Raw genomic sequence first — 57,671 nt, 5'->3', positions numbered from 1 at the left:
ACCGGGCCAGCCCACCGTTGAGAACCTGGTGTTCGGCAGAAGGGCTGAGCAGGCTGTAAGTGTCAGGAATGCGCAGGTGGTAGCGCAGACCGCCCGCGAGCCGGGCTGCGCCTGCGTGCAAGGCCGACTGGATGTTGAACAGCATGGGTACTGGCGCACCCATGGCCCGCAGGTCCAGCAGCAGACCGCGCAAAGCCCTGACCTTGGACGAGCTGGAGCCTGCCGGGTTGAGTGCATGAACCTGCAAAGGCTCGCGCGCATGCTGTGCAAGGTCGATGTGGTCGCGGTAACACACCACCCGGTGGGGCAGATCGGCTGCGTGCAACCCCTCCGACAGCGCCAAAATCACCCGCTCTTCTCCTCCGAACTCGACGAACTCGGGCTGAAAGATCACCACTTCCTCTGGCCGCGGCCCTGCAGTGTCCGGCCCTTCAGTCAAGGCATGACCTCCTCGCGGCGAGCAACCCGCGCCGTCATGCGGTTGACCAGGCTGCCCAGCACGGCATCGAGGGTCAGGTGTTTCTCGGCGTAGCTGCGTGCCAGCGCTCCAAGCGCCTTGGCTTCTTCGGGCGCTGCGAGCAGATCGCTGAGCGCTCCCGCAAGCGCCCGTGCGTCACCGGGTGGAACAACCCGGCCGCACTGGCTCACCACCTCCGCAAGCTCGGTGCCAGGACGGCAGGTCGCCACCACCGGGCGGCCACTTGCCAGCATACCCGTCAGCTTCGAGGGAAGCACCAGATCCTCTGCTTCCACACTTTGCGGCAGCAGATGCACTGCCGCCAGACCGAGCAGGTCACCCAGGCGCTCCAGGGGTTGCAGCGGCAGCAGACGCAAATTGGGAAGCTCCCTGGCCGCGGCTTCCATGTCAGCCTGCATCGCGCCGTTTCCGCAAACCACAAACAGCACATCACTTCGCGCCGCCATCAGGCGCGCCGCCTCTGGCACGATGGAAAGCCCCTGTTTGGCGCTCAGCGTGCCCGAAAACAGCACCACCTGCACGCCGTCCCCCAGGCCCAGCTCGGCGCGGTAGCTGCTGGGCGCAGTGAGAGGCCGGATGGCTTTTACATCGACCCAGTTCGCGAACAGGAACGTGCGAGCGGCTGGCACGCGCTTGCTCGCCAAATGCTGCTGCATGCGCGTGGAAATGGTTGAGACAACGTCGAAGCGCCGCAGCAGCCACGACTCCATCCGCCTGGCCACGCTTGCCAGGCGCTCACCCTTGAGCAGTCCCATCTGCAGGGCCACATCGAGCTCGAAGTCCTGCACGTGCAACCACGCAACAGCGCCGCTCAAGCGCGCCGAGAGCCAGCCGGCAGGCGCGCAAACCAGGGCTGGGGCCACTGTGAGCACTACATCTGGTCTCCACAACACTTGGCGCAACATCAACGGCAGGGAAGACGCAGCAAAAGTGAGCAGGTGCAGCACCCGTTTCGCCCCTCCGGGCCTGGCTGGCACCCACAACGGGGCGCGCCACACGTCCACGCCACGCCAGTTTTCGCGCCGGTAGGGCGGCCATCGGTAGGCTGGGTCCAGCTTCCACGCTGGGTAATAGGGAGGCGCGGCCACCACCCGAACCTGGTGGCCCTGCGCCGCCAGCCATTCAGCCATTTCACCTGAGTACTTGCCGATGCCTACTGGTTCAGGCGCGAAGTTGGCGCTGCAGATCAGGATCTTCATGGTGAATGTGGCCGTGAACTTGTAGGGACAATCGGATCGATGGGGGCGGAGTCCGCCTGCTGCTCGCGCTCCTTGACCTTGAGCACGATCATGTATTCGTAGATGGCCTGCAGCAGTGCGTACCGCAGCCCTGCTACGCCGTCGAGCAGACCGCGACGCCACAGCAGCATGTAAAACAGCTTGATCAGCGGACGGGCTGGAAGTCGGTAGAAGAGCGCCTTCTGGTGGACGCGGCGCTCGTTGAAGTCGCGGTTGAAGAGCGCTGTCTTCAGAGATGGCCGGATGATGGATCCCGACAGGATCAAGTCGGCTTCCATCCGCGAGTAGGCGTTGTGCTTGTTCAGCCAATGGTCGATGCCTTTGGAGAACGGGTAGTGATCAAACGCCTGCGTCAGATCGGCGATGGGGCCATCCACCACCAGCACCTCGTTGATCTCTCGCTCATAGTGGACGCGACCTCGGCGCACCAGGCGAACGAAGTAAGGCGAGATTTGCGAATACTTCAGCCAGCGGCCCCACCAGATGTCGCGCCGCCGCATTCGCGCCGCCGACAGCTCGGGTTGAGCATTTGCAACCCACTGCCTGAGCTCGGCAGTCAGATCAGCTGGAATGCGTTCGTCGGCGTCGACGATCAGAACCCACTCGTGGCGAAACGGGAGCTTAAGACCAGCGTTTCGTTGGCTGGCGTAGCCGTCAAACGCGCGCTGCGTGACGCGCGCGCCAGCTGCTTCTGCGATGAATACCGTGCGATCGGTGCTCAACGAGTCCAGCACGTGCACATCGTCGCACCAGGCCACGCTGCGCAGACAGCCAGGCAAGTCCTGCTGTTCGTTTCTCGTGAGGATCAGCACAGAGATCTCGATCACCTGGCCTCCCTGAGTTGGCGCTGCTTGCGCAACTTGGCCGGGTTACCCGACCACACGCTCCAAGGTGCTTCGATATCGGTCATCACCACCGCGCGGGCTCCCACCACGCAACCACTCGCGATGTGCACGCCCGGACCAACGAAGGCCTCGGCACAGATCCACACGTTGTCGGCCAGTGCGATCGGTCTGGCCACCAGCTGGAAGTGAGGTGAGGCGATGTCGTGGCTGCCCGCGCAGAGGTGGGCTCCCTGCGAAATGGTGCAGTTGTCGCCGACGCGGATCGGCGCCATGTTGTAGAGGATCACTCCGTCGGCCACGCCCACTCGCGAGCCAATGATCAGCTGCCATGGCGCCCAGATTCGGACGCCGGGATACACGTGAACGTGCTCACCCAGGCGGGCACCAAAGAGCCGAAGCAGCGCACATCGCCAGGCGTGCATCGGTCGGGGGCTGGGTCGGAACAGCAACAGCCAGACCCATCCCCAGACGAGCCGGGCAAGCCGGTTACCCAGAGAAAACGAGGCTTGCGTTGTGGGATCGACACCTTGCAGGATCATGGTGTGTGCGGTCGGCGCCGCAAGACGAAGCACCATTTGTAGCCAAGCAGCTCCTCGTGGCTGTATGAGTGGAGTTCATTGCGGATTTCGTCCGAGAGGAAAGCCCGTCCATGGTCAGGCTGGAGGTTGCGTATGGCTTCCACCGCGAAATGACGTGCGAACAGGGCTTCAAAGTCGGAAAGCCGCATCTCGTTGAGATGGCAATCGGCTGTGTACCGTCGATCTCGCAGGTGTTCCCAAGGCTTGGAGTGTCGACTCTGAGTCTTCTGGAGCGTATGGGGGTACCACTCAGGCAGATGACCGCCGCTAAGTCCCGTAAACACGACGGGGGAAATCAGCGCAACACCGTTCTCTGAAAGAGCCTGAGCAAGACTTGCGCACACCGCATCCATCGAAGTCAAGGGAATGTGTTCAAAGACGTCCTCTGAATAAAAGAGGTCAACAGAACCTTCAGGCAATTGAAGATTGACCACATCTCCCACCAGGAACCGCTCCGACTTGACCACCAACTTCGCGCCTCTTGCGCCGAGGGCAGCATCCAGGGCCCGTCTCTCGTGGCGATCGAAAATCAGGCTTCGGATCGCGCTCTTGCCGAACCGCAACCAGCCATTTGACCGCCTGATCTGAACGAGGTTTCCAAGAGAAGTCGTGAGCATTGGCGTGTCAAGGTCAATGCCGTATGCGTTCAATCCTTGCGAGGTAAGTGCCAGCAACCTCAAGGGCCTTGCGCCGTATCCGATTTCAAAGATGGTGGCATCTCGCATGGATCGTCCCGTTACCTCCTTGTAGGTTGCTGCGTATCCGTCTAATTCGGCCAACAACGCTTGCATTGCGGCGCGCTGGTTGGTCAGCCCCGCCACTCGCATGCGGAAGAATCGCCAGTTCTCCGTTGCCCAAGCGGAAACGGAACGGATCTGTCCAACCGAGTTGCTGCGCGCATTCATCCCATGGACTCCGCGGGACTGATCTTCGGTGCGGGGGCTCGGCTGAGCCGATCAGCTACCTCCAGCAGCGAATGCGCCATGGCGTCGACCGTGAAGCGCCGTTCAAAACTCTTCCTGGCCTGTTGCGCCATGTGTGTGCGCAGGCCAGGGCTGGCGTTCAGCCAGCGGTCCAGGGTCGCACGGGTCCCCTCCAGTGTGTCTGGCGCCACGAAACCGGCGTGATCGCCCTCGATTTCGCGCCAGATGTTCACCTTGTCGGAAATCAGAACGGGCAGACCGCAGCCCAGCGCCTCGGCCACGGCGATCCCGAAATTCTCCTGGTGAGACGGCAGCACGAAGGCCTCGGCAGCGTAGAACGCACCCCACTTCGCATCGCCTTGCAACATGCCGGGCCAGTGGATGCGTTGGGCCACGCCGCGGCGCTCGGCCTGTGCTTTCAGCGCGGCCACCCAGCCACTCTGGTCGGGTCCGGCCATCACGAGTTGCAGGCGCGAGTCGGCACCGGGCTGCGCCAGGTGGTCGGCAAACGCGGCGATCAGCAGGTCGCAGCCTTTTTTCTCCTGGATGCGGCTCAGAAACAGCAGGATGCGCTGGCCTTTGAGTTGGGGGTGCTGCTCCAGAAAGCGCGCAGACAGGCCAGCGCGGTCGTCCGGCGGGTTGCTGGTGCCGTAGGCCACCACCTTTTCCCGGGCGCGGTAGAGCCAGAAAGATTCGCGCGCCAGCAGACGCTCGTCTTCGCTGGTGAACAGCACCGCCGCCGCGTCGCGCAGCACTCGGTATTCCGCCCAAGGCCAGTACAACCACTTCTTCAGGTGCTTGAGCGGGTAGGTGTGCTTGAACCAGGGATCGAGCATGCCGTGTGTGAACACCACGTAGGGCTGCTGCAGCTGGCGCAGCGCCCGCCAGGCGCCCAGGCCGTGGTACTGCCACAGCCCGTTGACGACGACCAGGTCGTACCCGCTCGCATGCTGAAGCAGCCAGGGCGTGAGTTGTCTGCAATACCGGTAGGTGCCGCGGGTGGGGCCGAGCGCATGCACCTTCAGCGGGTAGGCCGCTACCCAGGGCGCTGCAGGGTCGTCCAGCGTGACCAGCTCCACCGAGTGACCCATTTCCTGCAGCCGCAACCCGCGCTGACGCACGCCTTCCATGGGGCCGCCTCCACGAGGATCAACGGTGGGAATCACGTGAAGGAATTTCATCGAACGGGTCTCACGAGGCTTGCCTGGTCAGCGGAGTGGTGGATGCGGCGAACTGGCCCTGAAGGGCCTGCTCGTAAAGCCGCAGGTAGCCTGAGATCGCCTGCTCGGCCGAGAAGCGTTGAGCCCAGGCCACACAGGCCAGGCGCCGCCGCAGGTCTTCGCTGGGTGTGCGCTCCAGCAAATCGGCCAGGCGAGCCGCCGCCTGCGCGGCCCACCGCTTCGGGTCTTCCCCGCGTTGTAGGCGGGGCAGGTACGTGGTCTCTGGCCCGCCAATTTCGTTCATGGGTGCGTCATCGGTGGTGACCACCGGGCAACCGCAGGCCTGCGCCTCGACGATGGGCCAGCCAAAGCCTTCCGCGTGGCTGGGGAAGAGAAAGGCCAGCGCGCCGGCGTAGGCGGCCTGCAGGGCGTCGTGTGGCAGGCCATAGTGAAACTGCACCACCGCCTGCGGCGGCAGCTCGGCCATTGCGGCCCGCACCGCCTCGGTGGGTTTCACGCCCACCAGCCACAGCGGCGGTGGCAACTCCTGTTCCCGGGCAAAGTGGGCGTACAGGCGGATCACGCCGGGCACGTTTTTGTACCACTGGCCACCACTCAAATGCAGCAGCCAGCCACTGGGGGGCGCAGTCAAGCCGTGCGCGGCGAGTACCCTGCAAGCCTCGGCGCGGGGCATGGGCACAAACCGCTGGTTCAGGCCGTTGTAGACCACAGCGGCGCTGTGCGGCGCCACGCTGGACAGGCGCAGCAGATCCGAGCGCGTGCGTTTGGAGATGCAGATGAAGTGCTGCGCCTGCGAGAAACCGCGGCGAATGTAGCGCTGGTACAGCCGCCCAGACCAGCCGGTCGGGTTTTCCGGAATCTCGCCGAGCGCCGAGCGCAACGCCAGCAGGTCGTGGGTGTGCACCACAACGGGCCTGGGCAGCACATGCGGAACCCAGGGGCCCTGGGCCTGGTCGGTCATCACAAACAAGGTGTCGGCGGGTTGCTGCCTGAGCCGCCGGCGAAGCCAGATCGGAAACAGCAGGTACTGGTCCACGTAGCCGACCCATTTCGCCAGCGGACCGCTAGGCATCAGGGCGCGCACCCGTGCCTGGGGTGACCACACCTGCACCTCGTGGCCCAGGGTGGTGTAGGCCTGCTGCAGCATGGCGGCGAATCGCGGCATGCTCTGAGAGGTCATGAAGCTGGGGTGGGCGAAGAGGACGATGCGCATGGTCAGCCAACGGCGTTTTGTAGTGGCGCTGAAGCCTCGCGCGAGCGACCTGGCCCAAAGAGGCTGCCCAGCGCGCGCGCCACGAGAGCCACCAGCAGGAACAGCACGATGTTTTGCGGTAACCCGCGCAGCAGCAGACCGACCCAGGCGTGCAGCGACTCTGCGGCCACGCCGTACTGGAAAAGCTTCCAGATCGCCAGCATGCCCACCGCGGAGAGCACCACCGCGCCCTGACGGTCTCGCTTCGCCTGCAGGTCGATCAGGGCAAACGCGATCAGGCACATGAGCAGGTGCAAGGCTATGAAGCCCGCCCCAAACATCGCCAGCCCCTGCGCCAGCATCGAGCCGGTGCGCCGGCTGCCCAGCGGACCGCCCTGGCTCAGGTGGCTGAGGTAGTCGCCCATAGAGAAGTTGAGATCCCGTTTGTTCACGCCCACCCCCAGCGCGGAGAGCACCGGGTCGGGCAGGATGGCCCATACCTGGTCCACGCTCACCTGCGCGAGCTGGCGAACGTCGCCGCTGGACAGCGTGGAGGCAAAGTACAGCGCGTTGTCCTGGAACTTGGTCTCCACCAGTCGCGCCAGCAGCGGGTTGTCGAAGTAGTGCTCGTCGTAGCGGCGCGAAGTGGCAATCGCCTGTGTCTCGCGCTGTTCGGCCAGCGTCTCGGGGCTGCGGAAGTGGCGCAGTGTTTCTTGAACCATCTCGGGTGCAGACACGTTGCCGCGCACCTTGCGCGCCACCACCATGGCGGTGGCCAGATCGCTCATGGGAATGGCCAGCGCTCCCAGCACCAGCGCCACGCCGCCCACCTGCCACACCCGCCGCGCCTTCACCGGTTGCTCGCTGCGCAACACACTGAGCAGGGAAAACAGCACGATCGTGATGAAGCCCGAGAGCATGACGATGCGCGCATTGGCCGCCAGACCGAGCAGCACCACCAGCGTGGAGAACAGCAGCAGAAACGGCAGTTGCCGGCCCACGCGCGCATAGGCGTCCCCGAGCTGCGCCATGTAGATCGGGATCAGGAACGGCGCCCAGGCCATGAAGCTCAGGCCCTGCATGATCTTGCCGAAGGCGCCTTCTCGACCCGCTCCCAGAATGAAAGCAACCAGACCCACATAGCCCATGAACCAGAGCACGCCGGTGCTCGGTGTGTCGTAGACCCCCAGTTTGTCCAGCAACAGTCTGGGCAGCGAGCGTGCAGATGCCCCCGCCGGATTGAGCACCCAACGGTAGAACACGTGCGCCAGCAGCGCCAGCGCCTGGAAGCCCGCCAGGGTGGCAAAGGTTTCCAGCGGCTGGCGCAGGTTGTCCGTCAGCGAGGTGGCGTAGGCCGACTGCCCGAGCAGAGCGCCAAGCTGGGTGGTGAAGCAGAACCCGAAGACGATGAAGGTGGACAGCGGATGGGTCTTGAGCGCGGGTGTCCACAGCAGATAAAGCAGAACCGCCATGGACGACGCATACGCGATGGAGGCGGCCCCTACGTTGATGGCGTTGAAATCGATCAGCAACTGGCTGAAGAGCGCCAGCGTCGCCAACGCCATGAGGCACAGGATCAACAGGCGGCCATAGCCCAGCGATGTGACGGCCTGATCCTCGATGCTGTTGCCAGCAGGAGCGTCTGCGCTGTCAATCATTGGCAGCACCTTTCAGGTTCAGAAAGGGCACGTGGCGTCCGACTCTGTGACGCAGCCAGTTGCGCTGGTCCATGGGCACCTGAGCGAAGAAGCACACAGAAAGCGCGCAGGTGAACAGGATCATGAAGAAGCACACTTGAAGCCGCCAGTGAGGCTCAGCAGCGATCAGCAAAGCCGCCAACGCGCACAAGGATGTCTGCGTCAGCGCAAGGGAAAACATTCGGCTGGGCCATTGCAGACCGTTGGATCGCATCCACAGAAAGGCCCTTCTAAGCAACACGATGGCGCTGATCGCCTCGGCGAGCAGCAATGTGGCGGCCACCCCGCGCAAACCGTGCCGACCATCGAGCCACACAATCCCGACAACGGTAAGCACAGCGAGTGACATCGATGTGACGAGCTGGACCCGCAGCAGGTTGTTGCCCAGGACGACAGAGTCGGCCGGTCGAGCGATGGCAAACACCATCAGGGTGGCCGACAGCAGGGCAAAAACGACGGGGTCGAAGTTGAGCTTGCCGTGGGTCCAGATCTCGAAAAGAAACGGGGCGAAGAGCTGCAGCATGACCAGGACAGGTGCCAGAATGAACACCACCACCAGCCAGACAAACGCCATGGTTCCCACCACCGCAGACTGCCTGCGGTCGCGCAGAAACCCCATGAATTCGGGGAAAACCGGGTCTACCACGGTGGCGATGCCCTGCATGGCCACGTTGCTGGCGGTGCGCATGGTGCTGAAGTCCGCCGCCGGCGCCACGCCGAGCTGGGTACTGACCAGGATGCGCGCGCCCTGCTGGCGGACCAGGACCAGCAGGTAGGTCAGGCCCAGAAACCATGACAGCCTCAGGTTGTGCCAGCCCAGCGCAAGGTCGCTGCGCGCCAGACGCACCTCGTTATGGAGGACGAGACGACGCAGGTCCCATTGGTAGAGCCCATAAACGACCAATGTCGTGCCGGCCATGCCCATGGCGGTTTCGAACAGGCCGGCGCCTGCGGTCACGAACAGAGCAGAGCTCAGCGCCTGCAGCGCTGTGATTCCCACACCCCACCAGGCGGTTCGGGGAAAGAGCCCGAGCGCAGAAGCGGCGCGGGCGTAAAGGCCGGTCGAGAAGACCGACAGCATGGTTGCGAGGGAAAGCAGCAGGAGCGCCTGAGCCGCCTCGCCCAGCAAGGATGCGCTCAGCTGCTGATCAGGGTCGAAGATCCATGCACTGTGTCCACCCAGCACAAGCACCGCGAGCAGCGACAGCTCAAAGATGCCGAAGGCCAGGCTGAAGGGCAAGGCGGCCGACAGCAGCCGACCCAAGCCGCCGGGGTTTCGCCCGGGGACGCGGAGCAACTCGTTGCCGACGTAGTTGTGGTGGGCAACACTGAAGATGTTGGCAAAGGCGGCGATGGACTGGATCACCAGCCAGCAGCCATACTGCTCCACGCTCCAGTGGGCCAGGAACACGGGCACCAGTGCGATCTGGGTCGCGACCATCACCCCGATCTTCATCCAGGCGGCCAGGCTCCCCGAAAGCACGCGCGCGGCTGCACCCACAGTCAGTCCACCTCAGCCGGCCATGCGCCGAAACGTACCAGCGTAGGCTGCCGCCACACGCGAGGGCTCGTATCGTTGCGCTGCGCGTCGCTGACCCGACAACGCCAAGGACAACGCGCCTGCGCGATCCTGGACGAGGCCGCTCAGGGCATCTGCAATGGCCAGGGGGGAACGGGCGGGCACCAGTCTGCCGCAGCGCCCACCGTCCAGAATCTCCTGGCGCGGAAGGTCATCGTCGGCAATCACGGCACACCCGGCTGCCATCGCTTCCACATAGACCAGACCGAAGGATTCGTGGCGCGGCACCATGCAGTAGACGTGCGATCGGCGCATGAGCGATTGCACCGCATCGCGCCCCACTCTGACCTGGTGGCTCACGTGCTTGAAGAGCTGGCAGTTGGGTGCATGGCGGCTCACCACGTGCACATGCACGCCGTTTGCGTGCAGCCACCTGGCCTTCAGGTCGAGCGCACGGCAAAGGTCCTCAAGCCCCTTGCGCGACCCGTCGGCACCGACGAAGAGCACACGCGTTTCCTGTTCGTCGAACTTTGCCCGGACTTCGGATTCGCTGAGGAATTCGAGCTGCGGAAGGTAAAACGGAATGCTGAGGCAGCGAGACGCCTGTGCCGGACGGCGCAGCAGGTACTGTTCCCGCATCGCATCGGTATGAAAGTGAATCAGTGCGCTGTCGCTGGTGTGCCGGTCCAGGCGCTGGGCCTCTTCCTCCATGTAGAGATCTCCCCGGGACATCACATGCCGAAGGCAGGGATAGCCCACGGTTGACATCAGCGGTACCTTGTTGCGATCCGAGAGAACAAGGCCGGGCACCTTCAGGCCATAGCGGTAGAGGACTTGGATCTTCCGCTCGTCGGGTTCCAGCGTCAGGGCAGGAAGCACAGAGCGTTTGAAGACCCGTTGGCTGCCCACGCCGAGATTGCCCCAGAGCTGTTGCCAGGGCGTGCCGAGAAACTGAAGCATGAGCCCGGTGGCGCGCGGGTTCATGGTCGCCAGGTCGTTGACGCAGACCTGATCGGTGTTGTGTCGAAGCACCGTCCACGAAGGGTTCAGGATCCCGACGTTCAGTGGTGGGGTAGTCAGGTCGTGGGCCGACAACGAGAGTGCAGCATTCATGCTGCAACCAACGAATCGTTGACTTGGGCACCGGCGATCGTTGTCTCGATGATGTGCTTCAGGACCACTTCATTGCGACGCCCGTCGCGCAGGTAGCGGTGGTGGCCGCCGCGGGCCATGGCGCTTCGCCTGGGTTCGTTCTTGAGCGCGAAGGCGACCATTTCGGCGCATTCTTGCGGGCTGTCCCAGAACAGCGCTTCTTCAAATTCTTTGTACATGGCCTGGTGCTCTGGTGTGCGCTCGGCGCACAGCAGGGCACCCAGGGCGGGAATCTCCAGCGAGCGGGTGGTGTGCTGGTCGCGGTTGGCGCGCGAGAGCAGCCCCAGGTTGACCCGGGCGCACTGGATGGCCAGCGCGTAGTCGTCACCCGAGATGGCGCCGCCCGCCCAGTGGGGCTTGAGCACCGACCACTCCGGCGCCTTGTGCCAGTTGGAGCCGCGGATGGTGAGCGGCACGCCCAGGCGGATCAGGTCCGCCAGAAAGGGGCCACGTTCGGGGAACCAGGTGCCCAGAAAGAGCACGTCGGTGTTCCAGGCCAGTCGGTCGTGTTCGCTCACGAACCGGGGCGCGTGGCTGATTTCGTCTGCGCTGCGAAACACGCGCAGGGTGCGGCGCGCACCCAGTGCCTTCAGCTCGGGCAGGTTTTCGTTGCGCACCACGGTGACCAGGTCGTAGTGCGGCACCGACTGGCGATAGGCCGCAAACCGCGGGCCGTCTCGCGGGCCGGTGGGGTCGTCGATGTTGTAGTTGACGATCCAGCGCACGTTCTGGCGCAGCCGGCCGATGATGGGCGGGGTGATCCACTCACCGCCGTCCACGTGACACAGGTCGTAGCGCGATCTGCCCAGGCGCCGGTCCAGCGCCTTGGCCAGCATCCCGCCCAGCCAGTGGCCGCCCATGTGCCAGGTGACGCGGTCCACCCAGCGGGTGCTGGGCAGCAGGTCGCGCGGATCGACGTGGTCCACTGTGCAGCCGATGCGGCGCAGCGCTTGCGCACGGTCGAGGCTGGTCCCCCGCAGCGAGCCCAGGTAGAGGACCCTGAGCGAGAGGCGCGTCATGCCACATCCCTGCGGGAATCGCGCCTGCTGCTGGCCACCGGCTCGTCAGCGGAAAGCAGCGGTGTCACCACCCGCAACAGCTCGCGGGCCAGTGTGCGCTGACCCGCCGCGCTCAGGTGCACGGCGTCGCGGTACACCGGTTGATCTGTCTGGCGGTAGCTGTCGCGCAGGCCAATCCAGGGCAGGCCCATGCCTTCCACCAGCGCGGCGATTTCGGCGTGGCCGGCGGCCATGCGTCCGGTCTCGGTCTCGCTGCGGTCGGGGTGGTGCAGCACCACCACCTGGCGGCCTTCGCTTCGCGCCAGGGTGAGGAAACGGCGCAAGTCGTCCAGCCCCTGCTCGATGGGGTCTGGGCCTGAGGCCAGTGCGCTGGTTTGGTTGGCAGGTGGCGACTCTGGCTGGCCGCTGACCATCCGCGCCAGGTTTTCGGGCAGGTAGCGCGGCAGGTAGCGCGTCACGGCTTCTTCCAGCGCCAGTGCAGGCTTGTGGGTGGGCTGGTTGATGGTCAGGGGCGCAAACGCCGGGTTGTCGCGCGCGTCGCCGCTGCCCACCACGAGGATCACCAGGTCGGCCTGGAAGAAGCCGAAACGGGTGGCATAAGCCAACCAGTTGCCGGGCCCCCAACTGCCTGCCGAGATGTTGCCCACCGTGACCGGGCGCGCCAGGGTTGTCTGAAGCTCCTGCCGCAGCTGGGTGGTGGCGAGAGCCTCGTGGCCAATCTCGCTGCCGCCATTGACCACCGAATCGCCGAACACCATGATCCGGCGTTCGCTGGGGTTGGCCTTGGTCTTGCCGAAATCTTCGGAGCGCATGCCCCAGCGGTTGACCAGAATGTGGTTGCCAAAGCGGTAAAGGTCCTGGTCGGGGCGCAGGCGGTATTCATAACCGGCATCGGCCTCGTAAAGAGGAGGCGTGCCAAGACCCAGCACCCAGCGGGTCAGCACTTCGGACCCTATGGCCAGTGCAGCCGCGAGCAGCACCGCACTGGCCCACCAGGGTTGCTTCCGGCCGGCGTTCATGCGAGTGTGGCTGAGGTCACCAATCCGGACCGGTCCAGCGCCAGCCGCAAGCCGTCTTCCAGCGGAGTATTGGCCTTGAAACCGAGTCCGGTCAGGCGCGACACGTCCATCAACTTTCGCGGTGTGCCATCGGGCTTGCTGCGGTCAAAGACGATGGTGCCGGGGTAGTCCACCACCCGCGAAATAGTCTGTGCGAGTTCGCGAATGGTGATGTCGTGGCCCACACCCAGGTTGACGACGGGCGGGTTGAGCGGGGAGTCTTCCTCACTGTCGCTGCCAAGCAACCGGTCAAATTCGGGATCCGGCAGGTTCATGAGAAACACGCAGGCCGCCGCCATGTCATCGCTGTACATGAACTCTCGACGCGGCGTGCCACTGCCCCAGACGGTCACGTGGGGCTGACCGTCTCGCCGAGCCTCCCAGAACTTGCGCAGCAGAGCGGGAATGACGTGGCTGCTCAGCAGGTCGTAGTTGTCACCAGGGCCGTAGAGGTTGGTCGGCATCGCGGCCAGGAAGCGGGCCCCATGCTGTCGGTTGTAGCTCCAACACATTTCGATGCCTGCAATCTTCGCCATGGCGTAGGCGCGGTTCGTGGACTCCAGCGGACCGCCGAACAGGCTGGATTCTTTCAGGGGCTGGGGAGCCATCCGGGGGTAGATGCAGCTGGAGCCAAGAAACAGCAAGCGACGCACACCGCTGCGCCATGCCTCGTGGATCACATGTGTCTGGATCAACAGGTTTTCCTGGATGAACTCCGCCGGCAGATCGCGGTTTGCGAGGATGCCGCCGACCCTTGCCGCAGCCATGAATACGTAGTCAGGTCGCTCGCTCTGAAAAAACGCTGCGGTGGCGCGAGCGTCGCTCAGGTCGAGCTCCTGGCGAGTGCGCAGCACAAGGTTGCGGTACCCGTTTGCCTTGAGATACCGAGTGATGGCCGAGCCGGCAAGACCTCGATGTCCGGCGACAAAAATCTTGGAATCGGGATTCATGAAGGTTCAATCCTGGAAAGCGATGGCCGGCAAACCCGCCAGCTTCACGATGAGGTCGCGGCGAGCAACCCGGTGGTCGGCCTGAACCATCTCGCGCACAAGTTCAGGGAACGTGACGGTTGGGCGCCAGCCCAGTTTCGTGTGCGCCTTGGTGGCGTCACCCAGCAGCGTTTCGACTTCGGTCGGACGGAAATAGCGCGGATCGACCCGCACCACAACATCACCTTCCTGGACCCGCAGATCGGCGCCCTGCACGGCCGAGACAACACCAGCTTCGTCCACCCCTTCGCCGATCCATCGAATCGAGAAACCGATCTCCTCAGCGGCGAACTCTACAAACTGACGCACGCTGTGCTGCACGCCAGTGGCGATCACGAAGTCCTCCGGGGTCTCCTGCTGCAGCATCATCCACTGCATCTCGACATAGTCGCGAGCGTGGCCCCAGTCGCGCAAGGCGCTGAGGTTGCCCAGATGGAGGCAGTTCTGAAGTCCCAGGCCAATGCGCGCGACGGCCCTGGAAATCTTCCGGGTGACGAAGGTCTCGCCACGCAAGGGACTCTCATGGTTGAACAGGATGCCGTTGCATGCATACATGCCGTAGGCCTCCCGGTAGTTCACCGTGGTCCAGTAGGCAAAGAGCTTGGCCACGGCGTAAGGACTGCGGGGATAGAAGGGCGTGGTTTCGCGCTGCGGCGATTCCTGCACCAGGCCATAGAGCTCACTGGTCGAAGCTTGATAAAAGCGGCAGGTTTTCTCGAGGCCCAGAATCCGGATCGCTTCCAGGATGCGCAGCGTGCCCAGGGCATCTGTATCGGCCGTGTACTCAGGGCACTCGAAGCTCACCGCAACATGGCTCATTGCGCCCAGGTTGTAGATCTCATCTGGGCGTACTTTTCCGATGATGCTGATGAGGTTGCTGCTGTCTGTGAGGTCGCCGTAGTGAAGTATCAGGCGGCGCGTCGATACATGGGGATCCTGATACAGGTGATCGATCCGGTCGGTATTGAAGGAGGATGCGCGACGCTTGATACCGTGCACCTCGTAGTCCTTCTTGATCAGCAGTTCGGCGAGATACGCACCGTCCTGACCGGTCACGCCGGTGATGAGAGCGACTTTTCTTTTCATGGTGTGGTGGTTCTCAGAGCATTGGGTTCGGGGTCCAGGCCTGCGAAGCGGGACCGGTGTTCAGGAGCAATGGCCGCGATCATTGCGGCGGCGAATTCGGCCTGGATCTGGTGCGCCAGTTCGGTGTTGCGGTCGATCGACGACACACGCACCAACATGCCGTCGGGGATCCGGCCTCGCATGCCATAGCGCATCTCGGTGATCTTTTTGTTGATTCCGCCAGTGGTGATGTGGTCGCCAACCACGGTCCAGTAGGTCACCGGTTCGAAGCGTGTGCCCAGGTGCGCATCCATGCGGGTGGCCGTGATGTTCTGGCCAGCAAGATCGAGGGAAGTGCGGTACAGGTTGTCGAGTTTGAAGCCCTGCGCGGGGTAACAAACCTCGGGCTTGTGCAACTGCAGGTTGTCGCTTTGATTCTTCCCGTAGGCGATCGACAACATGATGCGATAACCGCGCGAATCGATGTAGTTGCGGGTCAGGGTCTCGGTGTAAATCTCGTCGACTGTGACTTGCAGCTCGGGATCAATGATCTGTACGGCCAGATTGAGCTGTTCGCGCCAGGTACCGAACTGCGATGGAATCATGGTGGCCAGATCGATGGGTGCGCGTTCGTCAGCCAGGTTGGTCGTCGGCTTGAGCGTATGCGCTACAGCGGCGCACCCAACCATCAACAAGAGCAGAGCACGGTGCCTGATGGCCAGCGATTTCAAGGCTGCAGGACTCTGCCAGACCTGGTTGACCACCTTCGGTGATTCCTTGGAGGAACCACCCAAAGCGGTTGAAATTGGCCGTCTTCTGAAGCCCTCGATCCATTGCAAAAAGGTATCGAAGCTGATGATCAGGAGCAAGGCGGAGAGAAACAGCACCATGCCGGCAAATCCGTGCAAGAAGCCTTGCCCGGCTTCGTTCCCGAAATGGAAAGTGATCAGACTCAGTGCGATCACGCGGATGACGTTGGCGGTAAACGAGATCGGTACGATCAGAATGGCCAAGGTGAGGTTGCGAAACAACGAGTCACGTCGGACAAGATTCAAATAGAGCAGGCCCAGCGCTTCCAGCGTGAGCAGGGTGTGAAGTCCAGCGCAGGCATCCGCGACCAGCAACATGTATTGCCCGATCTGCAGAACGACTCCGTTGCGGCCGATCGGATAACCGACGGCATACAGAATGTTTTCGGCGACGTACGAAACCGCCATCTTCATCGGCATGGTGACGAGGTCCACCACCTGTGCGGGCAGTGGCACCATGAACAGCATGAAGAAGAGCGCAAACCACTGGGATTTCAGTGCTTTCCATCCGCGCAAGATGAGGATGGAACCCGCAAGCAGCCAGATCGCTGATCCAACCTCCAGAATCCCAATCATCTGAGAGCGGCCCACCGCGTAAAACACGATCCCCAGCAGGACCACTGGCCAGCCCCAAAGGCTTCCGGACTGACCTGCTGAGGCCGCTTCCATGGCGCCCCATCCACGGTAAAGCAGCCAGATCGATATCCCCAGCACGACAGGACCATGGAAATTTTCGTCTTTGGTCCATGTACCGGTGAAAAGGTCGTAAAGAGTTGGTCCAAACAGGACGATAAACCCGATAACAATGGGCGCCCAATGCACAAGCTGTCTCCATCGTGGAGCAACATGCAACGGCGCAGAAGAGATGTTCATGTCCAACTCAGTCTTTCCGAGTGCGGTGCGAGTGCAAGTTCCAGCTGCCGCTTTGGCGGTTGCAGGCGTGGTCGCGTTGTGGGCGGGTGGCTCGCTGCCGATTGCGGTGAACCTGGTGTCGGCACCCTGGGACAAGCTGGCCCACGCAGCGGTTTACGCTGTGCTGTCTTGCGCGATCGGCCTGGCCAGCGGCCGGGACGGTGCGAGATTGATTGCGGTGGGGTTCCTGGGCGCCATGGCCATTGGACTGGCGGACGAACTGTTGCAGTTCTGGGCAGCAGGTCGACAGGCCGATGTGGAAGACCTGATGGCAGACGCGGTGGGCGCCGCTCTGGGTACCTTGCCACTCGCGGTGCTGGTGCATCTTCGGCAGACTGTTCGCGAACACGATCATCCCCTCAGTAGTGGTTGAGCATGGTGCCGACCACGGCGACGCCTGTGTCCTGCAGCCGGCCGGCAACATCGGACACGCCCCGAAGAGGACTCCGGTGCTTGCGCACGACGATCAGGGCCGCACCCGCCCGCGCCGCGATGATTTCGGCGTCGCTCACCCCGTCGACGGCCGGGGTGTCGATCAGGACCACATCGAAGTGCTCTTGCACCTGATCGAGCGTTTGACCAAAGGCGGGCATGCTCACCAACTCCTGTGGGTTTGGCGGTGTCGCACCGGCGGGTAATACGCGCAGTCCGGGCAAGGCGCTGAATCCTTGAACAGCCTCCAGACCAGTGCGACCGCTGAGAATGCCAGTCAGCCCGGCGGTGTGATTGGTGTGGAACCAGGTCGCGATTCTGGGTTTTCGCAAGTCGGCGTCGATCAGCAGGGTGCGCTGACCTTGCTGCGCAAACACCACGGCCAGGTTGGCAGCAACAAAGCTGCGCCCGTCTCGCGGACGCTGGCTCACGACTGCCAACAGGCGCCGCCGGGGGTCACCGTTGAACCAGCGCAGCATGAGCTGGCTTTTGAGTGCCCGGAACTCTTCCGAGGTGCGAGAGAAGGGCTTAAAGGCCGTGACCAGCGCGGGATCAAGCCGGGTGTCGGCGTCGAGCACGTACCCGTAGTTGAACTGCTTGGTCAGGGCCGCATCAAGGTCGTGGCGCTTCAACAACTTGAGCGCGATCGCCGCTTCACCGAACGGCTCTTCAAAGATGCGTTGGCGCTCGAGAATGGTTTTGACGTCCTCTGGCTTGATCAAGCCTCGCTCGATCAGGATCTCGCCGATGGTGCCTCGGGGCATGGCGCGCTCGGGGGCGTTCATGTGCGGGCCCCCTCAAGTCGCTTCATCATCCCCCCTGCTGGGCTGATGCTGCCAAGCAACACCAGATTGCGAAGCTCTGCCAAATCGCTGGAGGAACGCACCCGCCGATTCGAGAACTCCAGGGCAAGTGCCAACATCACGCCCAGCAAACCACCGAGAAACGCGGCGATGGCGATGTTGAGCTTGACCCTGGGGCCTGAAGCAAAGGTGGGTGCTACAGCAGGATTGAGAATGGCGATGTTGGTTTGGCTGGTCTGGCTTTCCAGATTGCTTTGTGATGCTCGCAGGCTGACCGAATCGAACACGCGCTGGGCCGTTTCGATGTCGCCGCGCAGAACCTTGATCTGATCGCGTCGCTGATTGAGCTCGAGCACGCGCAGCTTCTGGCTGGCCAGGGCGGCCTGCAGCTGCATCTCGCGCTCGCGGTTGACGGTGTAGCTGGTGTCGATTGACCTGGTGATCTTGCGCAACTCGGTTTCGAGCTGCTGCTTCAGACTGCCCAGCTCGGACTCCTGGCGCTGGATTTGGGGGTGGTTCCTGCCGAGGTTGACGCTCGACTCTGTCAGGCGAGCTTCAAGGCGGGCGATATCGGCCTTCAGGCCATTGATCAGCGGGCTTTGCATGACCTCGGCCACGGAGTCGGTGTCGCTGAGCGAGCGTTTGCTGCGACTGTCGGTGGTCGCCGCCTGGATGCCGGTGAGCTGACCGCTGATTTCGTTCAGGCGAGTGGTTTCGAAGTCCAGTCGTTCGTCGGCCGAGGTGATGCCGTTGGCCTGCTGGTAGTCGGACAGCGCCTTCTGAGCCTGGTCGAGCCGCTCGCGCGCGCTGCGAGTCTGGTCTTCAAAGAAGCCAGCATATTCGCGCGCGGGGGTGACACGCAGCTCTAGGTTGATGGCAATGTAGGCCTGTGCATACGCGTTGGCGATGGCGGCAGCAAAGTTGGGATCGCCCCCAACATATTCGATACTGATGACATTGCTTTCGCGCGAAGGCTTGACGTCGACATTGCGCTTCAGCAGATTCGCGAGCCAGTCAATCAGCTGGCCCTTGCCCTCTGTTGCCTCCATCCATTGCGACCGAGCCGCACTGTTGGTGTCCAGGCCGAGTGATTTGACGACTTGCTTGGCTACGCGGTCGCTCTTGATGATGTCGACCTGAGTTGCCATGTAGCCTGGAGCCATCAGGCCGGCAAGCGCCATGCCGCTCACTGGGTCAGGTGATTTCACATCCAGCACCACAGCGGCAGTGGCGGTGTACTGCTTGTCGGTCGTGAGGTTGATCAAGGTGGTGACCGAAACCACCAGCACCAGCGTGACGAACCACACCAGCCAGCGGGCGCGCAGGATCATGAAGAACTGTTTTGGAGACATGGCAGGCGTCCGTTCAGAAGAGACTCTCGCGCACGTAAAGCACGTCGTTGGGCTGAATCAGATCCGTCATCGTCGGTACCGTGGTCTGCACCGATCCATCAGGCTGCTGGCGGTTGATCTGCAGGCGATTGCGAGAGCCGCGAGGCGTAGGACCGCCGGCTTGCGCCAGAGCCTGCATAACCGTCATACCGCGTTCGATGCGAAACGAGCCAGGGCGCTGCGCTTCGCCGTACACGTAGAAAACGGGAGCGCGGTGTACGTAGATCACATCACCGCCCTGCAGCAACAGATCCTCGTCGCCAGGCTTCAGGAAGAGTGCAGGGAGATCCACCAGCTTGCGGAACGGCTGGCCGTCGCGCTCACCGGTGACGATGACCACGTCGTCACCTGCAGGAGTGGTACCACCAGCTGTAGCCAGCATGTCGCTCAGGCGCGTGGTGGTGTTCTCCAGCGGGAAGCGACCCGGGCGGCCTACTTGTCCAAGCACCGAAACCTGTCTGCCGCGCACCTGGGTCAGCAGCACGGTGACCTGGGGGTTTTGCATGAAGCCGCCGTCCTTCAGCGCAGCGGCAATCGATCTCTCGGCCGCAGTCACACTGAGACCACCCAGGCGAACCGTACCGATCAACGGAAAACTGATGGTGCCCGTCTCGGAAATTCGGGCATCCAGTGAGAGGTCTGGGCTCTGGAAGACCTGGATTCGGATCGAGTCGCCAGCCGCGAGCGAATAGTCACTCCCCGCCTCGGCCAGCACTGCTGACCATGGCGCGATCGCCAACAGCAGCGCCATCAGCCAGCGCGTCAACGGCATTGGGCGAAATGCCAGAGTCGTCATTTCAGGCCTTGCAGGCCGCGCTCGATCTGCCCAGCGTCGGGCTTGCCAGGTGACTCAGAGGCGGAGGGACTCACCTTGTTTTCTGCGGCAGGTGCAGCAACATCCGCAGCGGTGGCGCTGGCCTGGGCGAAGTCACCTTCGTACTGAATCGTCGTGGCAGCACGCAGGCGTTTGATCTCACCGCTCACCGTTTCTGTGGTGCGTCGGTTGGAGATGAACTTCTCGATGCCTGGCGTGGCCGTCGCCAGTGTCACTGGTGAACTGCTCGACGCAGCCAGCCGCAGCAACGTCGCGCCTGGACCCTGCACGACCAACAGGTTTTGCCCGTCCTTGAGCGCATGTAGTTTCGGCAGGATCTCCATCGGCACCTGCTCGGCATTGCGCACGCCTCCACCAGCGCCAAAACCCACATTTTGTGCCTTGAGCATAGCGGCCACTTCGTCGAGATTGCGACCCTGCTCAGCCATGGTGCGAAGCTGATCCAGACTTTCACCGACACGCGGAATGCGAAGTTCCTGCAGATTGAAGATACGGCGCTCTGCAAACAATGCAGGGTTGCTGTCGTAATACTGCTTGACCTCTTCCGCGCTTGCTTTGGTCACGCTCTGGCTGAGTTGCTCCAGGTAGGCGCGGGCAAGCACCTCACGCCGTGCGGCTTCCAGTTTGGCCACCACATCGGGTGAGCGGTGCAGCTTGAGCTCGGTGGCTTGATCTACGGCGAGCTGCTGGTCGATCAGGCGCTCGAGCGTGGCCTGTCGCGCCGCCTGGACTTCATCCTTGGAACTGCTGTTCAATGGCGTGCGCGCCAGTGCCTGGTTGATCTGGTGGATGGAAATCTCGGAGGATCCCACCTTGACCGCCACTTGCGTGGCAGCCTTGGGCGCCTCGCTGTCACCGCAGGCGCTGAGCGAAAGAATGCCCAGACACAACAGGCAGGCGCCTGTCAGGCGTGTTGGTCGATGGGAAAAGTGCAGACGAAAGAGAGAATGTTTCATGGTGGCTGGTTGTCAAGGGTGAAGCGCGAGAGCGACTCAGAGTTACTTGAAGGCGATCGGCTGTCCGTTGCCATCCCGCACCTGAGCCCACAGACTTTCGATGGATCTCACGGCTGACGGCGGCATGGAGGCGTAGCCAAGTCCGGTGACGATCTCCTCGCCTTGGGTGAGGCCCCAGTGAAAGAATCGAAGTACCTGCTTCGCTTTCTCCGCGTCCTGTGGCTTGGCGTACATGAGGATGAAGGTGGCCCCGGTGATGGGCCAGGACTGTGGAGAGGCCTGGTCGGTCAGCACGTGATGAAAGCTGCCCGCCCAGTCAATGCCCTCGGTTGCCGCGCGAAAAGCTTCGGTGCCTGGGGCTACGTAGGCGCCGGCTTTGTTGGCGACCAGCGCGAAGTTCATGCGCGCTTGCTTGACGTAGGCATACTCGACATAGCCAATCGCATTCGGAATGCGGCCCACGAGCGCCGCCACTCCCAGATTGCCTTTTCCACCACTTCCCTTCGGCCAACCCACCGAAGTGCCCTCACCGATCTTGTCCTTCCACACTTCGCTCACTTTGCTCAGGTAGTTGGTGAAGATGAAGGTGGTTCCCGACCCGTCAGAACGGTAGATCGGCTCGATGTTGGCGCGTGGCAGGTTGAGCCCAGGATTCAAGGCGGCAATGGCTGGGTCGTTCCAGCGCGCGATCTTGCCCAGATAGATATCGGCCAGCACCTCGCCGGTGAGCTTTAGTTGTCCAGGCTGCACGCCACGAAGGTTGACAACGGGGATCACGCCTCCAATCAGCGTGGGAAACTGAATTTGACCCTTGCGACGCAGCTCTTCGTCTTGCAGTGGGGCGTCTGTGGCGCCGAAGTCCACGGTGCGGCCATCGATCTGACGAATCCCGCCAGATGATCCGATGGGTTGGTAATTGACTTTTACCGAGGCCGTACGTGCGTAGGCTTCAGCCCATTTTGAGTAGGCTGGAGCGGGGAAGGTTGCGCCGGCGCCAGTGATCTCCTGTGCGTGCAAATTGACGTACATCAGGCTGGCTGCCAAGGCCACGACGATTGAGCAAATCCGGGAAGAAAGCTTGAACATGAAACGCTGACTTTGGTGCCTCTGGGACTTGCCACTTTAGAAATCGAATGCGTCAGTCTCATGACCGCATGTAGTCCGTTTGGATGCATGGTGCAATCAAAACGTCATGGCCTCTGCCTACGATCAAACGCTGATCACGTCGCGGAACGAAACACATGTCTGCTCAAGTTTTGGTTGTTGAAGATGAGCCGCACGTACAGGAGTTGTTGACCGTCAACCTGACGGGCGCAGGTCACTCTGTTAAGTGCGCATTGAACGTGGAGGAGGCTCGCGATGTGGTCGCGAGATGGCTCCCCGACTTGGTTCTTCTGGACTGGATGTTGCCGGGCATGTCGGGCGTGGACTACCTGCGCTTGCTGAGATCTGAGTCGCGCACGCGCGAGATTCCTATCGTCTTGCTTTCGGCCCGGTGTGAGGAACGCGACAAGATTGCCGCGCTGGATGCTGGGGCCGATGACTACATCACCAAACCGTTTTCAACTCGGGAATTGCTGGCGCGGATCGCGGTCATTCTTCGCCGAAGGGCGCCGCAGGTTTCTGCAGAGGCCATTCGGGTCGGATCTCTGGTACTCAACCCGGCTGCGCGGACGGTCACGGCCAGTGGTGTGCCCCTGGCGCTGGGCGGCACTGAGTTCCGCCTGTTGCACTTTCTGATCACGCACGCCGATCGCGTGTACAGCCGTTCGCAGCTCCTCGATCACGTTTGGGGTGCGGATTTTGTAGGTGATGACCGAACGGTTGATGTCCACATCAGTCGCCTGCGCAATGCGCTGTTGTCGGGCGGCATGAAGGAGATCATCCGCACCGTGCGAGGGAGCGGCTACAGCCTCTCGCCACCGTCCTGAAGCGTATCCGTGTGTCGTTTGCGTGAGCGATGTTGGTGCCCGCATAGTCCGTTCGGATGCATCCGCACATCTTGGCTGGTTTTAACCCATACGTTCGGTCGGTGTAACCCGTCCTTCACACAACATTCCTAGCATCTGTTGAAAGCAATACCAAAGTGGTCAACAGGTTGCGACAAGGGTTCACATGTCAAACGCGCACATCGGATCGGGCTCAAGGTCACATGGGTTCACGCTGCTGGAGTTGCTGGTGGTGATGGTCATCATTGGCCTGCTGGCAGGCTTTGTGGGACCACGCTTCTTTGCACAAATCGGCAAGTCGGAAGTCAAGACCGCCAGAGCGCAGATTGATTCGCTCGGCAAAGCGCTGGACCAGTATCGACTGGACATGGGGCGTTATCCAGGTACCGAGGAGGGGCTGATCTCTCTCAATCAGCCGCCTGAGGGCAATGCGCGTTGGTCCGGTCCCTACCTGAAAAAATCGGTTCCCATGGATCCCTGGGGCAACGCGTATGTGTACCGGTCGCCGGGTGAACACGGTGACTACGACCTGCTGTCCCTAGGCAGGGACGGTCAACCTGGTGGCACCGGGGAAGCCGCAGACATCGTGAGTTGGTAGCGGTGCGCTACCGCGTCAAGTTCATGCAGGGCGACCTGAGCCTCGCATCAGCGACGGTTGAGGCGGCCAGCGAGGCACAAGCGCGCGAGCAGGCGAGCGCGCTCGGTCACGCTGTGGTCGCTGTGGTTCGTGAGGGCAATTGGCGCGCCGGCCTGGGGCAGCGAAAGCATGGTTTTCCGGTGGTGTTGTTCTGCCAGGAGCTGCTTGCTCTGCTGAGTTCGGGAGTGAGCATCGTCGAAGCGCTTGAGACGCTGGCCCAGAAAGAAGCGCGTGTCGCCATTCGAGAAACTCTCCAGGGTGTGCTCACGCAGCTGCGAGAGGGGCGCACGTTGTCTTCTGCGCTGCAGTCTAGGCCCGATGTTTTCCCTCCCCTGTTGGTGGCTACCGTCAAAGCCAGCGAGCGCACCAGCAATCTGGGTGAGGCCTTGCAACGGTATGTGACTTACGCGAATCAGCTTCAGGGCATACGGAACAAACTGGTGAGTGCAGCCATATACCCAGCCATGCTGATCGGGGTCAGCAGCCTGGTGATCCTGTTCCTCATGGGCTACGTTGTGCCGCGCTTCTCGCACATCTATGAAGACATGGGCGATCAGTTGCCCTTGGCCTCGCAGATCATGCTGCGCTGGGGACAATGGGTCGAGGACAACGGCTTCCTGCTGTTGGGCCTGGCGGTTGCGGTGCTTCTGGCGTTGGCTCTGGGCGGCGGGCGTCGTATTGCAGGTGTGTTGGCCCGGGCGCTCTGGCGCGTGCCCTCGATGGGTGAGCGCATGCGGGTGTTCCAGTTGGCGCGTCTTTACCGCACCCTGGGCATGCTGTTGCGCGGTGGTGTTCCCATTGCCACCGCACTGGAGATGGTCTCTGGCCTGCTGTCGGCTGCCCTGCAATCTCGCTTGGCTGCCGCCAGTCGAGCTGTGCGGGAAGGTCAGGCGATCTCGCAGGCCTTCGAGGCCCACGGGCTCTCTACTGCGGTGTCCAGCCGAATGCTGCGAGTGGCTGAGCGCGCCGGCAACATGGGCGAGATGATGGACCGAGCTGCTGCCTTCCACGACGAGGAAATGGCGCGTTGGGCCGACTGGCTCACCCGGCTGCTGGGGCCGGCGCTCATGCTGATCATGGGCTTGGTGATCGGAGCCATTGTGGTATTGATGTACCTGCCCATCTTCCAGCTCGCCGAGAGCATCCAATGAGCGCAGCCCCCGATTCGGACCAGCTGGGAGCTGCATTCTCCATCGCTGAATTGCGCAACGCCAGGGCTCGCGCACGGCGAGAGGGGGTTCGGCTGGTCGACGTTTTGGCGTCGACTACGCAAGATGCGCAGGCGTATCTGCATCGTGTGGCCGCCACAGCGCGCATGAGGCCTGTATTCATGTCGCAGCTGCATGCGCTTGAGCCAGCCTTCGATGCGCTGCCTTACGCCGATTGCGTACAACGGCAGTGTTTGTTGATGCGCTCAGACGATGCAGAAGTACAGTCCGATCTGCTGTTGGTGGTGGCTGACCCCTTTGACGCTGGTCTGCTGGCCTGGGCCGACGAGCGCATTGCGAAGCCCAAGCAGCTGCGCGTGGCCTGTCGCGCCGACATCGACGCCTACCTGGCCCGTCACGAAGACGGCCAACGCGCCATGGATGCGATGGCCAAGCTGGCCGTTGGCACGGGCACTGAGGTGCAGGGAGAAGATATCTCGCTGCGAAGCATCAGCGAAGACAGCAGCCCAGTGGTGCGTCTCGTGAACTCAACGCTTTACGACGCGCTGAAAGCTGGAGCGAGCGACATTCACCTGGAGACCACGCCTGTTGGCATAGCGATCAAATACCGTATCGACGGGGTGCTTGCGCACCAGGGAGCGATCGCCGGCAGCGAGAACGCCGAGCAGGTGATTTCGCGCATCAAGGTGCTGGCTGAACTCGACATTGCCGAGCGCCGTGTACCACAGGACGGGCGCTTCAAAGTGGCCGCACTGGCGCGAAAGATCGACATCCGAGTATCGATCATGCCCAGCATCCATGGCGAAGACGCGGTGCTGCGCGTGCTCGACAAAGAGCGGCTGGCCGACGAGGTGAATGGCTTGCGGCTCGATGCCCTGGGTTTTGACGGGCACAGCATGTGCGTGCTGCGCGCCCTGTGCCAGGAACCCTATGGGATGTTGCTGGTCACCGGACCCACGGGCAGCGGCAAGACCACCACGCTCTACGCCGCCATCAACGAGATCAATCATGGCCACGAAAAAATCGTGACCATCGAAGACCCGGTCGAGTATCAGCTGGGTGGTGTGCTGCAAATTCCCGTGAACGAGAAAAAGGGACTCACTTTCGCGCGTGGCCTGCGCTCCATTCTTCGGCACGACCCCGACAAAATCATGGTGGGTGAGATTCGCGACGGCGAGACGGCGCAGATCGCGGTACAGGCGGCGCTCACCGGTCACCTCGTGCTCACCACGGTACACGCCAACAACGTGTTCGACGTACTGGGTCGGTTCACCCACATGGGCGTTGATCCCTACAGCCTGGTGTCCGCTCTCAACGGCATCGTGGCGCAGCGCCTCGTGCGTACCAACTGCCCCGGCTGCTCGGTTGACGACCAGCCCACAGCCGACTTGATTCAGACCAGCGGCCTTGGCGACACGTCGGACTGGACCTTCAAGGCCGGGCGAGGCTGCGCCAGCTGCCGTGGCACCGGCTTCAAGGGCCGCAAGGCCATTGCCGAACTGCTGCTGCTCGACGATGAACTCCGAGAGCTCATCGTGGCGCGTGAACCGGTGCGTCGCATCAAGGAAAAGGCCTACCAGAAGGGCACGCGGCTGTTGCGCGATGTCGGCCTGGACCTGGTTCGTGCTGGCGAGACAACCTTGCAGGAGCTCAACCGTGTGGTTCGATGAGGCGCGCGCATGGCGACTCGGCCTGTCTGCAAGTCAAGTCGTGGTGGCGCAGCCACGCGGCTGGTTTGGGCGTTTCAGTGCTGACCAAGTCGAACGCATCGAGGTGGAGGGTACGGCTGAGGCGGTGCCCGTATGGCAGCCTGCGGTCGATGCGCTGGCCAGCAGGCTGAAGGTGGCGGGTGGCAAGCCTTTGCTTCGCCTGAACTTGGCGTCGGACCTGGTGCGGTGGCTGCTCGTACCCTGGTCGTCGCAATTGAGTTCGATGGAGGAACTGAAGGCCTACGCTCAGCTGCAGTTTCGTGCCACCTTCGGCGAGGTGGCAACCGGCTGGCGCCTCGGCTTGTCGCAACCAGTGCCGGGCCAGCCCTCGCTGGTTTGTGCGGTGGACGAGGCGTTGCTGCTCGCCTTGATGGGGCTGGAAACCGATCTGGGTGCGCGACTGTTGCGGATTGAGCCCTATGTCTCGGCCGCTTTTGACCGCTGGCGATCCCGCCTGGGACGTCGTGCCGCCTGGGTGCTGGTGGCGGAGCCAGAGCTCCTCACGTTGGCCCTGATGGATGGCGGCCAGTGGCTCGGCGTGCGTCAAATGCGCCGCATCGGTTCGGATCCGCTGGACCTGAATCAGCTGCGCTCAGCGCAGGCGCAGCTGCGCTCGGTGTGGGAGGGTGACACCTCAGACGATCTGCCGCTCTGGATCATTGGAGAGAAGGACGCTGCGTTGGGTGAGATCGATCGCAGCGCGCGCTGGCTGCAGCCAGGCGGTGCACTGCAGGGCGCAAGTGCAAATTCCCGCCTGGCCTGGGGCGTCTGATCCCATGCAAGCACTGCGCATCAACCTGCTGGGCTTGTCTGCCCGACCTTCGACACTGGGCTGGCTGTTGTTGACCGCGGGTGTCATGGCGTTCGCCGTTGCGTGGTGGGACTATGGCGATGCCAGCGCCGAACAGGCGGTGGTGCAGACTCGGTTGGCGCAAAAGGCTCCTGCACCGCGCGCAAGGGCAACACCAGCTTCAGTGGCCGCAGGTGAGACACAGGCGCTCAAGATGCGCCAGGTCACCATGGCCCAGCTATCGCTCCCCTGGGCTCGATGGCTGGGTGCGCTGGAAGCCTTGCCGGGGCATCGCATCGCTCTGCTTGCGCTGGACCTGCAAGGTGACGGTGCAACCCTTCGACTGAGTGCTGAGGCGAGAAACATGCAGCAAGCCCTGGCCTACCTGTCGGCATTGCGGGCCTCCCCTGAGGTGGCTTCGGCAGAGCTGTCTGCACACGAGCTGGTGCGGGTGGGTGAGGTCGATGTGCTTCGCTTCAACATCGATCTGCGCTGGAAGGCCATGCCATGAAGCTGCCCTGGTCGCTGCGCGTGCGCTTTGCCTTGCGTCAACACGGTTGGCCAGCTTGGTTGGGCTTCTTTCTGCTTTGCGCAAGTGGGTTGCTGTTTGGTATGGCCGACGCCGAGCGCCAAGCAACCGATGGACTTCAGGCCCAGTTGCGGGCCCAGCGCGAGCGGCTGTTGCGCGCGCCTGCGCAGGATCCCGCAGTCAATGCCAGTGCGGCGCTTGCTGAGTTCCAGCGCGCCTTGCCCGGCACCGATGCCACGGTCCAGGTGGTGGATCTGCTGCACAGCAGCGCGGCGCGCCATGGTGTGACCCTGGCCAGCGGCGAATATCGGCTGCTCAGCGACGGCCAGCAAGGCCTGCGTCGTTACCAGATCACGCTGCCCGCGGCGGGCAACTACCCTGCGCTCCGGGCCTGGCTGGCCGATGCGCTGAACGCCCAGCCCGCCTTGGCGCTGGATGAGCTGACCCTGGCTCGCGAAGCGGCCGAGAGTCCTTTGGTTGAAGCACGTGTGCGCTGGTCGCTCTACTTTGTGGTGCCGCAATGAATGCACCGCGCCTGGGGCTTCTGATCGCGTTGGCGGGCACCCTCGCCGCCACCTGGTACGCCGCTGGCCTGGAAGATGAGGTGGCTGAATCGGTGGTGAATGTCCGGGAGAGGTCTGCACGACAGCCGCCCGTGCAAGCCGCGTCTCTGCCGCCAGCGGGCGCGCCTGCCAAACCAGCGCTCGCCTCTTCTTCGCAGGCGGCAAGCCTTCGCGAGCCGCTGCCAGCGCACGCGGTGCGCGATTTGTTTGCAGCTCGCAGCTGGCAACCCCCACCGCCCCCTGCCCCTGCCGCTGAGCCAAGCGCACCCCCGCGCGCACCGGCGCTGCCCTTTCGCTATCTGGGCCGCATGGAAGACGGTGATCAGGTGGTGGTGTTCCTGATGGACGGTAACCGCGAGCGCGTGGTGCGACAGGGCGACGAATGGCCGAACTACCGGGTCGACGAAATCAACCGCCGTGGCATGCGACTGACCTACCTGCCCCTCAACGAAACACAGCGCATGCTGTTTGGAAGCTCCGATTGAGAAACCTGTTCCAGAACTTCCCATTCCGTTCGCGGTCGTATCCGCTTTTGTGCGGCCTGCTGGTGCTCGCCGGGTGCAGCACGCATCCGGCCATCAAGGAAAGCCAGGCGCTGCTCGATGCTGGCCAGGCCGATGAGAGTGTTGTGCGGCTGGCCGAGGGTCTGCGCGGATCCAGCGATCCAGAGCTGCGCACCACCTACTTTCGACAGCGTGAGCGTGTCGTTCAACACCTCGTGTTGCAGGCCGAAACCGAGCGCCTGTCCGACCGCCTTGACGCTGCGCAAAGCCTGCTGGAGCGTGCGCAACGCCTGGATCCCAACAGTCCGCGCGTACGCGACGGCCTGATAGCGCTGGAAGCTGAACGTCACATGGCCACCCGCATGGCCGATGCCCGATCTCTGCGCGACAAGGGCGATGCAGCAGGTACCGAGCGTGTGCTGCGCGACGTTCTGTCCAAGGCGCCCACCCATGCCCAGGCGCGGCGCATGCTGGCAGAACTGCGCGCGCAGGCGCCCCGGCCTGACGAACCGCCCAAGGCCTTGACTCTGGCGCTGGCCAAGCCGATCTCGCTGGATTTCAAGGACGCGCAGATCAAGTCGGTGTTCGACGTGATCGCGCGCACCGCTGGCGTCAACTTCGTGTTCGACAAAGACGTGCGCGCCGACACGCGCATCACCATCTTCGTGCGCAACGCCACGCTGGAAGAGGTGATCCGCCTGGTGCTCACCACCAACCAGCTCGCGCGCAAGCTTCTCAACGACAACACCTTGATGATTTATCCGGATACCCCGGTCAAGGCGCGGGAGTACCAGGAGCTGGTGACGAAAAGCTTTTTCCTGGCCAATGCGGATGTGAAGCAGGCCCAGGCGCTGGTGCGCACCATCGTCAAGTCCAAGGATATTTTTGTTGACGAAAAGCTCAACCTGCTGGTGGTCAAGGACACGGCAGACGCGGTGGCGCTGGCAGAGCGCCTGCTGGAATCGCTTGATGTGGCCGATCCTGAGGTCGTGCTCGACGTGGAGGTGCTGGAGATCTCACGCAGCCGCCTCCTGGAGCTCGGTCTGCGCTTTCCCGATCAGATTGGGTACGGTCGCTTGCAGTCCGATCTCAGCACCACCATCGTCAACAACGGCGTCACGCAAAGCAACACCACGCCAGGCGGCACGCTGGCAGAGGGCGTGATTGACCTGCGCAACCGCGTGGGCCTGACCTCGTTCGTGACCAACCCTGCACTCACCCTCAACCTGCGCAGCGAAGCTGGTGAAGGCAATACCCTGGCCAACCCGCGCATCCGGGTCAAAAACCGCGAGAAGGCCAAGATCCACATTGGCGACAAGCTGCCCGTGTTCACCACCACCTCGGTGGCCAACGTGGGTTTGTCTTCTTCGGTGTCCTATCTCGACGTCGGCCTCAAGCTCGACGTGGAGCCCAATGTCTACCTCGACAACGAGGTGGCGATTCGCGTGGCGCTGGAGGTGAGCTCGGTCACGCGCGAAGTTGTGGGTCCCTCGAACTCGCTGGCCTATCAGATTGGTACCCGCAGCGCCGCTACCGTGCTGCGCCTGCGAGACGGCGAGACCCAGGTGCTGGCCGGGCTGATCAGCGACGAAGAGCGCAGCAGCGCCAACCGATTGCCCGGCCTAGGGGACTTGCCTGGAATCGGCCGGCTGTTTTCCAGCACGCGCGACAACGCCAGCAAAACCGAAATCGTGCTGCTCATCACGCCACGTGTGGTGCGCAACGTGACCAGACCCGACAGCGCGATCAACGCCTATCCGGCTGGCTCCGAGGCCAACGTAGGCACACTGCCGCTGCAGCTTCGCCGCACGGCACCCGGTTCGTTGTCAGTGTCCGGTAGCGCCGCTCCGGGCGTTGCACCGGTGAGCAGTACGACAGACGGGACCTCACCCCCCCGTCCCGCTGGGGTGAACCCGCGCGCCGCCGAGTCGCGCGCTGCGCAGCCCGCGATAGAGGCGCCCGCCGACGCTGCGCCTGCGCCGGCTGCTTCGGGTACCGAACCAGCAGGGCAACCGGTGACCCCCGCTTCGCCTGCGGCCCCAGCCCCACCTGCGGCGCCGAATTCATCGGTCATCCTGACGCCGGTCGCGCCGCTGGCTCCAGTGGCCGATCCTCCTGCGACGGCAAGTCCATCACCGGCCAAAGCACCGTGATGCGCCGATCGACGCGTTGGGCAGCTGGTTTCACCCTCATCGAGCTGGTGGTGACGGTGGCCATCGTGGGCTTGCTCGCCTCGGTCGCGGTGCCGCTGGTGGAAGTGACGGCACAGCGCAACAAGGAGTTCCAGCTTCGATCGGCACTGCGCCAGATTCGCGGCGCTCTGGACGAGCACAAGCAGGCGGTGGACGAGGGCCGCGTGCGCGCGCGCACCGGCGGATCGGGCTACCCGGCGCGCCTGTCTGATCTGGTGCAGGGCGTGACCGATGTGAGCGGGCCGGCAGGTGCGCGAATCCATTTCCTGCGACGCCTGCCGCGTGACCCCTTCGAGCGCGATCTCAGCCTCAGCGCCGAGGAAACATGGGGTCTGCGAGCCTACGGCAGCCCGCCCGATGCCCCCACCGAGGGTGAGGACGTGTACGACGTGTATTCGCGGTCTGAGCGGGTAGGTCTGAACGGCCAGCCCTACCGCGAATGGTGAGATCCATGACGCAAACCGAATACCGCGAGCGCATTCGAACGCGCCCGGGTACCCCGCGGGGGTTCACCCTGATCGAGCTCATGGTGGTCATGGCCATCGTGGCCACTCTGCTGACACTCGTCACGCCGCGCTACTTTGACCACCTCGATCGTGCCAAAGAGGCCGCTTTGCGCGAAACCCTGGCGGTCACGCGCGACGCCATCGACCAGTTCCACGCCGACCACGACCGCTACCCCGGTACGCTGGCCGAGCTGGTGGACAAGCGCTATCTGCGCCAGCTTCCACTGGACCCGATCACCGACAGCCGCGAGACCTGGACCCTGGTGCCTCCACCGCCCCGGGTCGAAGGCGGCCTGCCGGAAGGCTCGGTGTGGGACTTGCGCAGCGGCGCGGAAGTGGAGGGCAAGCGCTATGACCAGTGGTGAGCGCGCCCCATGGCCACGCAGTGCGTCCAATCCGCGCGCACATCAGCGCCGCAGCGCGCAGCGCGGCGTGGGCTTTCTCATGGTCCTGCTGGCGGTGGCGGCGATCGGTTTTTCGCTGGCAGGTGCTGGCCAGGTGCAGCACACCCTGGTCTGGCGCGACAAAGAGGCGCAGCTGTTGTTCATCGGGCAGCAATTTCGGGCTGCACTGGCCTCCTACCGAGATCGGAGTCCAGTTGGCACACCCACTGCCCCCACCAGTCTCGACGCGCTGCTGGAAGACCAGCGCTTTCCCCAGCCGGTTCATCACCTGCGCCGCCGCTGGCGAGACCCCATGACCAACACCGACGACTGGGGCTTGCTGATGGCCGACGGCCGCATCGTCGGCGTCCACAGTCGCTCCACCCGCGAGCCACTGCGCACCGCATTCGACTCCGCCAACGCCTCCCTTGCCGGTCTCGGCAGCTATGACCAGTGGGTGTTCACCGCCGCCGCGCCGGCACGGCCACTGGCAGAGGCAGCCAATGCCAATCCACCCGCAGGCACTCGTCCATGAACACAGGAAAGTCCTTTGTGCGCCTGAGTCCCAGCGACCTGGAGCACCTGCTCATCACGGTCGAGAAGTCGCTCGAGATCCAGACCCGATCGCAGTTCTTCCTGTGGTCTCAAGGCGCGCTGCAGGGCTTCATCGAGCACGAAGCCTTGTGGTGTGGCTTTGGTGACATTGAGGCCAACCGCCTGCGAGTGGCCTCATTCGCCCGCACCGTCTCCAGCCCGCGAGTGGAGTCGCTGCTGACCGACCCAGTCGACGGCCTTTTGCCTCGCCTGGTCGATGACTGGCTGCGCAGCGGGCGCCAACCGCTGCTGCTCAGCAGCCAGAGCGAGCGCCAGATGGGCCGGCGCCAGTTGCTCAGCGACTTGCAGGGCTGCGGGTTTGAGCACGCTCTGGTGCATGGTGTGCGCGAGGTCCAAGGCGACCATGCCAGCTTTTTCGTGTTTGCTGGCTTGCAGTCACAGCCCGAGGCGCGCCAGAGTTACCTCATCGAGCTGCTCATGCCCTATCTGCACCTGGCCTTGCAGCGCATGCGCATGCTGGAAGACCAGCGTCACACCTTGCCCGTGGCCCCCACCGTGCTGCTCTCGCGACGCGAGATCCAGGTGTTGCACTGGGTCAAGAACGGCAAGACCAACGCCGAAATCGGCCAGATCCTGGGCATCAGCGCGCCCACGGCGAAAAACCACCTGCAAAAAATCATGCGCAAGCTCAATGTGAACAACCGTGCGCAGGCGGTAGGCAAGGCCGCCACGCTGCGCCTGCTCGCGCATTCCGATCTGGGGTGAGGACGACAAGCCTGGTGAGGCGCGTGCCCGCCGGCTCAAGCCGATACATCGTGATGCAAATCAGGGTCTGAACGGACTATTCAGTTTCAGGAACCTTGGCCGAGCGGTGCAACGTTCGCTTTCTAAAGTCTTAGCTGTGCAAAGCCAATCCGTGGCGTTGCCGCCGGGAAAAGTTCCCACCGCCTCTCGCCTTTTTCTGTTCAACCTGAAAGATTGGAACCCACATGAAACTCAAACTCATCGCCGCTGCCGCCGTGCTCGCGGCCTCTGGCGCCGCCAACGCCGCCATCGACCTCGGCGCCCAAGGAAACGGTGACCTGTTCTTCTCGATCTGGGACGGCGCCAACTCCTACACCCGCGACCTCGGCATCACCCTCGACGGTTTTGAAGCCGCCCTGGCCGCTCCTGGTGGCCTGAGCTTTGCCGTCGCGGCCGACGCCCTGTTCACCAGCTACCTGAGCACCGCCAACTTGGCCAGCGCCGCGTGGAACATTGTGGCGTCAGATGCCTCAGGCGCACGCCGCTCGATCTACACCTACTCGACTCTGCCGGCCACGACAGTCAATGCCGGCGATTTTCGCAACGCGATCGGGAATGCCGGAGCCATTGCGCTGAGGGTGAATGAAGGGCTCGCTCCTGGCGCTGATTCGGGTGTGTTCGCCGCGGGCACAACCGCCTACGCCGGTAACTTCTCCTTTGGCAACACGATCGGCGGCCTTTTGAACTTCGGCATCGCCGGCTCCGCCGCCAACAACTCCTACGCCTCGGGCATGAACCTGGTGCGCGTCAATGGCAACCCCAGTGGCACTGCACCCACGGTCTACACCCCCTACGCCGACGAAGGTTTTGCTGTGCGCGCCTACCTCGACAGCGCCAGCGGCAACCTGACCATCGCCGCCGTGCCTGAGCCAGAGACCTACGCCATGCTGCTGGCCGGCCTGGGTCTGATGGGCGCCATCGCCCGCCGCCGCCGCAACAAGGGCCAGGCCTGATGCTCGCCCGGGCGCGCGCGTAACAGGCTGCGCCCGGCGATATTGAGTTCCGAGTCCCCAAGTTTTTCTTCTCCCACCCCGCGCGGGCCAGCTGGCTGGCGTGCGGGGGTCAGGGATTCCTGCGTCTTTTTCTTTTTCATCCAGAGGTTTTCCATGAAGCTGAACAAACTCTCCCTCCTGTGCGCCGCTGCCTGCCTGGGCTTTGCTGGCCAGGCCGCCGCCCAGGTGTCGTCCAACGCCGCTGCCCTGGCGGTGGTGGACAGCGCCAACGCCAACGGCCGCATCTTGTACGTGTCTGGCGCTTCCGCCGTGCAAGGCGGGCTGGCCCAGATTGCCGCCACCCTGTTCACCGGCACCAACTACGCCTTCATCCCCTCGGCCGCCAGCGGCCGCACCAACAGCGACTACCGCGCCTTCGCCGGCAACCTGGCAGTGGCCGCCGGTGGCTGGACCGCCGGCACCCCGGTGATCATCGTCAACCGCGCCCGCGGTGGTTCGGTGCAGGGTGTGAACCCGGTTGCGCGCGGTGAGTCCATCGAATCGCTGCAGATCACGGCCGCTTCGTGCACCGCCGGTGCTGGCACTTCCGCCGCGCCTTTCCAGTGCAACACGCTGGAAAACCGAGTGCCCGATGCCGGCGTGTCTGACGTGGCCCCCCGTCTGTTTGACGGCCAGTTCAACACCGAAGGCGAGCCGTCCGAGCCCGCCCTGAACCCCGCCGAGCTGGCCACGCTGTCGGCCCAGCCGATTTACGGCCTGGCGTTTGGCGTGCCCATGAGCAACACCCTGCCACTGTTCAACATCAACAAGGCCGCTGTGTCCGCCATCATGACCGGCAACGTGGGCACCTGGGCCGAAGTGGACGCCAGCCTGCCAGGCGACGACATCCTGCTGTGCCGCCGCGTCAACGGCTCGGGCACCCAGGCGGTGAGCAACCTGTACTTCGGCAACTACCCTTGCGGAGCATCCAACGTCCCAGCCGACCGCGCCTCCGGCTCGGCCTGGAACGGCAGCAACGCCTTCATCGTCGAAGGTGATACCGGCTTCCTGGATGTGGTGGAAAACAGCTCCTCGGGCAACGTGCGCACCTGCCTGTCCACGGCTGCTGCTGCCGCCGCCGCCCCGTTCAATGCCGCCGCCAACCCGGCCACCGGCGTGGGCTACACCAGCTACACCACCGCAGACCGCGCGGGCAACCCGGTCACGGTGCGCATCCGCAATGGCCGTCCGCACAAGGCGATTGGTGTGTTGTCCATGGACAGCCTGAACAACTCCACCACCTCGCCCACGGGCTGGAGCTTCCGTTCGCTGGACGGCGCTGGCCAGATCACCTGGAACGGCAACGTGGCCACCCCTCCGGTGACCACCGGCACCGGCCGCTTCCCCACCCTGGCCAGCTACATCGACGCCACCTGGGACCAGCAGGGCTGGATTTCCTTCAACATCCCTGCCGCCACGACCGGCAACAAGCTGGCGCTGGCCAACCAGTTCGCGGCCGCCGCCAAGCAGCCGGCGATCCTGAACAGTCTGTCGGGCCTGCGTTTCGTGGCCGCGGCCATCCCTGGCACGCCTGACCCGACAGGCACCGGCCAGGTCCTGCGCGCGGCTTACGCTGGCGGCGACCAGTGCGCCCCGCTGAACCGCAACTTCTGATTCTGAGTTGAGTCCTCGGAACCCGGCCCTCCCAAGGGCTGGGCTTTTCTGGCGAAACGCGGGCAACCGCGTTTCGCCTGTTTTGCTGATTCTTCTGCCTTGCTGGCAGAACCCACCACGCCCTTCGGCTCACCCCGCGGGGCTTGCGCACAAGATGAAACTGCCCACCTTGCTGTTGCTGCTCGCCTGCCTGTGCGGGAACCTGAATCCGGGTTCTGCTTCTGCTCAGGACAACCGCTTCGACATACTGGAATTCCGCGTGGAAGGCACCACCCTGATCCCCGCGATCGCGGTGGAGGCGGCGGTGTATCCGCACATGGGTGAAGGCAAATCGATTGCCGACGTGGAAATGGCGCGCGACGCGCTGGAAAAGGCCTACCACGGCGCGGGTTACCTCACCGTGCTGGTGACGATTCCGCAGCAGCGGGTGAACGAAGGCCTGGTGCGCCTGGCCGTGACCGAAGCGCCGGTGGACCGCCTGCGCGTGACGGACTCGCGCTACTTTCTGCCCAGCGACATCAAGGCCGCCGCGCCCGAACTGGCCGAAGGCAATGTGCCCAACTTCCAGGACATGCAGGCCGAGCTGGCCGCGCTCAACCGCAGCCCCGACCGCCGCATCACACCAGTGCTGCGCCCCGGCAAGACCCCGGGCACGGTGGAGGTCGACCTGAAAGTGCAGGACACGCTGCCTTTTCATGGCAGCCTGGAGCTCAACGACCGCTACAGCCAGGACACCTCGCGCACCCGCGCCTCGGCCAGTGTGCGCTGGGACAACCTCTGGGGCAGGCAACACAGCATTGGCCTGACCCTGCAAACCGTGCCAGGCGCGCCGAACGAGAGCCAGGTAGTCTCGCTCAACTACACCTGGCCGCAACGCAATGGCGACTTTGTGGCGTTCTACGGCGTGAAGTCCGACAGCGACGTGGCGGCGGTGGGTACGCTCAACGTGGTGGGTCGTGGCGTGATCTTGGGTGCGCGCTACATCCGACCTTTGCCAGGCAGCGCAACGCACTTTCACAGCGCCTCATTCGGTGTGGACCACAAGGACTTTGACCAGTCGGTCAACCTCATTGGCAGCGGCGGATTCAACACACCCATCACCTACACGCCGTTCACCATCGGCTGGGACAGCACCTGGCTGAGCGACAAACGAACCACCCGAGCCGGCGTGTCGTTCAACTTCCACCTGCAAGGCCTCTCGGGCGACGAGCAGGAGTTTGCCGACAAGCGTTTCAAGGGTCGCCCGGCCTACGCCTACCTGCGCGGCAGCTTTTCTGAAGAACGAAGTTTCGACAACCGCTACGGGCTCACGCTGCGTGGCAGCTGGCAGCTCGCCGGGCAGGCGCTGATCGCCAACGAGCAGTTCGCCATTGGCGGGGTGGACACGGTGCGTGGCTACCTGGAGTCGGCCGCGCTGGGCGAAAAAGGTATGGCGCTCAGCGTCGAGGGTCGCACGCCCAACCTGGCCGAAGCCTGGCTCGGGCTCAAAGATTCGCCCACGAGTCTGAACGGCGTGGCGTTCGTTGACGCTGGCCATGTGAGAGTGAAAGACCCGATCACCGCCACCGACCGCTTCAGCCTCGCCAGCCTGGGCCTGGGCCTTCGCCTGCAAGCCTGGAAGGGCCTGGACGCTGCCTTTATGTGGGCCTATCCGCTCAAAGCCGTTGGCAACACCGAGCGCGGTGACCACCGTTTCCATTTCAGCGTCACCTACGAGTGGTGAAAAATTCCGGAGCACAACGACATGAACCGCCAACGCTACCGCCTCGTTTTCAACACCCGCCAGGGCGGCCTGGTCGCCGTGGCCGAGCATGCTCGCGGACGCGGCAAGTCGGCCACCGGTGCCGGTGTGCGCAGTGCCGGCGCTTTGCTGGGGGCGCTCGTGGGCGGACTGATGCTGTCCTTGCCGGCGATGGCCGAGCTGCCAGTGCCCAGCGCTGGCGGCAACATCCCGGGTTTTGTGACCGCGGGCCAGGTGGGCTACGTGATCAACGGCAATCAGGCCTTGATCAACCAGGTGGGCAACAAGGCGATCCTGAACTGGCAACGTTTCAACATCGGCGCTGGCCAGTCGGTGCAGTTTCGGCAGGTCGACAGCCTGGCCAACCCGCAGCTGGTGCAGGGCGCGAACTTCACCTCGCTCAACCGCATCTGGGACATCAACCCCAGCGTGATCGCCGGCAACATCGGTCAGGCGGCAGGCCAGAACGCCAACGTGATCCTGGTCAACAGCAACGGCATCGCCTTCATGGGCGGATCGCAGGTCAACCTCAACAGCTTCACGGCGTCCACGCTCAACATGGCCGATCGCTTCGTGCTCGACCGGCTGCTGGGTGACAACCTGTTCCCTCAGTTCGAGCGGTCGCTTGATGGCGGTGAGGCGCGCGGGTTTGTCAAGGTATTCGAAGGTGCCAACCTGTCAGCGACCAGCCAGGGCCGCGTGATGCTGATTGCGCCCACCGTGGTCAACCGCGGAAACATCAGCGCACCCGATGGCCAGGTGATTCTGGCGGCGGGCACGCGCGCCTTTCTGCGCAGTGACGACAACGAAGACCTGAACCTGCGCGGCTTGCTGGTGGAGGTCGACAGCGCGGCTGGCCTCAGCGGCTTTGCCACCGCCAATGATTCGGTCAGGGATGGCGAACTCGACGGTCAGCCGGTCAGCCTCACCAACGCTGTCGACGATCTGCTGGGCCACGCCACCAACACCGGCACCTTGAGCACGCCGCGCGGCAACGTCACCATGGTCGGCTATGCGGTGAACCAGCTGGGTCTGGCCAGCGCCACCAGCTCCGTGGTGGCCAATGGGTCGGTGTATCTGATGGCGAAGGACACCAAGGCCGGTGTCGCCGCCAACATTGGCTCTTCGCGCGGTGGACAGGTCACGCTGGGAGCGGGCAGCCGCACCGAGGTGTTGCCCGATGTGCAGGACGCGACCACCACCGTGGATGGCGACACCGGTGTGGGCCAGGCCGCTGCCTCGCAGATCCGGGTGTTGGGCCAGACCGTGACGCTCAAGAGCGGATCTGTGATCCAGGCGCCATCAGGCGATGTGGTGCTGACCGCCGTGGACGACCCGCAAACCGTGAGGATCAACGGTGACATTGAAGGCGTTCTGACGCCCTCTGGCGCGGCGCGCCTGCACATCGAGCAGGGTACGAGGGTCGACGTCGCAGGTTTGGCGGGGGTGAACGTATCGGCCGCGCGCAACACGGTGGAAGTGGAGTTGCGCGGCGACGAGCTGAAGGACTCGCCCGTCAACCGCAACGGTCCCTTGCGCGGTGAGAAGGCGTTTGTGGACATCGAGCAGGCAATTGCCAACGCCGACGCGGGCAAGAACACCCTGATTGCCCGCGACAGCCTGGAGAACTACCGCGGTCAGCTGCAGCGCGGCATCGCTGAGCGTTCGACCGCAGGCGGCCAGGTGACATTGCGCTCGCAAGGTCAGACGGTGGTGGAACAAGGCGCTGTGTTCGACCTCTCGGGTGGCAGCGTGGCGTTCCAGCAAGGCGTGGCCAAAACCACGGTGTTGTCTGCCAACGGCCAGCTGGTCGACCTGGCCGATGCCAATGCCGACACCCGATACGACGCGATCGTGAGCCGTTTCGAAGTGGACTACGGCCGCTGGAACGAGCGCGAAGTGATCGAGCTGCCCAGTGCGCGGCGGGTAGTGCAAGGCTATACCGAAGGCAAGGATGCCGGCAGCCTCAACCTGCAGAGCGCGGGAGCCGCCTACTTCCAGGGCGAGGTGCAAGGGCGCACCGTGGTGGGAGATCGCCAACTGCTCAGCGGTCAGGCGCCGCGCGGGGCCCGCTTCACGGTGGGCGCCGAGGCCACTGGTGATTTCCGCCTCAATCAGCAAGTCGTCCTGACGCGCGAGCGTCCGGACCTGCCGCGCGACTTCAGCAGCGGCAACCTCCTGTCTCCCACCCAGAACACCACGCTCAGCATTGATGCCGAGCTGCTCGGCAAAGACCGCGTCGCCGATCTCACCGTGTTCAGCAACCAGGCCGCGGTTGTGCGAGATGCGCTGCGCGCCGCGCCGGGTGGTTCGGTGCGCATCACCGCGCCTGAGATCACGGTCAAGGCCAACGTCGATGCTCCCGGAGGTCATATCGTTCTCGACGCTCGCAGCGCCAACCTGGGTGGTCGGGACTCCCAGGTTCGCGTCGACAACGGTGTGCAGTTGACGGCACGCGGCAGCTTTGTGAACCGCCTGCCGGGAGCGGGCGTTTCGCCAAACGGCGCCTTGCCGCCAGTGGATGGCGGGTCGATCACCGTCACGGCGCAGAGCACGGCAAGCGGATCTACGGTGGGTGAGTACCTATCTCGAGGCACGGTCGCACTGGGGCAGGGCGTGGTGCTGGACGCCAGCGCGGGTGTCGTGATGGAAGCCGATGGCAGCGCACGCTATGGCGAGGGTGGTGACCTGACGGTGCGCGGGTTCAACGTCACGGGTCTGGGCAATACGAGCCTGCTGGCCGAAGGGTTTGGCGCGGGTGGAAGCCTGACCATCGGTGCTGGGAATGTGCAGATCGGCGGCTCCGCCAGCGCCACGGCGGCAGACACCTTGCAGCTCGATCCGAGATTTTTCACGCAAGGCGGCTTTGCGCAGTACAACGTCTCGGCGCTGGACCGCCTGGTGGTGGCGCAAGGCACTGCCCTGGCACCGGTGGTGCGCGAGCGTGAGCTGCTGCCCCTGGCCCCTGCACTGCCCACTGGCAGTGCGATCGCCGACGTCAGCAGAACGGTTGTGCGCGACGCGGTCGAACGCGAGGGCGCATCGCTCTCGCTCACGGCCAATGGCGGCACCGCGGGCACTGGTGCGCTGGTCATCGAACGCGGCGCTCGTGTGGAGGTCGATCCCGGAGAACGTGTCGCGCTGAATGCGCGAAACCAGATCCTGGTGGAGGGAGCCGTGGTGGCGCGCGGGGGGGAGATCACTGCCAACCTGAACAAGCCCGCGACCGAGCTCGGCGCCGCGCCCGACGCGAACACCCTGTGGCTGGGCTCGCAAGCGCTGCTCGACGTCAGCGGTACGGTGCAGACCTTTCAGGATACCCAGGGCCGACTGCAGGGTGAGGTGCGCACAGGTGGCCGTGTGAACCTGAGGGCGCAGACGGGTTCTCTGGTGACCCAGGCGGGGTCCTTGATCGATGTGTCGGGGGCGGCGCCGGTCCGCCTGGACGAAGTCAATGCCGCAGGCGGTATTGGACGCGAGCGCGCCAGCGACGCGGGGCAGGTGGCCCTGTTTGCCGAGGAAAGTCTGTTGCTGGACGGTGCGTTCGCTGCGCAAGGCGGCTCGCCAGCGCAGCGCGCTGGCACGCTGGAGGTGGGCTTGTCCGCCAATGCCAGGGTCACCCAGGCCGACCCGGCGAATGCGCCCGCCCGCACCATGCTGCTGTCCAACGCTGTGGCACCGCAGGCGGCGGGGCTTTCGCCCGACGCGCCACTGGCCGATTCCGGCGAGGTGCGTGCTCGTCTGGGCACCGACGCGCTAGAAGCCGCCGGGTTTGACCGCCTGCGTTTCGCCAGCCGCGACGGCATCACGCTGGCCGATGGCCTGAATCTGGGCGAGGGCCGGTCCCAGCCACTGGCCGAGTTGCAGCTCGACGCCGCACGCATCGAGACAGACCAGAGCAATGTGACCTTGCGCGCTGACGCGATCCGTCTGGGCAACTTCGATCAGTCCGGCCGGACGGGCACTGCAGGCAGCAGCCTCAACGGCGGTACGCTCAGCGCCCAGGGTCGGCTGGTGGAGCTGGCCGGCAATGTGCGCTTGCAGGGCATGGCAAGCACCGAACTCACCGGTACCGAGCAGGTGCAGCTCAATGCTGTTAAGCAACCCGGTGGTGCCGGCACACCATCTGGCTCCATCGAACATGTCGCACGCATCAGCACCAGCGGCGACCTGCTGCTGCGCGGTGGCGTGGTGAGCCCGAACAGCTTCAGCGATGTGCAGGTGGACGCCATCGGGCGCGACGTGCGCATCGAATCGGTGGGCAATGCGCCGGCCGATGCGCTGTCGGTGCTGGGTTCGCTGACGATCAATGCCAACAACATCACGCAGGCTGGGCGTCTCGAAGCACCGCTGGGCCAGATTGAGCTCAATGCCACGGGCGATCTGGTGCTGGCAGAAAACAGCATGACATCGGTGGCGGGGGGCGCGCAAACCGCGCCGCTGGGAAAGATCCGAAACGGGACCGACTGGGTGGTGAGCCTGGGTGAAAGCCCGGCGGCCCAGGTCGAGATCGAAAGGCTGCCAGAGAAGTCTGTGCGCCTCAATGGACAAAACGTGTTGCTGCAAGCCGGGTCCGAGGTCAATGTGTCGGGCGGCGGCGACTTGCAGGCTTACGAATTCACGGTCGGCCCAGGCGGCAGCCGCGACATCCTCAGAGATGCTGGCACTTTTGCCATCCTGCCCGGGCGCACCAGCAGTTTTGCCCCAGCCGACCCCCAGGAGCCACTGGACCTCTCACCGGGTGAGGCGGTGTACCTCGCGGGCGTACCGGGTCTGGCAGATGGCACGTATACCCTGCTGCCCGCGCACTACGCGCTGCTGCCGGGTGCGCTGGCCGTGCGGCTGAGCGATGCCACGCCACTATTCCCGGGCCAGTCCTACACGCGCCAGGATGGAGTGCGTGTGGCGGCGGGCTACATCACCGACGGTCGCGCCAATGCTCCGCGCCAGGGTGACTGGCGCAGCGTGCAGGTTCTGACCCGCGATCAGGTGCAACAGCGCTCCGAATTCACGCTGACGCAGGCTTCTGACTTTTTCGAAGGCTCCGCTTCGCTGGCGCGCGATGCCGGGCAGCTTTCGCTGGCCACACTGTCTCGCTTGGAGCTGGATGGCCGCGTGCTCGGCGCGGCCGCCGGGGGAGGACGCGGCAGTACAGTGGACATCAGTGCCCCCGAGTTGGTGATCGCGGGTGGCTCAGGGGTTGCGCCTGCAATGGGTGCGAACGCCACGCAAGTGCAGGTCGATCAGCTGAATGTGCTGGGCGCTGACAGCTTGTTCCTGGGTGGCACCCGCGTGCGCAACGCAGATGCAACTGAGCTGCAGGTGCAGACCAACCGGTTGACCCTGGCCAACGACGCGGCCAGTGCCCTTCGTGCACCCGAGGTGATCCTGGCCGCGCAAGACACCTTGAGGCTGGGCGCTGAGGCGGCGGTGGAAACCAGCGGTTCACTCAGCGATGCCAACCAGCCCGTACAACGCTACGAAACGCAGGGCAATGGCGCCGCCCTGATTGCCTCGTCGCGTCCGGTGAGTTTTAACCGCACGGGTGCGCCCGATCGCAGCGCTGGCACCCTGTTGAGCGAAACCACCAGTTCGGTGAAGTCGTCCAAATCCATTGTGCTGGATGCGACGCAGAACTTTGGTTTCGTGGGCCAGTCCGAAATCCGCAACGATGGCCTGCTCTCGGTGGGTGCCAGTCGCGTCAGCCTGGGTGCAGACAGCGCGCCTGTGGGTGGCGTGAACTTTACCCAGGCGGAGCTTGACAACCTGGGCCAACTGGATGAACTCACGCTCACGAGTTATTCTACCGTTGACCTGCACGGTAACGTGCGCGTGGGCAGCACCGACGGATCGGGCCAGAACACGCTCAAGAGCCTCTCGGTGCAGGCCGCCGGGCTAGCGGGCGTGGACAACGCAGGCAGCACGGCGACCCTCCAAGCTGACCGTGTGCAGCTCTCGAATCCGCAGGCGGTGACCGCTGCGACCGCATCGGGCGGTGCAGGCGTGCTCAACGTGGTCACGCGCCAGCTGGTGCTGGGTGAGGGAAACAAGACGCTGAGCGGGTTTGATCGCATCGAGCTTCAAGCCGACGAAGTCGTGGCGCAGGGCCAGCGCGGCACGACCCGGCTGGAGGCAGAGACCCGTATCGCCACGGCTCGGCTGAGCGGCGAAAGCGGTGCTTCGCAGGCGCTGGAGGCCGGTGCGCGCCGGCTCGACATTGCCAGCCTGGCGCCCAGCCAGGCGCTGGCGCCCAGTGGCGCGCTGGGCGCCAGCTGGTCGGCCAGCGCGGGTTCGCTGAACTTCGACACCGCCGCGGAACTGCCCAGCGGCGCCATGGTCTTGAACGCGACCCAGGGTGACCTCACGCTGGGCGAGAACGCCCGCATCGACGTGGCGGGCCGGTCCGTGGCGTTTTTCGACGTCACCCGAGGCACCGCGGGTGGCGATGTGACGCTGGTGAGCGATGTCGGCAACGTCGTGCTGGCCGACGACGCCCGCATCAATGTTTCGGGCGCACCCGGTGCAGACGGTGGCACCCTGAGCGCGAGTGCCACCCAGGGGAGGCTCTTGTTGGCCGATCAAAACCTGACAGGCCAGACTTCCGAAGACGCGCTGGCGCAGCGCGGCGAGGGTGCACGAGTCAACATCGACGTGAATGTGCTCGATAACGCGTCCACCTTGTTTTCGGCCCTTCAAAACAGCGGTCTGGACGGCGAGGTTGCTGTGCGCGCACGGACCGGCGACGTGGTGGTGGCAGCTGGCGACAGCGTGGCGGCCAACCGGGTGCAGATCAGCGCCGATGCGGGCTCGATCCGCGTGGCAGGTGGTGCGGTGGTGGCGGCGACCGCCGACCGCCGCGGCGACGCCGGCCAGGTGGGGCTGTACGCCGGTGAATCGGTGGTGCTGGAAAACACGGCGCGGGTGAGCGCAGCCACCGCTGCCACGGGCGGCGATGGCGGTCGGGTGGCTTTGTCTGCCCAGCGCGGCACGCTCGACCTGCGTGCGGGCTCGGTCATCGATGTGTCCGCCGGCGCTGGTGGCGAGGCTGGCGATGTGAAGCTGCGCGCCCTGCGTCAGGGCAACGACGTGGCGGTGACGGCGCTGCAAAGCCAGATCATTGGCGCAGACCGTGTCGATCTGGAAGCCGTGCGGGTTTACAACAACATCAACACGCTCAACGCCACGGGTGACAGCACGGACACCACGCTGAGCCTGACCACCATCAACGAAAACGACGACGCGTTCGCCACCAACCACGCGGCGATCAAGTCCCGCCTGGGCCAGGCTGACGACCCCCGCTTTCACATCGTCTCCGGCACCGAGGTGCGCTCGCAGGGCAACCTGAACCTGGGCGAAGACACGGCCGCGCCAGACTGGAACCTGGTCAACAGCGCAGCCGGTGGTGAGGCCGGCGTGCTGACGTTGCGCGCTCAGGGTAACGTCACCGTCAACAGCAACTTGTCGGACGGTTTTGCCGTCGCCACGCCGACCACGGGCAGCGGCAATGCGGCCCGCTCGGCAGAACTCCAGAGTGCAGCGGTACGCGGCGGCGAGTCCTGGAGCTACCGCCTGGTCGCTGGGGCTGATGCGGGGGCTGCCAACCCGATGCAGACCTCCAGCAGCAGCACGGGCGACCTCACGCTGGCCGCGGGCAAGCTGATCCGCACCGGCACGGGCGACATCGAGCTGGCGGCGGCGCAAGACATCCGGCTCGCTTCCGACAGCTCGGTGATTTACACCGCTGGGCGCCTGAATGATCCGCTGGAGAACTTCGTCGAACCCATTGCCCGCCAGCGCGCTCTGTTCACGCACCAGGGGGGCGATGTGAGCCTGAGCGCAGGACGCAACATTGAGGGGGCGCCTTCCAACCAGCTCTATTCCCAATGGCTGTTTCGCCAGGGACGGTTGAACACCGAAACAGGCCAGTACGAAACCGGACAGGGCAGTCTGGCCTGGTGGGTCCGTTTTGACCAGTTCCGGCAAGGCGTGGGTGCGCTGGGCGGCGGTGACGTCAGCGTGAGCGCTGGTAACACCGTGCGAAACCTGTCGGCCAGCGCGCCGACGCAGGGGCGCATGGCCTCTGCCACGCCCGACGCCAGCCGACTGGTCAGGACCGGTGGCGGCAATGTGACGGTGGAGGCAGGCGCTGACGTGCTCAGCGGGCAGTACTACGCTGACAACGGCAGCTTGCGGGTGGTGGCAGGCGGCCAGGTGGCAAGCGGCTACGCGTCCGGTGGTGCGGTCTACACCGTGGTGGCACTGGGCGATGCTCAGGCGAGCGTGCGCGCTCGGGGTGACGTGAATCTTCAGGCAGTGATCAACCCGACGCTCTTGCCGCAGTCCTTCAGTAGCACTTTCTCGAATCGGTTTCTGGATCTCGCCAACGTCGGCAGTGGAACCAGTGCAACGCAAGGCAGACCTGCGGAGCGCGTGAGCTACTTCTCCACCTACGGGTCCGACAGCGGAGCCACCTTGTCCAGCCTCAATGGCAACGCGGTGTTGCAGGGGGGCACCGGCAATACCCTGGGCGACGGGGCAGCTGGCCTGCAAAGGGTGTTCTCGTCGCAGTTTCCGGCGACCACAGTGCCGACACTGAACTTGCTGGCCCCTTCTCTGCGGGCGACCGCTTTCACAGGCGATGTGGCGGTCAACGGCAGCGGGCAAGGGTCGACCACCTTGCTGCCCTCAGCGACGGGGCGACTCGAAATCCTGGCCCAGGGGGGGGTGCAGCTCAACGACTCACTGAGGCAAAGCGATAACGATCCCGCTGCGGTGGCTGGCGTGCTGCGGCCAGCGCAAGACGTGGCGCTGCTGCTGGCTCCCACGGCAGCTGCACTCAACGGCGCCGTACCCGTACACGCTGGCGACAGCAGCACCGCCAAGGTCTACGCAGTCGCGGGCGATGTGCGAGGCGTGTCGGCAGCTGGGGCGGCCACAGGCGGCCTGCCGGCCACCACACTTTCCGTGGCCCAGGCGATCGAGGTTCGCGCAGGACGCGACATCACCGACTTCAACCTCAACATCCAGCACGCCAATTCGGGCGATCGCAGCACCGTGCAGGCTGGTCGCGATGTGATCTACACCTCGGGTGCGCAGCGCACCGACAACGACGGCGTGCGCGTGGGCGGCGAAGGTGTGCTCACGGTGAGTGCGCAACGCAATATCAACCTCGGAACATCAGGGGGCATTGTGAGCCGGGGTGATCTGGACAACCCCAACCTGAGCCCTCGCGGCGCCGATCTTCAGGTGCTGGCGGGCGTGGGCGGCCAGGGGTTTGACGCCGCCGGCTCGCTGCAACGGCTCTCGGAACGGCTCAGCGCCGGCCCGATCAGCGACACCGATCTGACCCTGGCGCGCTGGCTCACCGGCGACGGGACGCTGACCGCCGAGGCCGCGCCAGCCGCTGTGACCGCATTGCGCGAACTGCCGGCACAGGCTCAGAGCGACCGGGTGCGCGAATTCATCTTCACGGCACTGCGAACAACCGGGCGACAAGCCAACGAGGCTGGCAGTGAGTTTGCGGGCAGCTTCGAGCGCGGCTACGCGGCGCTGGAACTGGTGTTCCCTGGGATCGGTGAAACAGACGACCAGGGTCGGTTCACGAACTATGAGGGCAGCCTCAACCTGTTCGCCAGCCGCATCAAGACCGAGCGCGGCGGCAACATCGATGTGCTGGTCCCCGGCGGTGGCCTGATAGTGGGCTTGGCCAACACACCGGCCAACCTCGTGAACGTGGGCAACAACGTGCTGGGTGTGGTGGCATCGCAGACCGGCGACATCCGCGCCTTCACCCGAGACGACATGCTGGTCAACCAGTCGCGCGTGCTCACCGTAGGCGGGGGTGACGTGCTGCTGTGGTCCAGCGAGGGTGACATCGATGCCGGCAAAGGCGCCAAGACGGCTTCGGCTGTGCCGCCGCCCGTGATCCAAGTGGACGCGCAGGGACGGGTGACGCAGGAGCTCCTGGGTGCTGCCTCTGGCTCTGGCATCGGCGCCTTGTCGACCAACGGCATCACCGCCGGCGATGTGGATCTGATCGCGCCCAAGGGCACGGTCAACGCTGGCGACGCGGGCATTCGCGCGGGCAACCTCAACATCGCCGCTCAAGTGGTGCTGGGCGCCGACAACATCACGGTAAGCGGCAGCTCGGCCGGCACGCCCGTGGCCGATACCAGCGCAGTGACGGCGGCATCGTCTGGCGCCACCACAGGCGGCGACGACACCAGCAAGGTGGTTGAGGCTTTGAATCAGGCTGCTGCCGAGTCGGCCAAGGCGGCACAGGAAATCGCGGCTTCACTGCGCCCCTCGGTGGTGCGCGTGGACGTACTGGGCTATGGCGAATAGTCCGAACGGCTAATCCTGGTTCGCTGTAACACGAACGTCGCGGTTCGTTCGTATCTTGGTGCTCGTGCCCGGCGAGACCCTGGCTCGCATTTCAACCTTTCTGATCAACATGAAACGCCTTATCACCATTGCCTTGTGCGCGCTGTTGCTGCCCCTGTCGGCTCACGCCTGGTGGAACGAAGCCTGGACCATCCGGAAAAAGATCTCGCTCGACACCCAGTCCATCGGGCTGTCCGCAGAAGTGCAAGGCGCGCCGGTGCTGATTCGCCTGTCCACTGGTAACTTCGACTTCCTGAGCGCGGGCGAGAACGGTATCGACATCCGTTTCGTGGCCGAGGACGACAAGACCGAGTTGCCCTTTCAGATTGAACGCTTTGATGTGCTCAACGAGCTGGCCTTTGTCTGGGTGCGGGTGCCAACGATTTCGCCCGGCAGCGGTGCCCAGCACATCTGGCTCTACTACGGCAACGATCAGGCTGTGGCCGCCAATGCGGCGCCGGTGTACGACGAGACCCAGGTCGCAACCTGGCACCTCAGCGATTCCACGGGCCTGCCGCAAGACGCCTCGCCAGCAGGCAACCCGGCCAGCGCTGGGACCGTGACCTTCAGCGCCAGCGGATTGATCGCTGGTGCGGCCCGGTTGCAGGCCGACGGCGCTGGTCTGGAACTGAACAGTGCGTCACTTCAATCGGCCAGCGCCTTCACGTTCTCAGCCTGGTTCAAGCCCGATACCGCTGACGGTGAACTGCTGCGCTATGGAGACCTCACGCTGGCGCTGCAGGCCGGCATACCGTCTCTGGAAATGGCGGGCGCCCGCGCCCAGGCCACGGGCTCCTTGAGTGTTGGCGGGTGGCATCATCTGGCGGTGGTGCATGGCCCCAGCGGTGCCGCGCTGTACCTCGACGGTTTGCCAGCAGCCGATCTGGCGGCCGCATTTGCGCCAGGGGGTGCTTTGCGTGTGGGTGCAGGCCTGAGGGGTGAGATCGACGAAGTCCACGTCGCCAGCGGCGCACGGAGCGCCGACTGGATGCGGCTGCAGGCCACGTCTCAAGGCCTCAACAGCCAGCTGGTGAAGTTCAGTCCTGAGGAAACCACCGAAGCGGGCGGCGAAACCGGCTATTTCATGGCGACCATGAACAACCTCACCATCGATGGCTGGGTGGTGGTGGTGATTTGTGTGTTTATGTTTTTCATTGCCCTTTGGGTGATGTACCGCAAGGCGGTCCTGATATCTGCCCAAACCAAGAACAACCTGCAGTTTTCCGAAGCCTTTGTGAAGCTGACGACCTCGCTGCGCAAGGCCGAACCGGTGACCCAAGGACACGTGCAACGGCTGGATCAACTCGCAGCGCGCGAAAAAGACTTTGCTCAATCATCCCTGCACCGCATCTATCAGGTGGGTGCGCGCGAGCTGGTGGGCCGCTTTTCCACCGCGGCGCACTCCGAAGGCGGGCTCCCGGTCGTCTCTGCCAACGCCATGGCTGCTGTGCGGGCCAGCCTGGACGCGCAGCTCACCCGCGAGCGTCAGCGCCTGGACAAGAGCATGGTGCTGCTCACCATTGCCATCTCCGGCGGGCCCTTTCTGGGTCTCCTGGGCACGGTGGTGGGCGTGATGATCACGTTCGCAGCAATTGCGGCAGCCGGCGATGTGAACGTGAACGCCATCGCACCAGGCATTGCTGCCGCGCTGGTTGCCACAGTGGCGGGTCTGGGTGTGGCCATCCCCGCGCTCTTTGGATACAACTACCTGCAAACGCGCATCAAGGAGATCGCGGTGGACATGAACGTGTTCGTGGATGAGTTCGTCACGCAGATGGCTGAGAACTACGGAGGCTGAACATGTCCAAAGCTCAAGAAGACGGTGCCGTCTACGACGACATCAACATCACGCCGATGCTGGATCTGGCTTATGTGCTGTTGGTCATTTTCATTCTTATGACGACCGCTTCCGTGCAGGGCATCAAGATCAATCTGCCCAAGGCCAGCAACACGCCCAGCCTGGCCAAGCCCGCCACCCGAGCCATCACGATCACCGACACGGGCGCTCTCTATCTTGACGCTTATCCCATGGCCACCTTGCAAGACCTTGAGGCCAGGTTGCTGCAGTTCAAGGCGGGGACGCCTGAGTTTCCGATCGTGGTCAAGGGCGACTCTGCAGTGCAATATGCCAAAGTGGTAGAGGTGCTGGATCTGCTCGGGCGGCTGGAACTCAACCAGATTGGCCTGGTGACGCAGCGGTTGGTGAAGTGACATCTGAAAAACCGAGCGCCGGGGGCGCTGTTCGGCTGCTGCTGTGGTTGGGCCTTGTGGCCTTGCTGGTTGCCCTGGGCGTCTGGCTCTACACCTGGCTAAGCAAACCGGTCGAGGCTACGAAACGCCGCTCCGTGCAGCAGATCGAGCTGCTCAAACCTCCACCGCCGCCACCTCCGCCCAAGACTCCACCTCCTCCTCCGCCGCCGCCTCCGAAGCAGCAGGAAAAGATCGATGTGCCTAAACCTGATGCCACACCCGACAAACCGTCGGAGGCGCCACCGCCGGGTCCGGACCTTGGCGTAGACGCTGCTGGAAGTGGAACAGGTGACTCGTTTGGCCTGGTGGGCAAACCTGGAGGTGGCGATCTGATCGGTGGCAGCGGCGGAGGAGGGGGCGGTGGGACCGATCGCTTCGCCTGGTATGGCGCTCTGGTGAAAGAGCGCATCACCGACGCCGTTTCGCGCGACAAGAAGCTGAGCAGTGCTCCCGAGTACCAGCGCAATGTGAACGTCTGGGTAGACGCCAATGGCGTCATCACACGCGTCGAGCTGGTTGGTCCGTCAGACAACCCGGATCTCGACGAGGCTTTGCGTCTGGCACTTCGTTCAGCGGGCGCGGTGCGCGAGGGAGCGCCCGGTGACATGCCACAACCGATTCGATTGCGCGTGTCGGCGCGTTCCTGATTTTTCCTCCAAACGCACTTGAACCACGGATACATGTCATGAAGCTAAACCAACTGCCTGTACTGCGAGCCGTCGCGATCGCGGCACTGATGTCGACAGGGCTGGCACAGGCCCAAGACCGAGAGGACCTGGAAACCCTCAAGCAGACCACCCTCAACCTGATTCAGGCACTGGTTCAGCAGGGTGTGCTCTCGGCTGAAAAGGCCGATCAGCTGGTCAAGCAGGCGGAAAGCAAGGCCAAGGCCACTGTGGCTGAAGTCCAGCGAATTGAGCCGTCCACTGTGCGGGTGCAGCTGGTGCCCGAATCGGTGCGCAAACAGATCGCTGAGCAGGTGCGCGAGGAAGTGGTGAGTCAGGCCAAGGCCGAGCGCTGGGGTGATGTGAATGCGGTGCCCGAGTGGGTCGATCGCTTCCGCCTCGAGGGCGATGTTCGACTGGGCTACCAGCGCGACATGTTTGCCGACGGCAACGCGCCAGAGCTCTTCTTTCAGGCCGCCGGTCAGGATGTCGACAACACCACCGAAGACCGCGACCGCGGCCGCCTGCGCGCTCGCCTTGGCATCGCAGCGCGGGTGACGACAGACCTATCGGCCAATCTTCGTCTTGTCACCGGCAGCACCGGCGACCCGGTCTCGACCAACCAGACGCTGGGCAATTCGAATGGCAAACTGGGCTTCGCTCTGGATCGGGCTTTCCTGCGCTGGCGTCCAACCCAGGATTACGCTGGCCTGAGCGCCTCAGCAGGCCGAATTCCCAATCCCTTCTTCAGCACCGACCTGGTCTGGGACGATGACCTGAGCTTCGACGGTCTTGCCGTGCAACTGGAAGACAGTGTGGCCTCGACCAAGGTATGGCGTCCGTTTGCGACTGCTGGCGTTTTTCCATTACAGGATATAGAGCGTTCGCTGAGCAACCGCGCCAAGAGCAAGTACATGATCGGTGCGCAGACCGGGGTCGAGTGGGTGCCATCGAACGACCTGCGTGCCAAGCTGGGACTGGCTGTCTATGACTTTCGCAATATCAGCGGAGAACTCAACCCGGTCGGGTTGAGCGCGAACGACGAAACCGCCCCGCGCGTTCGCCAGAAGGGCAATACCCTGTTCAATATTTCCAACCCGCAGGTGGCGGGGGGGCCGTTCGCACTGGCGTCTGACTACAAGGTCCTGAGCCTCACGGGCGTGGTGGACTACCGCCTCTTTGATCCGGCGCACGTGATCCTCTCGGCCGATTTTGTGCGCAACATTGGGTTTGACGCAGCGCGCATCCAGTCTCGGAGCGGCTTAGCCGTGAACCGAGAGGACAAGGGCTATCTGGTGCGAGTGGCCGTGGGTATGCCGAGCATGCTGCTCAAAGACGACTGGCAACTCTCGCTGGCCTACCGCTACCTTGAGTCAGATGCGGTGGTAGACGCTTTCACCGACTCGGACTTCCACCTCGGGGGTACCAACAGCAAGGGGTTCATCGTTGGGGCGCAGTACGGTCTGAGCCGCAACACCTGGCTGAGTGGGCGCTGGCTCTCCAGCCGCGAGATCTCCGGGTTGCCGTTGTCTATCAACACCTTGCAGGTGTATTTCAATGCGCGGTTCTGAAGTTTTTCAATCGAAGCGCGTCGCCAGTCTATGCACACTGGCGCTGATCATCTCTTTTGGGCTGAGTGCTTGTGCCCAAAGAGACCCTCAGACACTGGCTCTGCGCGACCGCATCGCGCAGAGCGCATTGGCGCCCGAGGATGTGCCTCGTTTCCGGACGTCACCGCAAGAGCTTAGGGCCATGAGTGACGCCATTCGGGAGTATTCGCAGCCAGGCGTTTCAGCGCGCGATCAGGCTTTCCTGGATGCTGCGCGCAAAGGCGACGCCAGCGAGCTGCGGCGGCAACTGCAAGCAGGCGCCAAGGTCAACGGACTGGATGCGCTGGGCAATACCGCACTCACCTACGCTGCAGCGTCGGGTGATCTGGTACTTGTGCGACTGCTGCTCAAGGAAGGTGCTGACGTCGACGGCCGAGCGGCCTCTCTCACTCCCCTTGCCGGGGCTACGCTCAACGGTCGGGTGCAAGTGGTCAATCTGCTGTTGAGCAGAGGTGCCGACCCAGATGCAATGGGACTTAACGGCGTGGCGCCATTGGTCCTGGCGGTGCGCATGAACCAATTGGCGACCGCAGACGCGCTGCTGCAGGCTGGCGCTCGCGCCGATGTAAGGGATCGCACCGGTGACCACCTGTTGATGTTGGCCATTTCCAATGATCTTCCTGCGATGACCGATTTGTTGCTTCGCCGTGGGATGAATCCAAACATGGCTGATCGCGATGGATTGACGCCGCTCTACTGGTCTCGCCAGCTCGGGCGCGAAACGATCTCCAAGCGGCTTGAGCAAGCAGGTGCTCAGGAAGAAGGCTTTCAGGTGCAGGAGAGCCGTGGTTACCCGATGGGAGACAGCTGATGAACAGGCGATTACTTCAATTCACCGTGTTGGCGATGCTGGTCGCCACGTCCTTGGTGCCTTCCTGGGCCCAGGACGACAAGCGTGCAAGCCGCGAGCGCGAAGTGCTGCGTCGAGCGCAGCAGCAGGTACAACAGGCGAATCAGGAACTGGCAGGAATTCGAGAGAAACTTGAATCTGCCGAGGCCGAGCGCGCTGAGCTCGCTTCCTCGGTGGAGCGCGCGCAATCCAGGGAGCGGGCAGAGTCGGCGGGTCGCCAGCGGATGCAGCGCGAGGTGAGTGGTCTTTCGGCCGAGCGGGACCGCCTCAAGGCGCTGAACGAGGAGCAAGCCGCACAGGTTCAGGCCCTGCAGGGCAGGGTGTCTTCCCTGGAGCGGGAGCTCGCTGCTTCGGTGCAGAGGTCACAACAAGCTCAGACCCAGGCACAAGCTCAGCAAACCCAGCTGACGGGTCGGGTGGAAGCATGCGAACAGCGCAATGAAAAGCTGTACGCGACGGGCCGTGAGTTGGTTGATCAGTGTCGCGACCGCAGTGCGTCTGACACCGTGCTTCGCCTGGAACCCTTCAGCGGCATGGGCCGCGTCGATCTGGAGAACCGCCTGGAAGCGGTGCGCGACCAGCTCGACGCGAACAAAAGCCCTGTGACGCCTTAGTGCTTTTTCGTTCCCACGTTTGCACTTGGATGCGCTGGTAAATGTCCTGCAAACGACCAACACTCTAAGGATTCACAGCATGGCAAAAGGAATGATTCTTGCAGCGGGTCAAGGATCGAGGGTACGACCCCTGACCAAAGACCTGCCCAAGCCCATGGTGCCTATTCTGGGCAAGCCGGTGATGGAGTACTTGATTGAGCACATGGCCGCTCACGGTGTGAACGAGATCATGGTCAATGTGGCCTACCACTACCAGCGCATTGAACAGTACTTTGGTGACGGTCGACGGTGGGGCGTCGAGATTTGCTATGCCTACGAAGGAGTACGAGAGCACGGCGATATTCTTCCGAGGCCGATGGGCTCGGCTGGCGGTATGCGGCGTATCCAGGACTTCAGCGGCTTCTTCGACGACACCGCCATCGTGCTGTGCGGCGATGCTCTCATCGACCTGGACATTGGTGCAGCCCTGAGCGAGCACCGACAGAAACAGGCGCTGGCGAGCATCGTGGGTCTGGAAGTGCCGCGCGCTGACGTAGCCAACTACGGTGTGGTGGTGTCCGACGACAGCGGGCGCATTCTGGCCTTCCAGGAAAAGCCCAGTCCCGAGGAAGCACAGTCCAACTTGGTGAGCACCGGTGTGTACATCTTTGAACCCGAATTGCTGGATCGGGTACCACCCGGCGTGGTCTACGACTTTGGTTCACAGCTCTTCCCCGCCCTGGCAGCGGAGCAAGCGCCCTTCTATGTGCAAAGCCGTCCGTTCAACTGGATCGACATTGGTCGAGTCAGCGATTATTGGACCGTTCTGCAGCGCGTGCTTCAGGGCGAAATCGTAAGATTAAAAATGCCGGGTCGCGAGATTCGGCCGGGTGTTTGGGTGGGCATCGGTACCCGTGTGGATTGGGACCAGGTCAAGGTGAAGGGGCCAGTCTATATCGGCTCGGGCGTGCACATTGAGAATGGCGCGGAAATTGTCGGGCCGACCTGGATCGGACACGGCTGTGTGATTCGCGAGAACGCCCGGGTCGAGCGAAGTATTCTTTTTGAGTACACGCGCATCGCACCCGACATGCAGTTTGTTGAAACCATCGTCTCGCGTCAGTACTGCGTGGATCGTCACGGGCAGACGCTTTATGCGGGCGACGATTCGCACTCCCTGCGGTGGGGTGACGCTCGGGCCTGACCCCCTGGGCGTGTCAAACGGATCGTACTTAGAAGACGTCGATTCCAGGTCCGGGCTTTGCCGGATCTGTCTCCTCGGGCTGTCCAAATGAATGCGAAGAGAATGTCTGCCCTGCGCACGTTATGCGCTCGATCTTGATGAGAAGTGGCACTTGGCGTTGCCAGGGCGGGGAATGATACTTTTCCTATTGATGCCAGGATCGCGCTTGATATAAACTGTTTATACAGTTAACTCCAAGGATCAAGAGCATGAACAAAAACGCAGCCACCCAGCCAACCGGCCCTGCTGCTGGCCCAGTGGAACAGCCAGTCAAGGTTAAACCTAAGACCACAGCATCAAGTCCTGTCAAGAAAGCGCCAAGGGCCGCTGTGAAGGCACCCAAAAGAATCGTGGTCAAACAACGCGGCATCAGGACCGCAGACGAGAGCGGCATTGCGGAGCCTGTCAAGCGGACTTCTGTCAAGGCAATCGCGCCCAAGCCGAAGGCAGGCAAGACGACTCAACGGCCACAAAAAGCCAAAATGGTTCGGGACAGTTTCACGTTCCCAGAGGCCGAGCACAAGCGACTTGTTGAAATGAAAAAGCGATTGATTGCTCTGGGCACCGACGTGAAAAAGGGTGAGTTGGTGCGGGCCGGCCTTGAGTTGCTCGCTGCTCTGGACAATCAAAAACTGCTCAAAGCTGTCGCTACTGTGGAAAAGCTGAAGACTGGCCGCCCTAAGAAGTGATTGACAGATAGCTGTCGCGGGATAGCCCCACAAGCTGGCACGCGTAGCGCTCGGACAAATGGTGTTGAAGGTTGTTGGGTGCTCGCAGTCGGTCGTTGGCCTGCAACGCCGCCTCTCTCCAGGCACGCCTCAGCCGCGTGGCGAGTTGCCCGAAATCGAGGTGCAGATCATCAGGCCCAAGAAGAGACTTGTGAAGCTGTGTACCCACATGACGCTCCCAGCATCAGTCCCGCCAGCACGTCCGAGGGGAAATGGGCGCCTGCGTGAACCCGCGCCCATGCGGTGATCACAGCAATGATTGGCACCAAGGCGATTTCGGGCCAGACAACCATCCATGGAGACAGCGACCCGGCCAGACAGGCCATCACCGCGGCGTGAGTGCTGGGCATTCCGCCCCGATCCGAATGCTGGAGGTGGTTGGCGCAAAGACCGATGGCGAACGGGCGCCGCGAGGAAAGTCTTTTCGCCAACCGTTTGACCAGTACTTGCAGCAGCGTCGCCACCACCAAGGCCTGCAGCACGGGGCCGATGGAGTTCGTCCTGACGACCAGGGTAAGTCCGAGCACGGCGGCCAATGGCAACCAGCTCCAGTCGGCCGTGACGATCGCACACCTCAGGCGCAAGGGGCGGTCGGTTTGACCAGCACCCATCCAGAGAAACCACGCAACATCACGGGATCGACCCGATTGGAGGGCGTGTTCGGCACGGAGTTCAGGGTGTGTCGACATTCCACCATTGAGCCTGCCGAATGTGTCACCCGCATTTCTTTGCCTCACCCACACCGCGTAGGCTGGCGCTGCAATCAAGGTGTCATATTGCCTGCGCATACTTCACTTTGCCCGCCGGTCCTGACGGGTAGAAAGTATCGGGACACCAAATTCCAAATGAGCACCAGTTCCAGTTTTTCAGTGTTCATATCCAGGCGCTTGTTGCCTCGCCTGGACAAGTTCGTTCGCAGATCGCAGTACACCCCAGGGCTGATATCAAACCAGCAGCAGGCAAAACATCTGCATCCGAGTGACCTCTGGCGGCCAAAGAACCGGTCCTGACCGACTTCACATACCCGCTATTCAAGACGGCCGCGACGAATGACTCAAAAAGAGCCTCCGTGCGGCCGCAGCCGCACGGAGGCGATTCGGTGTAGTGGTGCTACGGCAGCTTGGCGAGGATCTTGTCCATTGCTGTGGCTGGGTATGAGCGCATAGAACGCTAGCGCACGTTGCCTTGCATCGCCGTGGCGAGATTGAAGGCGGTAAACGATGCCTCGACCTCACCTTTAGGCACACATACCCGGTCGCAGTCGTCCTATGGCCTCAGTACCTACGACAGCCGCCACTCAGCGCAGAGCCGGTCGCTGTTTCAAAGGGCCTTTTCGTGGCAGTCAGCGTTCGTAAGCCTGGAGGCAACTACCGGCAGCTATCGCTGCACAAGCGCCATTGACTCCAGCGCAACGAACGCCTGCAGGGCCGAGCAAAAACACAACTCAAGTAGCCCTCCACGAAGCACTTCAACTAGGCCGGTCCAGACGGCCCCGCACACTCCGTCCCCAAACGCAGCCCGTCAAGATAGTCTGCCCACCGCTGCATCATCAGCCGCCTCGCGGGCAGGTGTGCGGTGCGGTTGTAGGCCCGACCGTTGACGTCCTTCACAGCATGAGCCAACTGATGCTCAATGAGGTCC

48 protein-coding genes (2 of these 48 cut by a window edge) are annotated in these 57,671 nt (G+C 63.6%); 26 read left to right on the top strand and 22 right to left on the bottom strand.

Annotation, left to right across the window (positions count from 1 at the left end; all coding sequences use genetic code 11):
* The 15 genes in view from QUV25_RS02990 to xrtB are tightly spaced (at most 12 nt apart) and all read right to left on the bottom strand, a layout consistent with a single transcriptional unit that may run on beyond the window.
* On the bottom strand, nt 1-439 hold the 5' end (the start) of the coding sequence (locus QUV25_RS02990) for a glycosyltransferase family 4 protein (protein ID WP_300861188.1). The gene continues 692 nt to the left of window position 1, outside the view; only the first 439 of its 1,131 coding nucleotides appear in the window; its start codon is at nt 437-439; its stop codon lies off the left edge, out of view.
* Nucleotides 436-1,677, bottom strand: coding sequence for a glycosyltransferase WbuB (locus QUV25_RS02985; protein WP_300861187.1), 1,242 nt, complete (start codon nt 1,675-1,677; stop codon nt 436-438). The genes QUV25_RS02990 and QUV25_RS02985 overlap by 4 nt, the downstream gene beginning before the upstream one ends.
* Nucleotides 1,674-2,543, bottom strand: a complete 870-nt coding sequence (locus QUV25_RS02980; RefSeq protein WP_300861186.1) for a glycosyltransferase family 2 protein — start codon at nt 2,541-2,543, stop codon at nt 1,674-1,676. Before QUV25_RS02980 ends, QUV25_RS02985 begins: the two co-directional genes overlap by 4 nt.
* Nucleotides 2,540-3,100 (bottom strand): putative colanic acid biosynthesis acetyltransferase, encoded by a 561-nt coding sequence (locus QUV25_RS02975; RefSeq protein ID WP_300861185.1) that lies wholly within the window; start codon nt 3,098-3,100, stop codon nt 2,540-2,542. Before QUV25_RS02975 ends, QUV25_RS02980 begins: the two co-directional genes overlap by 4 nt.
* Nucleotides 3,097-4,044 carry a class I SAM-dependent methyltransferase gene (locus QUV25_RS02970; RefSeq protein ID WP_300861183.1) on the bottom strand — a complete coding sequence of 316 codons (948 nt, stop codon included), beginning with the start codon at nt 4,042-4,044 and terminating at the stop codon, nt 3,097-3,099. The genes QUV25_RS02975 and QUV25_RS02970 overlap by 4 nt, the downstream gene beginning before the upstream one ends.
* Complete coding sequence (locus QUV25_RS02965; RefSeq protein ID WP_300861181.1) at nt 4,041-5,243, bottom strand: glycosyltransferase; 1,203 nt, start codon at nt 5,241-5,243, stop codon at nt 4,041-4,043. Before QUV25_RS02965 ends, QUV25_RS02970 begins: the two co-directional genes overlap by 4 nt.
* A 10-nt stretch (nt 5,244-5,253) precedes the next feature.
* A complete protein-coding gene (locus QUV25_RS02960; protein WP_300861180.1) occupies nt 5,254-6,456 on the bottom strand; it encodes a glycosyltransferase in 1,203 nt (400 codons plus the stop codon).
* A gap of 2 nt (nt 6,457-6,458) precedes the next feature.
* A complete protein-coding gene (locus tag QUV25_RS02955; protein WP_300861179.1) occupies nt 6,459-8,093 on the bottom strand; it encodes a hypothetical protein in 1,635 nt (544 codons plus the stop codon).
* Entirely contained in the window at nt 8,086-9,633 is a 1,548-nt protein-coding gene (locus QUV25_RS02950; protein WP_300861178.1) for a hypothetical protein, read from the bottom strand. The genes QUV25_RS02955 and QUV25_RS02950 overlap by 8 nt, the downstream gene beginning before the upstream one ends.
* A gap of 12 nt (nt 9,634-9,645) precedes the next feature.
* Complete coding sequence (locus tag QUV25_RS02945) at nt 9,646-10,764, bottom strand: glycosyltransferase (protein ID WP_300861177.1); 1,119 nt, start codon at nt 10,762-10,764, stop codon at nt 9,646-9,648.
* Complete coding sequence (locus tag QUV25_RS02940) at nt 10,761-11,822, bottom strand: glycosyltransferase (RefSeq protein WP_300861175.1); 1,062 nt, start codon at nt 11,820-11,822, stop codon at nt 10,761-10,763. The genes QUV25_RS02945 and QUV25_RS02940 overlap by 4 nt, the downstream gene beginning before the upstream one ends.
* The gene (locus tag QUV25_RS02935; RefSeq protein ID WP_300861174.1) at nt 11,819-12,841 is read right to left on the bottom strand and encodes a hypothetical protein; all 1,023 of its coding nucleotides are present in this window, start codon (nt 12,839-12,841) and stop codon (nt 11,819-11,821) included. The genes QUV25_RS02940 and QUV25_RS02935 overlap by 4 nt, the downstream gene beginning before the upstream one ends.
* Complete coding sequence (locus QUV25_RS02930; RefSeq protein WP_300861172.1) at nt 12,838-13,830, bottom strand: GDP-L-fucose synthase; 993 nt, start codon at nt 13,828-13,830, stop codon at nt 12,838-12,840. The genes QUV25_RS02935 and QUV25_RS02930 overlap by 4 nt, the downstream gene beginning before the upstream one ends.
* 6 nt (nt 13,831-13,836) lie before the next feature.
* Complete coding sequence (gmd, locus tag QUV25_RS02925) at nt 13,837-14,955, bottom strand: GDP-mannose 4,6-dehydratase (RefSeq protein WP_300861171.1); 1,119 nt, start codon at nt 14,953-14,955, stop codon at nt 13,837-13,839.
* Nucleotides 14,952-16,616 (bottom strand): exosortase B, encoded by a 1,665-nt coding sequence (gene xrtB / locus QUV25_RS02920; protein WP_300861169.1) that lies wholly within the window; start codon nt 16,614-16,616, stop codon nt 14,952-14,954. The genes gmd and xrtB overlap by 4 nt, the downstream gene beginning before the upstream one ends.
* Here xrtB and QUV25_RS02915 point away from each other — a divergent pair.
* Nucleotides 16,615-17,028 carry a VanZ family protein gene (locus QUV25_RS02915; RefSeq protein ID WP_300861167.1) on the top strand — a complete coding sequence of 138 codons (414 nt, stop codon included), beginning with the start codon at nt 16,615-16,617 and terminating at the stop codon, nt 17,026-17,028. The genes xrtB and QUV25_RS02915 overlap by 2 nt on opposite strands.
* Here QUV25_RS02915 and QUV25_RS02910 read toward each other — a convergent pair.
* The 5 genes from QUV25_RS02910 to pstS are packed head-to-tail and all read right to left on the bottom strand — an operon-like array spanning nt 17,015 to nt 22,158.
* Nucleotides 17,015-17,872 (bottom strand): polysaccharide biosynthesis tyrosine autokinase, encoded by an 858-nt coding sequence (locus QUV25_RS02910; protein WP_300861166.1) that lies wholly within the window; start codon nt 17,870-17,872, stop codon nt 17,015-17,017. The genes QUV25_RS02915 and QUV25_RS02910 overlap by 14 nt on opposite strands.
* Nucleotides 17,869-19,242, bottom strand: a complete 1,374-nt coding sequence (gene epsF / locus QUV25_RS02905; protein ID WP_300861165.1) for a chain length determinant protein EpsF — start codon at nt 19,240-19,242, stop codon at nt 17,869-17,871. The genes QUV25_RS02910 and epsF overlap by 4 nt, the downstream gene beginning before the upstream one ends.
* A gap of 13 nt (nt 19,243-19,255) precedes the next feature.
* Nucleotides 19,256-20,077, bottom strand: coding sequence for a polysaccharide export protein EpsE (gene epsE / locus QUV25_RS02900; protein ID WP_300861164.1), 822 nt, complete (start codon nt 20,075-20,077; stop codon nt 19,256-19,258).
* Nucleotides 20,074-21,072 (bottom strand): EpsD family peptidyl-prolyl cis-trans isomerase, encoded by a 999-nt coding sequence (locus QUV25_RS02895; protein WP_300861163.1) that lies wholly within the window; start codon nt 21,070-21,072, stop codon nt 20,074-20,076. The genes epsE and QUV25_RS02895 overlap by 4 nt, the downstream gene beginning before the upstream one ends.
* A gap of 42 nt (nt 21,073-21,114) precedes the next feature.
* Nucleotides 21,115-22,158 carry a phosphate ABC transporter substrate-binding protein PstS gene (pstS, locus tag QUV25_RS02890; protein ID WP_300861162.1) on the bottom strand — a complete coding sequence of 348 codons (1,044 nt, stop codon included), beginning with the start codon at nt 22,156-22,158 and terminating at the stop codon, nt 21,115-21,117.
* A gap of 155 nt (nt 22,159-22,313) precedes the next feature.
* On the opposite strand from pstS, the gene phoB reads away from it, so the two are divergent.
* The 25 genes from phoB (at nt 22,314) to QUV25_RS02765 (ending at nt 55,991) form a co-directional block, all read left to right on the top strand.
* Nucleotides 22,314-23,003, top strand: coding sequence for a phosphate regulon transcriptional regulator PhoB (gene phoB, locus QUV25_RS02885; RefSeq protein WP_300861161.1), 690 nt, complete (start codon nt 22,314-22,316; stop codon nt 23,001-23,003).
* Between the two features lie 184 nt (nt 23,004-23,187).
* Nucleotides 23,188-23,619, top strand: a complete 432-nt coding sequence (gene gspG, locus QUV25_RS02880; protein ID WP_300861159.1) for a type II secretion system major pseudopilin GspG — start codon at nt 23,188-23,190, stop codon at nt 23,617-23,619.
* A 2-nt stretch (nt 23,620-23,621) separates the two neighbouring features.
* Nucleotides 23,622-24,809: a type II secretion system F family protein gene (locus tag QUV25_RS02875; RefSeq protein ID WP_300861157.1), complete on the top strand. Its 1,188-nt coding sequence runs from the start codon at nt 23,622-23,624 to the stop codon at nt 24,807-24,809.
* Between the two features lie 179 nt (nt 24,810-24,988).
* Nucleotides 24,989-26,497, top strand: a complete 1,509-nt coding sequence (locus tag QUV25_RS02870) for a GspE/PulE family protein (RefSeq protein ID WP_366945624.1) — start codon at nt 24,989-24,991, stop codon at nt 26,495-26,497.
* Nucleotides 26,484-27,308, top strand: coding sequence for a hypothetical protein (locus tag QUV25_RS02865; RefSeq protein WP_300861153.1), 825 nt, complete (start codon nt 26,484-26,486; stop codon nt 27,306-27,308). The genes QUV25_RS02870 and QUV25_RS02865 overlap by 14 nt, the downstream gene beginning before the upstream one ends.
* A 4-nt stretch (nt 27,309-27,312) precedes the next feature.
* On the top strand, nt 27,313-27,837 hold the full coding sequence (locus QUV25_RS02860) for a hypothetical protein (protein ID WP_300861151.1): 525 nt from the start codon (nt 27,313-27,315) through the stop codon (nt 27,835-27,837).
* Nucleotides 27,834-28,379, top strand: coding sequence for a GspMb/PilO family protein (locus tag QUV25_RS02855; protein WP_300861149.1), 546 nt, complete (start codon nt 27,834-27,836; stop codon nt 28,377-28,379). The genes QUV25_RS02860 and QUV25_RS02855 overlap by 4 nt, the downstream gene beginning before the upstream one ends.
* Nucleotides 28,376-28,903 (top strand): hypothetical protein, encoded by a 528-nt coding sequence (locus QUV25_RS02850; protein ID WP_300861148.1) that lies wholly within the window; start codon nt 28,376-28,378, stop codon nt 28,901-28,903. The genes QUV25_RS02855 and QUV25_RS02850 overlap by 4 nt, the downstream gene beginning before the upstream one ends.
* Nucleotides 28,900-31,074, top strand: a complete 2,175-nt coding sequence (locus tag QUV25_RS02845; protein ID WP_300861146.1) for a secretin and TonB N-terminal domain-containing protein — start codon at nt 28,900-28,902, stop codon at nt 31,072-31,074. Before QUV25_RS02850 ends, QUV25_RS02845 begins: the two co-directional genes overlap by 4 nt.
* Nucleotides 31,074-31,559, top strand: coding sequence for a type II secretion system protein (locus tag QUV25_RS02840; RefSeq protein WP_300861145.1), 486 nt, complete (start codon nt 31,074-31,076; stop codon nt 31,557-31,559). Before QUV25_RS02845 ends, QUV25_RS02840 begins: the two co-directional genes overlap by 1 nt.
* 5 nt (nt 31,560-31,564) lie before the next feature.
* Nucleotides 31,565-31,984 (top strand): type II secretion system protein, encoded by a 420-nt coding sequence (locus QUV25_RS02835; RefSeq protein WP_300861144.1) that lies wholly within the window; start codon nt 31,565-31,567, stop codon nt 31,982-31,984.
* Nucleotides 31,971-32,537 (top strand): type II secretion system protein, encoded by a 567-nt coding sequence (locus QUV25_RS02830; protein ID WP_300861142.1) that lies wholly within the window; start codon nt 31,971-31,973, stop codon nt 32,535-32,537. The genes QUV25_RS02835 and QUV25_RS02830 overlap by 14 nt, the downstream gene beginning before the upstream one ends.
* The gene (epsA, locus tag QUV25_RS02825; RefSeq protein ID WP_300861141.1) at nt 32,534-33,322 is read left to right on the top strand and encodes an XrtB/PEP-CTERM-associated transcriptional regulator EpsA; all 789 of its coding nucleotides are present in this window, start codon (nt 32,534-32,536) and stop codon (nt 33,320-33,322) included. Before QUV25_RS02830 ends, epsA begins: the two co-directional genes overlap by 4 nt.
* Before the next feature lie 224 nt (nt 33,323-33,546).
* On the top strand, nt 33,547-34,314 hold the full coding sequence (locus QUV25_RS02820) for an FxDxF family PEP-CTERM protein (RefSeq protein WP_300861140.1): 768 nt from the start codon (nt 33,547-33,549) through the stop codon (nt 34,312-34,314).
* Between the two features lie 153 nt (nt 34,315-34,467).
* Entirely contained in the window at nt 34,468-35,967 is a 1,500-nt protein-coding gene (locus QUV25_RS02815; RefSeq protein WP_300861139.1) for a hypothetical protein, read from the top strand.
* Between the two features lie 154 nt (nt 35,968-36,121).
* Nucleotides 36,122-37,690, top strand: coding sequence for a ShlB/FhaC/HecB family hemolysin secretion/activation protein (locus QUV25_RS02810; protein WP_300861138.1), 1,569 nt, complete (start codon nt 36,122-36,124; stop codon nt 37,688-37,690).
* A 21-nt stretch (nt 37,691-37,711) separates the two neighbouring features.
* The gene (locus tag QUV25_RS02805; protein ID WP_300861136.1) at nt 37,712-48,052 is read left to right on the top strand and encodes a filamentous haemagglutinin family protein; all 10,341 of its coding nucleotides are present in this window, start codon (nt 37,712-37,714) and stop codon (nt 48,050-48,052) included.
* A 109-nt stretch (nt 48,053-48,161) separates the two neighbouring features.
* Nucleotides 48,162-49,889, top strand: a complete 1,728-nt coding sequence (locus QUV25_RS02800) for a DUF2341 domain-containing protein (protein ID WP_300861135.1) — start codon at nt 48,162-48,164, stop codon at nt 49,887-49,889.
* Nucleotides 49,890-49,891: 2 nt separating this feature from the next.
* Nucleotides 49,892-50,302, top strand: a complete 411-nt coding sequence (locus QUV25_RS02795) for a biopolymer transporter ExbD (RefSeq protein WP_300861134.1) — start codon at nt 49,892-49,894, stop codon at nt 50,300-50,302.
* A complete protein-coding gene (locus QUV25_RS02790) occupies nt 50,299-50,988 on the top strand; it encodes a TonB C-terminal domain-containing protein (RefSeq protein ID WP_300861132.1) in 690 nt (229 codons plus the stop codon). Before QUV25_RS02795 ends, QUV25_RS02790 begins: the two co-directional genes overlap by 4 nt.
* A gap of 38 nt (nt 50,989-51,026) precedes the next feature.
* On the top strand, nt 51,027-52,577 hold the full coding sequence (locus QUV25_RS02785) for a putative porin (RefSeq protein ID WP_300861131.1): 1,551 nt from the start codon (nt 51,027-51,029) through the stop codon (nt 52,575-52,577).
* Between the two features lie 181 nt (nt 52,578-52,758).
* On the top strand, nt 52,759-53,427 hold the full coding sequence (locus QUV25_RS02780; protein ID WP_300861130.1) for an ankyrin repeat domain-containing protein: 669 nt from the start codon (nt 52,759-52,761) through the stop codon (nt 53,425-53,427).
* Entirely contained in the window at nt 53,427-54,080 is a 654-nt protein-coding gene (locus QUV25_RS02775; RefSeq protein ID WP_300861128.1) for a hypothetical protein, read from the top strand. The genes QUV25_RS02780 and QUV25_RS02775 overlap by 1 nt, the downstream gene beginning before the upstream one ends.
* 79 nt (nt 54,081-54,159) lie before the next feature.
* Complete coding sequence (locus QUV25_RS02770; RefSeq protein ID WP_300861126.1) at nt 54,160-55,263, top strand: NDP-sugar synthase; 1,104 nt, start codon at nt 54,160-54,162, stop codon at nt 55,261-55,263.
* A 248-nt stretch (nt 55,264-55,511) separates the two neighbouring features.
* Complete coding sequence (locus tag QUV25_RS02765) at nt 55,512-55,991, top strand: hypothetical protein (RefSeq protein WP_300861124.1); 480 nt, start codon at nt 55,512-55,514, stop codon at nt 55,989-55,991.
* Nucleotides 55,992-56,161: 170 nt separating this feature from the next.
* Here QUV25_RS02765 and QUV25_RS02760 read toward each other — a convergent pair whose 3' ends face one another.
* Together QUV25_RS02760 and QUV25_RS02755 are read right to left on the bottom strand one after the other, a co-directional pair.
* Complete coding sequence (locus QUV25_RS02760) at nt 56,162-56,641, bottom strand: phosphatase PAP2 family protein (protein WP_300861123.1); 480 nt, start codon at nt 56,639-56,641, stop codon at nt 56,162-56,164.
* Nucleotides 56,642-57,502: 861 nt separating this feature from the next.
* Nucleotides 57,503-57,671: the end of an integrase arm-type DNA-binding domain-containing protein gene (locus QUV25_RS02755; protein ID WP_300861121.1), read on the bottom strand. The gene runs 1,055 nt beyond the window's last position; only the last 169 of its 1,224 coding nucleotides appear in the window; its start codon lies beyond the right edge, outside the window; the stop codon is at nt 57,503-57,505.

This window comes from Hydrogenophaga sp., assembly GCF_030373245.1.
GTDB lineage: Bacteria > Pseudomonadota > Gammaproteobacteria > Burkholderiales > Burkholderiaceae_C > Hydrogenophaga.
Note: the sequence above shows the minus strand (reverse complement) of the source record. Positions and strands in the feature narration are given on the sequence as shown.

Excerpts from the sequence above, each read along its gene's own strand:
- QUV25_RS02985 (WP_300861187.1), bottom strand. The coding sequence starts at position 1,677 with ATGAAGATCCTGATCTGCAGCGCCAACTTCGCGCCTGAACCAGTAGGC.
- QUV25_RS02975 (WP_300861185.1), bottom strand. The coding sequence starts at position 3,100 with ATGATCCTGCAAGGTGTCGATCCCACAACGCAAGCCTCGTTTTCTCTG.
- QUV25_RS02970 (WP_300861183.1), bottom strand. The coding sequence starts at position 4,044 with ATGAATGCGCGCAGCAACTCGGTTGGACAGATCCGTTCCGTTTCCGCT.
- QUV25_RS02965 (WP_300861181.1), bottom strand. The coding sequence starts at position 5,243 with ATGAAATTCCTTCACGTGATTCCCACCGTTGATCCTCGTGGAGGCGGC.
- QUV25_RS02960 (WP_300861180.1), bottom strand. The coding sequence starts at position 6,456 with ATGCGCATCGTCCTCTTCGCCCACCCCAGCTTCATGACCTCTCAGAGC.
- QUV25_RS02955 (WP_300861179.1), bottom strand. The coding sequence starts at position 8,093 with ATGATTGACAGCGCAGACGCTCCTGCTGGCAACAGCATCGAGGATCAG.
- QUV25_RS02945 (WP_300861177.1), bottom strand. The coding sequence starts at position 10,764 with ATGAATGCTGCACTCTCGTTGTCGGCCCACGACCTGACTACCCCACCA.
- QUV25_RS02940 (WP_300861175.1), bottom strand. The coding sequence starts at position 11,822 with ATGACGCGCCTCTCGCTCAGGGTCCTCTACCTGGGCTCGCTGCGGGGG.
- QUV25_RS02935 (WP_300861174.1), bottom strand. The coding sequence starts at position 12,841 with ATGAACGCCGGCCGGAAGCAACCCTGGTGGGCCAGTGCGGTGCTGCTC.
- QUV25_RS02930 (WP_300861172.1), bottom strand. The coding sequence starts at position 13,830 with ATGAATCCCGATTCCAAGATTTTTGTCGCCGGACATCGAGGTCTTGCC.
- gmd (WP_300861171.1), bottom strand. The coding sequence starts at position 14,955 with ATGAAAAGAAAAGTCGCTCTCATCACCGGCGTGACCGGTCAGGACGGT.
- QUV25_RS02915 (WP_300861167.1), top strand. The coding sequence starts at position 16,615 with ATGTCCAACTCAGTCTTTCCGAGTGCGGTGCGAGTGCAAGTTCCAGCT.
- xrtB (WP_300861169.1), bottom strand. The coding sequence starts at position 16,616 with ATGAACATCTCTTCTGCGCCGTTGCATGTTGCTCCACGATGGAGACAG.
- QUV25_RS02910 (WP_300861166.1), bottom strand. The coding sequence starts at position 17,872 with ATGAACGCCCCCGAGCGCGCCATGCCCCGAGGCACCATCGGCGAGATC.
- epsF (WP_300861165.1), bottom strand. The coding sequence starts at position 19,242 with ATGTCTCCAAAACAGTTCTTCATGATCCTGCGCGCCCGCTGGCTGGTG.
- epsE (WP_300861164.1), bottom strand. The coding sequence starts at position 20,077 with ATGACGACTCTGGCATTTCGCCCAATGCCGTTGACGCGCTGGCTGATG.
- QUV25_RS02895 (WP_300861163.1), bottom strand. The coding sequence starts at position 21,072 with ATGAAACATTCTCTCTTTCGTCTGCACTTTTCCCATCGACCAACACGC.
- pstS (WP_300861162.1), bottom strand. The coding sequence starts at position 22,158 with ATGTTCAAGCTTTCTTCCCGGATTTGCTCAATCGTCGTGGCCTTGGCA.
- phoB (WP_300861161.1), top strand. The coding sequence starts at position 22,314 with ATGTCTGCTCAAGTTTTGGTTGTTGAAGATGAGCCGCACGTACAGGAG.
- gspG (WP_300861159.1), top strand. The coding sequence starts at position 23,188 with ATGTCAAACGCGCACATCGGATCGGGCTCAAGGTCACATGGGTTCACG.
- QUV25_RS02870 (WP_366945624.1), top strand. The coding sequence starts at position 24,989 with ATGTCGCAGCTGCATGCGCTTGAGCCAGCCTTCGATGCGCTGCCTTAC.
- QUV25_RS02860 (WP_300861151.1), top strand. The coding sequence starts at position 27,313 with ATGCAAGCACTGCGCATCAACCTGCTGGGCTTGTCTGCCCGACCTTCG.
- QUV25_RS02855 (WP_300861149.1), top strand. The coding sequence starts at position 27,834 with ATGAAGCTGCCCTGGTCGCTGCGCGTGCGCTTTGCCTTGCGTCAACAC.
- QUV25_RS02850 (WP_300861148.1), top strand. The coding sequence starts at position 28,376 with ATGAATGCACCGCGCCTGGGGCTTCTGATCGCGTTGGCGGGCACCCTC.
- QUV25_RS02840 (WP_300861145.1), top strand. The coding sequence starts at position 31,074 with ATGCGCCGATCGACGCGTTGGGCAGCTGGTTTCACCCTCATCGAGCTG.
- QUV25_RS02835 (WP_300861144.1), top strand. The coding sequence starts at position 31,565 with ATGACGCAAACCGAATACCGCGAGCGCATTCGAACGCGCCCGGGTACC.
- QUV25_RS02830 (WP_300861142.1), top strand. The coding sequence starts at position 31,971 with ATGACCAGTGGTGAGCGCGCCCCATGGCCACGCAGTGCGTCCAATCCG.
- epsA (WP_300861141.1), top strand. The coding sequence starts at position 32,534 with ATGAACACAGGAAAGTCCTTTGTGCGCCTGAGTCCCAGCGACCTGGAG.
- QUV25_RS02820 (WP_300861140.1), top strand. The coding sequence starts at position 33,547 with ATGAAACTCAAACTCATCGCCGCTGCCGCCGTGCTCGCGGCCTCTGGC.
- QUV25_RS02815 (WP_300861139.1), top strand. The coding sequence starts at position 34,468 with ATGAAGCTGAACAAACTCTCCCTCCTGTGCGCCGCTGCCTGCCTGGGC.
- QUV25_RS02810 (WP_300861138.1), top strand. The coding sequence starts at position 36,122 with ATGAAACTGCCCACCTTGCTGTTGCTGCTCGCCTGCCTGTGCGGGAAC.
- QUV25_RS02805 (WP_300861136.1), top strand. The coding sequence starts at position 37,712 with ATGAACCGCCAACGCTACCGCCTCGTTTTCAACACCCGCCAGGGCGGC.
- QUV25_RS02800 (WP_300861135.1), top strand. The coding sequence starts at position 48,162 with ATGAAACGCCTTATCACCATTGCCTTGTGCGCGCTGTTGCTGCCCCTG.
- QUV25_RS02795 (WP_300861134.1), top strand. The coding sequence starts at position 49,892 with ATGTCCAAAGCTCAAGAAGACGGTGCCGTCTACGACGACATCAACATC.
- QUV25_RS02785 (WP_300861131.1), top strand. The coding sequence starts at position 51,027 with ATGAAGCTAAACCAACTGCCTGTACTGCGAGCCGTCGCGATCGCGGCA.
- QUV25_RS02780 (WP_300861130.1), top strand. The coding sequence starts at position 52,759 with ATGAGTGACGCCATTCGGGAGTATTCGCAGCCAGGCGTTTCAGCGCGC.
- QUV25_RS02775 (WP_300861128.1), top strand. The coding sequence starts at position 53,427 with ATGAACAGGCGATTACTTCAATTCACCGTGTTGGCGATGCTGGTCGCC.
- QUV25_RS02770 (WP_300861126.1), top strand. The coding sequence starts at position 54,160 with ATGGCAAAAGGAATGATTCTTGCAGCGGGTCAAGGATCGAGGGTACGA.
- QUV25_RS02765 (WP_300861124.1), top strand. The coding sequence starts at position 55,512 with ATGAACAAAAACGCAGCCACCCAGCCAACCGGCCCTGCTGCTGGCCCA.
- QUV25_RS02760 (WP_300861123.1), bottom strand. The coding sequence starts at position 56,641 with ATGGGTGCTGGTCAAACCGACCGCCCCTTGCGCCTGAGGTGTGCGATC.